A 51,211-nucleotide genomic window follows, 5' to 3' on the forward strand; every position below is an offset into this window, starting at 1 on the left:
CGCCTGGCCTGGTGGTGGGCACGCTGGGCCTGGTGGGCAGATGAGCACAACACCACGAAGTCGTCGCAGTAGCGGACAAGCTCGCCGACGCCGTGCTCGGCCCAGGCCCGGTCGAAGTGGAGCAGGAAGATGTTGGCCAACAACGGGGAGATGACCCCGCCCTGGGGTGTGCCGGAGACCGTCTCGACACGCACCCCCTCGACCAGCACCCCTGCGGTCAACCACTGCCGGATCAACTTGAGCACCCGACGATCCGAAACACGCTGCTCGACCATCGCCATGAGGCGGCCATGGTCGATGCTGCCGAAGAAGTCCCGGATGTCGGCCTCGAAGACAAACTGCTGCCCTCGGGGGAACGCCATCCGGATCGCTTCCATCGCATCGGTCGCTGACCGACGAGGCCGGAACCCGTAACTACAGTCCAAGAAATCGGCCTCGAAGATCGGTTCGAGGACCAACTTGGTGGCCTGCTGGACCACCCGGTCCCGCACGGTCGGGATACCCAACGGCCGCTTGCGGCCGTCCGGTTTGGGGATCTCCACCCGACGCACCGGCGCCGGGCGGTAGCTGCCTGCACGGAGGTCCACGGATAGCTCGTCCAGCATCCGCTCGACGCCGTAGTCCTCCACCGCCGCCAGCGTCACTCTGTCAACGCCAGCAGCGCCACGATTAGCTCGGACCCGTTCCCACGCCGCCCACAGGACGTCACTCCTGTAGATGCGGTCATACAGGGCATGGAAACGCCGTCCCGAAGACTGCTTGGCCGCAGCCCATAGCCGGTTCTGAAGTTGTCGCACTTTCACAGGAACCTGACGGCCCCCGGGGTAGATGGACCGGGCGGTCCCGGTCATGCCCTCACGCTTACCTTCATCCCCGACCCCACCGAAGTCGGGGCCCTTCCCTCCCACGGCGTTGCTCACCGTGATCTGCGGTACTACGACCCCGTCGGACTCCCGCTGCCCTCCGCTCGATTTCACCATTGGCTTATACGACCGGTCTTTGCTGACAAGGCTGGACAGACGGGTCTCTCCTGTTCCGAACGAAACCCTGCGTACGTGCCGCTCCCCGTACCCCGGAGGAACCCGACAGCGGACGGTCTGGAACACCAATACCGCCGGGCATGGCCTTCACCGTGAAATGAGCGGCTCGGCTCCCCCATTGTGATTCTGACGAGGCTGCAGGACTCGCACCTGATGGCACTACGGCCCGCACGCTTGCTCCCTCCAAAGAGGCTCTCGACGCCCCGCTCAGCCCGCCACCTCTCGGCAACGAACCGGGGCCTGCTACCCGGCGCTCCGGTACCTACCGGGACGGGACTTCCACCCGCTAGTCCAGTCCAACTTTCAGGACGCAACATGCAACGACGGTAGCGCCGGGCACCGACAGGTCAGGCGGCGACGGTGGCGGTACCGCCTGCCGCCGGCTCCAGCGCCTGCGCGACGATCTCGGCAACGTCGGTCATCGGCCGCACCTCGAGCGCTTCCAGCACCTCGGCCGAGACGTCGTCCAGGTCGGGCTCGTTGCGCTGCGGGATGAAAACCGTTGACAGACCGGCACGTTGCGCGGCCAGCAGCTTCTGCTTGACCCCGCCGATGGGCAGCACCCGGCCGTTCAGCGTCACCTCGCCCGTCATGCCGACATCGGAGCGGACCTGACGTCCGGTGGCCATCGAGACCAGGGCGGTCACCATGGTGACACCCGCGGACGGACCGTCCTTGGGCACCGCGCCCGCCGGCACGTGCACGTGGATCTTGCGGTCCAGCGTCGCCAGGTCGACACCGAGCTGCTCGGCGTGCGACCGCACGTACGACAGTGCGATCTGCGCGGACTCCTTCATCACGTCGCCGAGTTGGCCGGTGAGCTGCAGACTCGTCTCGCCGTCGTTGGACCCGGCTTCGATGTAGAGCACATCGCCGCCGAGGCCGGTGACCGCCAGGCCGGTGGCCACGCCGGGCACCGCCGTGCGCTCGGCCGATTCCGGGGTGAACCGCGGACGACCAAGGTACTCAACGAGATCGGGCTCGTCGATGGTCAGGACGGTGTCGTCCTCCGCGAGCTTGGTGGTCACCTTCCGCAGCGCCTTGGCGAGCAGCCGCTCGAACTGCCGAACGCCCGGCTCGCGGGTGTAGTCGGCGGCGATCTTGCGCAACGCCGCCTCGGTGACCGTGACCTCCTCGGCCGTCAACGCCGCCCGCTCCCGCTGCCGAGGCAGCAGGAAGTCGCGAGCGATGGCGACCTTGTCGTCTTCGGTGTAGCCGTCGATCTGGACCAGCTCCATGCGGTCCAGCAGCGCCGACGGGATGTTCTCGATGACGTTGGCGGTGGCCAGGACCACCACATCGGAGAGGTCCAGATCCAGATCGAGGTAGTGGTCGCGGAACGTGTGGTTCTGCGCCGGATCGAGGACTTCGAGTAGCGCGGCGCTCGGGTCGCCTCGGTAGTCGGAGCCGACCTTGTCGATCTCGTCCAGCAGCACGACGGGGTTCATCGAGCCGGCCTCGCCGATGGCGCGCACGATCCGGCCTGGTAGCGCACCGACATAGGTGCGCCGGTGACCGCGGATCTCGGCCTCGTCGCGCACACCGCCGAGGGCGACGCGAACGAACTTGCGGCCCAGCGCCCGTGCCACGCTCTCGCCCAGCGAGGTTTTGCCGACGCCGGGCGGACCGGCCAGCACCATCACGGCACCCGAACCGCGGCCGCCGACGACCTGCAGCCCGCGCTGAGCGCGGCGCGCCCGCACCGCCAGGTACTCCACGATGCGGTCCTTGACGTCTTCCAGCCCGTGGTGGTCGGCGTCGAGGATCTCCCGCGCGACCTTAAGGTCGGTGGAGTCCTCCGTGGTGACGTTCCACGGCAGGTCGAGGACGGTGTCCAGCCAGGTGCGGATCCACCCGCCTTCGGGGCTCTGCTCGCTGGAACGTTCCAGCTTGCCAACCTCGCGCAGCGCGGCCTCCCGCACCTTCTCGGGTAGGTCAGCGGCCTCGATGCGGGCGCGATAGTCGTCGGACCCATCCGGCTCGCCCTCGCCGAGTTCCTTGCGGATCGCGGCCAGCTGCTGGCGCAGCAGGAACTCCTTCTGCGTCTTCTCCATGCCGTCGCGGACGTCCTCGGCGATCTTGTCGTTGACCTCAACGTCGGCGAGGTGGTCGCCGGTCCAGTCGATCAGCGCGCGCAGCCGCTCGGCGACGTCCGGTGTCTCCAGCAGCTGCCGCTTCTGCAGGTCGGTCAGATACGAGGCGTACCCGGCCGTGTCGGCCAGTTGCGACGGGTCGGTCAGCTTGTTGACGAAGTCGATGATCTGCCAGGCTTCCCGCCGCTGCAGCATGGCCAGCAGCAGCTTCTTGTACTCGGCGGCCAGCGCCTTCGTGTCCTCGTCGGCTTCCGTGTCAGCGACCTCGGTCACTTCGACCCACAGTGCCGCACCGGGGCCGGCGGTGCCGGAACCGATATGGGCCCGCCGGTCACCGCGGACGACGGCAGCCGCACCGCCGCCGGGAATGCGTCCGACCTGCACGATCGACGCCAGCACGCCGTAGGTGGGGTAGCGGTCGTCCAGCCGCGGGGCGATCAGCAACTCGCCGTTTTCGCTGGCCTGCGCGGCGTCCACGGCAGTGCGGGCGGCATCGTCGAGCTCGATCGGGACCACCATTCCCGGCAGCACGATCGGCTCGCTGACGAACACCACCGGCACTGATTTGGCCTCAGCCATCGGAATCCTCCAAAGTTCAGTCAGCTGGACTCAACCCTGCGGTGGAGGGATTTGTTCCCGCAGAAAGCAGTGAGCCTGCCGCCGGGTGGCGACAGGCCCACTGAAGGGAGGTGCTGTTACGCGCCGGTGGGGGACGCGCCCAGCACCCGTTGCAGGTCGGGCTTCATCTGCTCCAGCTGCTGACCCCAATAGCCCCAGCTGTGCGTCCCGTTCGGCGGGAAGTTGAACACCCCGTTGGCGCCGCCCGCCGCGACGTAGTTGTCCCGGAAGGTGACGTTGGTCCGCAACGTGAACCCTTCAAGGAACTGCGCCGCCATCAAATTGCCGCCCTGGGTCCCACCGTCGAGATCCGACGGCGTGCCGGTGCCGCAGTAGATCCAGATCCGGGTGTTGTTGGCGACCAGCTGTCCCATATTGACCATCGGGTCGTTGCGCCGCCAGGCCGGATCACTCGACGGGCCCCACATGCTTTCCGCGTTGTATCCACCGGAATCGTTCATCGACAGACCGATCAGCATCGGCCACCAACCCTCGGACGGATTCAAGAAGCCCGACAGCGATGCCGCGTAGATGAACTTCTGCGGGTGGTAGATCGAGTAGGTCAGCGCGGTGCTGCCGGACATCGAGACGCCGACCACCGCGTTGCCGTTCTGCGACACCCCCTTGTTGGCCTCCAACCACGCGGGAAGCTCTTGGGTCAGGAACGTTTCCCACTTGTACGTGTAGTCCTGACCATTGCCCCGAGACGGCTGATACCAGTCGGTGTAGAAGCTGGACATGCCACCGACCGGCATGACGACCGAGAGCCCGGAGCCGTAGTACCACTCGAACGCCGGGGTGTCGATGTCCCAGCCGTTGTAATCGTCCTGCGCCCGCAGACCGTCGAGCAGATAGACCGCGTGCGGCCCGCCACCCTGGAACTGGATGCGGATATTGCGATTCATCGCCTGGGAGAACACATCCAGATACTCGACCGGAAGGCCCGGCCGGGAAAACGCGCCCGCGGTCGCCGAACCACCTGCGAAGCCGATCAGCCCGGGCAGTGTTGCCGCTGCAACAGCACCCACCACCAGCCGGCGCAACCACGTACCTCGAATCTTTCTGACGAACTTCATAACGGCAACCAACCCACCTTTCTTTACATGCCACAAGCAATCGCCGTTGCTTTCGCGTGCGTAGTGAAACACGCGCAACATGCGTCACACGCGTACCAACACCGGGTTGCGATGTCGCGGTTGCCTAACGATTGCGACTCGGCGCGGACTCGGCGCTAGCCGCCTGGGGTGTGACCTGTGCGAACACACGTGGCGTTGCGGCGCTAACGTCGACACCATGACGTGGCGGATCAGCTGGCGGTCTCGACTGTGGCGCGCGATGGTGACCACAACAGCGGTGTGCATGCTCGCCGCCGGCTGCGGCGACGGAGGCACCGACGTCGACCTGGCCAAGCTCAATGTGGGCACCTACTCGACGACGGCACGCACGATCGAGAACCAGCCTTCACTGCCGGAAGGCACTGTGCTGGAGGGAATCCGGATGGCGCAGGCGGTCGCCGACACCTCGCAGTTCGATTCCCCGATGATCTACCTGTGGCAGGCCGATCCCATCCCCGAGACGGCCAGCCTGCTGCCCGTGATGGGGGAGGCCGGAAAACGCGTGCTCGACCAACACGGCTGGGTCGCGGGTAATCGCGCCAGTTACGCGGACACCCCTCGACTGGACGACGGCTCGGCGCCGCCGTCCTATGTCGGGTTGTCGATCATGCTGCTGCGCTTCCCGGACGACAAGGCAGCCCGCGACGCGGCCTCGGCCCTTGAGGTGGCCAACTGGAACGACTTCGCCAAGACCGTCGCGGTGCCGCTGCCCAAGCATCCCGAGGTCAACGCGCGGTTCACGCCCGGCACCGGCGCGCTCTTGGTCGACACTCCGATCGGGCCATTTGTCCTGCGGTTGATGTTCGAAGCTCCGCCGGACGGCATCGAAAAGCGCGTGGGCGACCTGGACCCGGTGCTGGACGCCGAACAGGCCCTGCTGCGGGACTTCAAGCCCACGCCGGTGGCGGACATCCCTGCGCTGCCGCGTGATCCCGACGGGCTGCTTGCCCGCATGGTCACCACCGATCCCGACCGGCAGACGCCCCCGTCGCCGGCGTTCGCCGTCTACGGCCCCGTCGGCGCCCTGCGGGATCAACTGCCGGCGATCCGCAAGGACAAGCTCTACCAGAAATGGGGCGTGGATCGGCTGGCCGTTTCCGGCGACCAGCACCTGTACCGGTTGCGCGATCATCAGGCCGCCCTTGACATGTCGGCCGAGTTCATTGCCGAAAACTCCGGCCGCGAACACGAGATCGACGCCGATTCGAGCGTGCCCAACGAGCGCTGCTTCCAGCTAGACAACCCGCCCCCGATTGTGCCGGGGTTCGCCTGCCGGCTCGCCTTCGACAACTTCTACACCGTGGTCCGTGCCAACACCGCATCGAGTGTCAAGGAGAAGACGGCCGCCCAATACGCGCTGCTGGCAACCCGCTGAGCGGTGCTACCCCGCGTCCCGGGACAGCCGGAAGAGCTGGGTCACATGCCGTGGCGAGAGCTCCTCTAGACAGGTCACGCCGAGCAGCCGCATGGTTCGGCTGACCTGCCCGGACAGTATCTCGATCGCGCGGTCGACGCCGGCCTCGCCGCCGGCCATCAGGCCGTATAGGTAGGCCCGCCCGATCAGTGTGAAGCGCGCGCCGAGGGCCACGGCCGCCACGATGTCGGCGCCGGACGTGATGCCGGTGTCCAGCCAAATCTCGGTGTGCCCGCCGAGTTCACCCGCGACCCTGGGCAGCAGATGGAACGGGACGGGCGCGCGGTCCAGCTGGCGGCCGCCGTGGTTGGACAACAAGATGCCGTCGGCGCCGATGTCCACCACCGACTTGGCGTCTTCCAACGTCTGGATTCCCTTGACCACCAACTTGTTCGGCCATTGCGATTTGATCCAGGCCAAGTCTTCGAACGTCACCGTCGGGTCGAACATGGTGTCCAGGTATTCGGCCACCGTGCCGGGCCAGCGGTCCAGGGACGCGAATGACAGCGGCTCGGTGGTCAGCAGGTCGAACCACCACCGAGGATGACGCACCGCGTCCAGCACCGTGCGCAACGTGAGCGCCGGCGGTATGGACATGCCGTTGCGGGTGTCGCGCAGCCGCGCGCCCGCGACCGGAACATCAACGGTGACCACCAAGGTGTCGAACTCGGCTGCGGCGGCACGTTCAACCAGTGCCATCGACCTGTCCCGGTCCTTCCACATGTACAGCTGAAACCAGTTGCGTCCATGAGGGTTTGCCGCCTTGACGTCCTCGATGGAGGTGGTTCCCAGCGTGGACAACGTGAAGGGGATACCCGCCCTGGCGGCGGCGTGTGCGCCGGCGATCTCACCCTCGGTGTGCATCAGCCTGGTGAACCCGGTCGGTGCGATCCCGAATGGCAGTACTACCCGGCCGCCGAGCACGTCAGCGCCGGTATCAATTTCGGCGACATTGCGCAGGATGGTCGGGTGAAACTCGATGTCGCAGAAGGCTTGCCGCGCCCGAGCCAGTGACAACTCCTCCTCCGCCGCGCCGTCGGCGTAATCGAATGCCGCCTTTGGGGTGCGCCGCTTGGCGATTCTGCGCAGATCGTCGATGGTCAGCGCCGCCGCCAGCCGTCGTTGGGTGTGGTTCAGCCCGGGCTTCTTGAAGCGGATCAGTTCCGCGAGCTCGCGAGGTCTCGGCATTCGGCGCTTCATGGCACCGGCATTATTAGTCGCGGGCCGCGGCCAGCGTCCGCAGGACATATGCTCGCCGCTCGTCGATGGCCCGGCGACAAAGGCGGCATGGGCATCCTTTCGCGAGTAATCCGCTGCCCGGCGAAGACTAACTGGTGAAACCTAGAACATCACCACAGTGAGGAAATCGCGACATGGCGGTGCCCGACGATCCGTATGACCTGCAGCGGTTTGTGGACGCGCAAGACCGTGTCTACGACACCGTCATCGACGAGCTGCGCGACGGTCGAAAAAGAAGCCATTGGATCTGGTTCGTGTTCCCGCAAATGCGGGGTTTGGGCAGCAGCCCGACCGCGGCGAGATTCGGCATCTCATCCACCGATGAAGCGCGTGCATACCTGGCGCACCCGTTGCTTGGGCCCCGCTTACGGGAGTGCGCCCGGTTGGTGTCGCAGATCGAGGGCCGTTCGATCGAAGAGATCGTCGGTTGGCCCGACTACGTCAAGGTGCGGTCGTCGATGACGCTGTTCGCGCGGTCGACCGATGACAATGGTGATTTCCTCGCAGTCCTGGAGAAGTTCTACGGCGGCGAGCAGGATCCCGCAACGCTGGCGCGGCTGTCCTGATTCATCGGGCCGGTGCGACAATCAGCCACCCGTGCGGCTCGATTTCGGTGTGAGCAACCACCTGTTGTGGCGGCGCGCCGGATCCCGCGACGATCTGCCCTTCGCCAAGTCCGAATTCGCTCAGCGACAACGTCATTGGGGCGACGTCGATGTTGAGGGCCACCAGCAGCGTATCCGAGTCGCAGCGTGTCTGGTAAACGTACTGGGAGTTCGTCAGCCGCAAGGTGGAGGTTCTCGCGGCGTGCAGCCACGGATGCCGTCGGCGCAGCCCGATCAGATACTGGTGCAACCGGAACATGTCGTGGCCGTGTTCGTCGACTCCCATCAGAGGAGAGGTGAATTCCGGCCGCACGGCGTGGTCGCCGCCGACTCGCTCCTCTTTGACGCCGCGATACGCTGACTCGTCACCGGCGTACACGCTGGGAGTGCCGCCGACGGTCAGCAGGATGACCAGCGCATGCTCGAGGTGACGGGTGTTCTCCAGCCGACTGGCGATGCGGGTGACGTCGTGGTTGCCGATGAAGGTCATCGGGATGAAGGCGTCGAGGAAGTCGTTGTGACGCGCCAGCGCCCAGTCCAACTCGTGAAAGTTGTCGTCGTTCAGACTGCTCCAGATCGCCTTCCACAGCTCGTACTGGGTGACCGAGTCAAAGCCGGCCTGGTGGACACGCGCCGAATAGTCGCCGTGCAGCACCTCGCCGACGAACCACGCGTCACCGAATTTCTGCCGGACCTGGGGCAGGACCCGCGCCCAGAACCCGTTGGGGATGGCGTAGGCGGCATCGAGGCGCCATCCGTCGGCCCCGCGCCCCAGCCAATGCTTCATCACGTCGGCGGTGTAGGCGACGACGTCCGGGTTGTCGTGGTTGAGCGCGATCAGCTCGCCGTGTCCTTCGAACGTGTCGAAGTGGTCGCCGCGGCGGCGGAACCAGGCGCTGTCGTGGCCGGTGACGGCGTCACGGTAGCGGGGGAAGTCGGTGCCGACATGGTTGAAGACACCGTCGAGCAGGACACGCAGTCCGCGCCGATGCGCCTCGTCGACGAGGCGGTCGAAGTCTTTGTCGTCACCCAGCCGCGGGTCGATGCGATAGTGGTCGGTGGTGTCGTAGCCGTGCGTGCGGGAGTCGAATATCGGCCCGAGTGCGATACCGGACGCGCCGAGTTCGACGGCGTGGTCGAGCCATTCGACGATCCGGCGCAGCCGGTGCTCGTCGGCGGTCGGTGGCGGGTCGGAGGGAAACGCGCCGACGAAGCCGAGCGGGTAGACCTGCCACCAGATCGCGTGCTCGATCCACGCCGGTTCCGTCACGGCCGGTACTTCGCCCCGTAGAGCGACTTGACGGCGTCGGCAAGAGTGGCGGCCGGTCCGTCGACGACGGCCCCGGGCGCGATGGCGAGTTCGGCGCAGCGGCCGAGCCGTTCGAGGTCTTCGTCGCTGATGGCCACAGGCCGGAGTTTACGCAGAGCGATGGAAAGGCCCTCAGCTATCGAACCGGCAGGCGCAGGACGCGCGTATCGCCACGTCGGCGCGCGACGCGGCCAGCGCGAGTTGTTGACCGATGATCCCCGCCTCGGCGGTGCGGCCCAGCCGCTGCAGGCATTCGTGATAGCCGTGCAGGCTCCACACGTTGGCCGGGTGCTGACAGGGCCGGCTCAGCGTGGGATCCAGGCCGAGGTCGGCGGCGTAAACCTCGGCGGCGTCCTCGATCCGGCCCTGTTCCAGGAGCAGCGCGCCGTAGGCGTGCCGAGTCGGCTGCATCCAGCCCCACGGTTCGTCGTACGGCAGGGCGTCGTCGAGTTCGATTGCGCGCCGCAGGTGCGCGAACGCTTCGTCGAATTGGCCGTCACGGTAGGCGATTTCGCCGTCGAGCATCCCAGCGGCGACGGCCAGAATGTCATGGACGGTGTTGTTGAACAGGTATCGGGTGTCTGGGATGCGCTCATACGCGGCGGCGAAGGCTTCCCGCTCGGCGCGCGCCTGTGGCAGTTGTCCCTTGGATGCGTGCGCGACGCCGCGGCCGTAGTGAATGGTTGCGGTGGTGGAGCAGTACAGCTCGGTGTCATCGGGCAGCGGCACGGCGATCAGGTCGTCCCACCGGCCGAAGCGCACCAGCACGTGGGTTCGCAGCGGCACAAACGCTTCCAGCCAGTCGGCCATCGGCGGGGATTCGATGGCCAGCAATTCCGGAGTGAGCTGGGACGCCAGTTCGTCGGCCGCCTCCAATGCGACCTGAAGCTTGCCCTCGAACATCGCGGAGTAGACGACGAAGTGCAGGTTGTGCGCGCGGTAGAGGGAGTAGAAGTTCAGCGGCCCCTCCCGCTCGACAAATAGGCGATCTGCTTGCACCGCAGTCAGATTCGACACCACCGAGTTTCGGTAGTCGCCGCACAGCACATCGATGTGGCTTGGCATGTGCTGGAGGTGGCCGGCGTCGGGCACCAGGCCGCGCAGCAGGTCGGCGGCGGGCAGTGCGTCCTGCGGGGTGGCCGACATCTCCATGGTGTGCAGGTACAGATGCAAGACCCCGGGATGTTCGCGGCCGGCCGGCGTGGCCAGCGCGTCGTCGAGTATCCGCTTGGCCTGCACGACTCGTGAACCCGGCGCCGGTTCTCCGGTGCGGGTGTCCCATAACGCCCAGGCGGTCACGTTCACCAGCGCGTCTGCGGCCAGCGCCTGTACGTCGACGTCGTCGGGATATACCTCGGCCAGGGCCGCCATCGCGTCGGCGTATCCGGAGTGGCCGGCATGCAGCGCGTCGGCGTCGTTCGGGTCGTCGGTGGGGAAGCGGGCCTGCAACGCCTCGATCAATCCGCGCTCGGTTGCCGACGCTCGGCCGTTACCGGCAAGGCCGAGTTCCATCCGGGCGCGGGCCAGCGAGGCGGCCACGTCGACCGGGTCGAACGCCTCCCATGCCTTGTTGTAGTTGGGGCCGATGGCGTAGGCGATGCCCCAGCGGGCGATGGCCAGATCCGGGTCCAGGTCCAGGGCGCGCTCGAAGCACCGGATCGCCTCGTCGTGGTTGAACGCGTACGCCCACACCAATCCGCGGTCGAACCAGATTTCCGCTTGCGGCGACGGCGTTTCGATCGGCCGATGGTAGGAGCCCAGGTCGTAATACGGCTCGGTCTCGCCCAGCGGGATGGCTGAAACCGTCATGACTCGCACGATAATTCAGCAGCGCGGGCCGCGGCGGGCGATGGCCAGATCTACAGGGTGTGCAGCACCGCCGTCGCAGCGGCCAGCCCGACGCCGATCACCGCGGGCGCGATGTCGACGGCGCGATCGGAGGCGCGCAAGTGGAAGGCGACGGCCCCGATGGAGAGCAGGGTGAGGCCGATCGCCGCGGCGATTCCGATCGGCGACCAGAGCAGCCCGATCAGCACGCCGGCGACACCGGCGAGTTCCAGCACCCCGATCAGCCGCCACTGGATCGGCGACACCCCGAGATGATCCCGGATCGCCAGCGACTTCGAGACGCCGAGCAGTTTGATGCTGGCGGAGAACGCGAACAGCGCCGCGAGTAGCAGCGTCACGATTACGGTGGCGGTGTCTATCACCATCGCAGCGTACGACCCGCAACTCGACAGCAGAGTAGAAACATGTTCTAGTTCAGCTGTGCTGGAGTTCACCCACATCGGGGATGTCACCTCGGCGGAGGTCGCACGGATGCGCGCCGTCTATCAGCCGCTGGCCGAGTCGGTCCGCGAACTGGTCGACGCGACGATCCGCACTGAAGTCGACGCCGAGGCGGTGGCCGCGGTCAAGGCCGAGATCGATGCGGCGACCGCGCGGCTGCGGGCAGAGCAGATCGATGGCGCATTCGGTATTCGCTACACCACCGGCGGGCACCGGATGGCGTGGGGAAATCCCGTCATCGGGATCCGCAATCCGATTGCGCCGCCACTGGTGATCGAGCGCGACGCGTCAGGGGCGGCGTTCACCGATTTCCATCTGGGGGCGGCCTATGAAGGCCCGCCCGGCCACGTGCACGGGGGAGTCGCGGCGCTGGTGCTCGATCACGTGCTCGGCGAGGCGGCGGCCAACGTGGCGGAGCCGCGTTTCACCGGCACCATCACGTTGCGCTACCTGCGCACCACCCGGCTGGGCCGGTTACACGCGGAGGCCAGAATCGACCGGACCGAGGGCGTGAAGACCTATGTCGTCGGCCACCTCGCCGACGAGGAGGGCGTGACGGTCGAAGCCGAGGGCGTATTCATCCAGCCCCGGTTCTTGCGCGGCGAGTAGCGCTTCGCGCTTCAGGAGGCCGCGACGTCGCGGTCATCGAGGGCGATGCCCGACAGGCTGCGGGTGATCGCGCCGACCTCCGCGACGAGGACGCGTGCCGCGCCGTCATCGGATTCGATATGCACCGCCCGCAGCCGCTGATTGGCGGCGGCCAACTGCGTGGTGTCGATGCTCCAGGGTTTGGCGGGACTGGGCCGATCGCCGCGCAGGGCCTCGACATACTCGTCGACGGCCAGCACGAAGTCGCGCCCTCGCGCCGTTGACGGATGTGTCGGCAGGCTGGCCTCCAGCGCGGTGCACGAGCTGGTGACGCTGTTCAGCGCCGCGCGATAGGACCGCAGCCACCGCCGCAGTTCCCGCGACTCCACTCGGGTGGCCCCGGTGGCGGCTTCGAACGCCGAACGTGCCCGAAACGCTCGCTGCCACGCCGCCGCCAGCGCATCGGCGGGGTGGTCCAGGTCGTGCACGAACGCCTTGATCACCGTTGCGGCATAGTCGATTTCCGTCTTCAGCAGCTCGCCGGCACGCTGGCGCAGCCGCACCATGGCGTCGTCGGGCAACACCACATGAGCCAGCACCGCGAGCACGCCACCGATCAGCGTCGCCAACAGCGTGTCGCCGATCGAAGTCGCGACATCGGAGACGTCGAGAAGAAACACGATGGTCGTCGCGAGTGCGGCGCTCACCGCGATGTATCCGAACCCCGACACCGCGTAGGTGACCCCGAGAAACACCGCCGCCAGGATCGCGGCGGCCAAACCGGTTGGCTGCCACAGCGGTGTCACGGACGACGCGACCAGCACTCCGGCGGCGATGCCACCCACCCGACCGGCACACCGAGTGTAGGTGTGGGCGGTTTCGGGCCGCATGACCAACAACACCGTCAGCGGGATCCAATAACCCTGCGCCACATCGGCGAAGCGAGCGATGGCGACACCCGCCGCCGCAGCGCCGGCAAGCCGGACAGCGTGACGCAATATCGGCGATGTCCATTTCAGCTGCGCGTAGACGACGTCTGCTGCGGCTCTCAGCGCGCCGGACCAGCCGGTGACGCCGCGTTGTCCGAACCGAAGTTCGTCGGCCTGACGAAGCTGTCGCGAAAGATGCTGTGCAACAGTAGCTTCCGGGCCGCTCACCGCGGCGACGGCTATGTCAACCCGCTGCAATGCACTGTCTGCATCCCGCCGCATGCTGCGGCTGGAGGCGGCGATCGCCGCGAGCACTTCGGCGGCAGCGGTAAAAACCCCAGGGAAGGCGTCCTGCCCTTTCGCCTTGTCGCGTAGCGCCGTCAACGTTGCCGCGATCTGTTCGGGCAGGCCGTACCAGTCCCGGTATGCGTGCGGCTGAACGGCGTTGCTGGTGAACGCTTCCCGCAGCTCCATCAGCTGCACGGTGTCCACACGCGCATCCGGGTCGGCGGCCAGGCTTCGGGCGTCGGCGCTCAGCGAACGGTATGCCCGGGCCAGAGCCTCTCGCCGGACCCGCCAGCTTGCTGGAGGCCATACCGCGATCAGCGCCGCCTGCGTCAGACCGGCGGCCACGGCGAAGACGGCGGATACCGCGGCCGCCGCGGCCGACTGCGGGGGTTGCGTGACCAGCAGCGCACCCGCCGCCGCGGCGATGAGTCCGGCGTGTGCGCTTATCGCCCACTGCAGTCCGGCAAAGAAACACCACACCGCCACCACACCCACGAACACCGCGCTGGGGCCGGCGGTGAGTCCGCCGAGCAGTACGACGGCACCCGCCTGCGCGGAGACCGTGACGACGAGCGGTATCCGCCCAAGGGGGCTGTCCTGCAGCGCAGTCACCCCGGCGATCGCGGCTGTAGCAGCCGCGGAGGTCCCCGCCCCCGCGGGGCCCCAGTACAGGGCGATCGCGGCCACGATCAGGATGCCAAGCAGGCTGCGCGCGGCCGCACCGGCGTCCGGCATGGCCTGCCGCAGGGCACCGCTGATTTGGCTGCCCTTGATCACCCACCCATTCTGACCCGAGAACGGCGTTAAGCCCGGTTGAACCGCTCCCGTACGGCGTCCATTCTGGCCTGCAATTCCTCCGGGGTGAACGCGCCGCGATCCATCAGCTCGTGCGCGGTCACCACGACCGACCGGGCGCGTACCGGAAAGTCGTGATAGGTGGTCTCACCCAGAGCGTCTTCGGCATGGCGGCGCTCCAGGTTGTCCAACGATCCCCGCCAGGACAGGCATTCACATGTCGCCTGCATCGCGGACTCCCACGGGTCGGGCTTGCGCTCCAATTCGGGCAGCGACTTCTCGCGCTGAGCGTCCAGGCCAAGCGTGTCGAGCAGGACTTCGTATGGTGGGCCGCTCACACGCTTGCCTTGGCCGCCGACGGTGGACCAGAGGCGGTCCAATCGGCTTGCGGCAGCGCGACGCCGATCATGGTGTCGCGGGTGATAATCGCGGCAAGCTGCTCCTCGGTCCATCCTTCGGTGCCCTCGGGACGCATGGGCATGACCATGAACCGCGACTTCTGGTTCGAGTCGTGCACCCGCACCTCGACGTCGGGGCCGAAATGCAAACCGAACTCGGCCAGCACTTCCCGCGGCCAGCGCACCAGGCGCCGGCGGTAGTTCGGGGTGCGGTACCAGTCGGGTGACATGCCGAGCACCGGTCGCGGATAGCAGGAGCACAGCGTGCACACGATGACGTTGTGCACCTCGGGGGTGTTCTCCAACACGTAGAAGTAGGTGTAGTCGCTCGGTGTTCCGACGCCGGTCGGGTCGAGCCAGTCGATACCCACCTGCTTGCAGGCCTCGGTGCCGTCTGCCAGCAGCCGCGCCTTGAAGTCGGCGTCGGCCCAGGCCTTGGCGACCAACTTCGAGCCTCCGCTCGGGCCGAGCGACTCCGCCCATTCGGAGAACCGCCGGTGGTCTTCCTCCGAGAACAGCCCCTTCTCGATGGCCAGTTCGCGGACCGCCTTCTCCAGGATCTCGAATTCGCTGACCTGGTCGGATGACTGGATCGGGTCGTGCGCGCCGTGATCGTGGTCGTGGGTCACTTCTTCTCCTCGTTGGCCGGTTCCAGCCAGTGCTCGGACACCTCGGTTTCCAGCGTGTCGACGTCGAACCCGGTGTAGTTGGTCCACAAATCCTTCTGCAGGAATCGGACGACGTAGAAGGGTTCGTTGCGGCCGCCCCGTTCGGCATCGTCGCGCCCCCAGGCCTCGTCTTCCGGAATCACCCATTCCGGCCGGAACTCGACGACGGTTCCGGTCTTGCCGCGGGTAAAGGCCTGGGTGCGAGTGTGAAACAGGGTGGTGCCATCGCGCACCGTGACGCGATCCCCGACGGCGTACTTGTACTTGGTCATGACTTCTTCCCCGATCGCGCGCGCACCTCGTCGATCTTTGCGGTCAATTCGTCGGGCGTGATCAGCCCCTTGTTGATCAGCACCTTGGCCGCGACGGTCGCCCAGCGTGCGTAGTAGGGCAGACCGAAATACAGCGTGGCGCCCAGATCGTTCTCGGCGCGCCTGCGCTCCTCGGAGTTCCACGCCCCGCGCCACCCCAGACATTCGCAGGTGACGTAGGTGTTCATCTCCCACTCCTCTTCCACCTTCTCCTTGAAGGGGAGGGGCAGATCGATCTGACCGCCCACGTCGTGCAGCACGTGACGAAGCGCCGCGTAGAGCTCGTTGGAAATCTCGTACGGGGAGTCCAGCGGCTCGCGGAATACCGGTGCAACGTCGGCGACTCGCCCCGATAGTTCGTCGAAACTGCGTGGTGGGGACATCGATACCTCCAAATACCGTGTATCAGCGTGTCTTCGGCGGTAATTCGAACTTATCGGAAGTCATGGCGGTAGCGGGGGAAGAAGGGCGAATAATTGTGTCGGCTAAATTAGCCGCGTGGAAAAAGTCGTCCTCACGCTCCGGGGAGCCGAGCCGGATGACGCGTGGTGCACCAGATTGCGGGCCCAGGTCGCCGCGGATCTGCTCGACATCGGCCTGCCGGGCCTGGCGATCAATGTGCGCGACGGCGAGGTGCGCGATTCGCTGATGACGTTGACGACGCTGGATCCGCCCGTTATCGCCGTCGTCAGCATGTGGGCCCAGCAGTCCTACGGCGACCAGGTGCGCGCCGCGACGGCGGTGCTGGAAAAGGAGTGCGACGAGGTTGCAGCATACCTGGTCACCGAATCCGTCCCGCTGCCACCGCCCGACACCGTGCCCGGTCAGCGCACCGTCGGCCTGGCCAACGTCGCGCTGCTTCGCCGCCCGGACGACCTCGACGAGGCGACCTGGCGGGCCCGCTGGCACATCGACCACACGGCGGTGGCCATCGAAACCCAGGCGACATTCGGATACACGCAGAACGCGGTGGTGCGGGCGTTGACGCCGGGTGCGCCGGCCATCGCCGCGATCGTCGAGGAGCTGTTTCCGATCGAGGCGATATCCGATCTGCATGCCTTTTTCGGTACCGCCGACGACGACGATCTACGCGACAGGATGGAGCGGATGGTGGCCAGCACCGCCGCATTCGGGGCCAACCAGAACATCGATACGGTGCCCACCAGTCGCTATGTCTTCAGAACTCCGTTCAACTCCAACAGAAGGTCGTCCGATGACCACACTTGACGAGGCCGTCGCACTGGCGCGGGCCGACAACGGCTTGACCGTGGTGTCCACCCTGCGGGCCGCCAACACCATCCAGGCTTCCCTGGTGAACGCGGGGGTCCTTCCACATCCGCAGACCGGGCGGCCCGTCCTGGCGTTCGTCACCTACGGCAAGGTCAAACTCGCGAACCTGCGGGCCCGTCCCCAGCTCGCCGCGACCTTCCGCGATGGTTGGCAATGGGCGACCGTGGAGGGTAACGCCGAACTCGCAGGCCCGGACGATCCGCAGCCGTGGCTGAAGGACGCCGACCAGTTGCGTCTGCTGCTGCGAGATGTGTTCACCGCTGCCGGGGGCACGCACGACGACTGGGACGAATACGACCGGGTGATGGCCGAACAGCGTCGCACCCTGGTGTTCGTCGAGCCCACCCGGGTGTACAGCAACGGTTGACGTCAACGCCCATGCGCAGCGACTAATTGGCCAGCGCTGCCGCCAAAGCCTGAGTGTCGGGCAGGATGCGCTCTTCGGCGAGTTTGCCCCAGACGACGCGTTGGAACGCCGTCCCGCGATAAACCACCTGCCCATCTTGTGTCGCGACGTAGCGGGTGGCCAGGCGGGTCGACCACGGGCCGCCCTCGACGATTAGGTCCTCGACCTCGAAGCGCAGTCGCGGGAAGCGGCGGAACAGCTCGCGCAGCCACGCCCGCAGCTTGTCTGCGCCGTGAAGATCCGCCGCCAGCGGGTGGTCGCCGAGGAAGACGAAGTGCACGTCGTCGGCGAGCGGGAGCTCGTCGATGCGCTGATCGGACAGCCGTTCCCACAGGCCGGGCGCCTGTTTGCGAACAAGCCAGCCGTAGATCACCTGAATGACGGTAACTCACGTTGCGTACGCTGCTGACGTGACACTGCAGATCAGCGACGAGAACCGGGTGCGCACCCTCACCCTGGACCGGCCCGAGGTTCTCAACGCCTTCGACGAAGCGCTCTACCAGGCGACGGCGGTAGCGATTCGCGAAGCGGCCGAGGATCCGGAAGTAGCGGTCGTGCTGTTGACCGGCAACGGCCGGGCGTTCAGCGCCGGCAACGACCTCAACGAGATGCAGACGCGGATCACCGATCCGGAATTGAACAACAAGGGCAGCCACTTCACCGCGATGATCGATGCGCTGACCGAGTTCCCGAAGCCACTGATCTGTGCGGTCAACGGACTCGGAGTCGGCATCGGCACCACCATTCTCGGCTATGCGGACCTGGTGTTCATGTCGTCGACGGCGCGGCTGAAGTGCCCGTTCACCAGCCTGGGCGTCGCGCCAGAGGCGGCGTCGTCGTATCTACTGCCGCAGTTGGTCGGCCGGCAGAACGCCGCGTGGCTGCTGATGTCCTCGGAGTGGGTCAGCGCCGAGGAGGCGCTGCGGATGGGACTGGTGTGGAGGGTCTGCGAGCCCGCTGATCTGCTGCCCGAAGCCCGTCGGCACGCCGAAATCCTTGCCTCGCGGCCGATCCCGAGCCTGATGGCGGTGAAGCGGACCATCGCCGAGCCCGCCCGCCCGGGGATCGAGGCAGCGACCGAACGGGAGAATGCCCATTTCGCCGAGTTGATGGGCGCGGCCGCCAACGCCGACGCGCTCGCGGCGTTCGCCGACAAACGCGGGACGGCTACCTCGTAGCGACGACCCGAACCACCGCATCGGTGATCCGGGCACAGAACTCGTCGGCGCCGTCGTCGGAGTGGGTGAGGGCGCGCAGAAATGTGGCGCCGCGGATCAGGTCGAACACCGCGCCGGCGTCGCAGTTCTCGGCGGCCTGTCCGGTTGCCACGGCCCGCCGCACCATTTCCTCGATGGCCGCGCGCACCGGAATCTCACCGCGGGTGAGCAGCCGGTTGTAGTCATCGGGATTGCGACTGTAGGCCGACATCAACCCCGGCACGGCCGCGCGCGCCGCCGGCTCCATCGCCACATCGAGAAACAGCCGCACCCAGGTGCCCAGATCGGCTCGCAGGTCACCCGTAGGCCGGGGCAGATCGAAGGTGTCCAGGTGCAGCACGGCCTCTTCGATCAGCTCGTGCTTGCTGGGCCATCTGCGGTAAATGGCGGGAATGCTCACGCCGGCCCGATGCGCGATGGCCGCGAGAGTGGTGTCCTCGTAACCGAATTCGACGAGCACCTCGCGCGCCGCGGTCCGGACCGCGTCGTCGATGCCGGGATCACGAGGACGGCCCGCCGACTTGACGGCGGCACCGCTGGTCGTCGGCATGACCGGTCACTCCAATCGGTCTCCATTGGCTATTGATTACGTTATAGCACGTAACGTAATGTACCCCCATGCTGACCGCTCACGACGAGTTGATGTGCCACCAACTGCCCACCACGTTCGATCACGTCGACCAGTCGGATCTGCGCTGGACCGAACGCGTGGTGCTCTACGGGTTCGACCGCGAACGGCTGACCAGCGTGATGACTGGCATGGCGCGCTACCCCAACCGAAACGTCATCGACGCCTACGCAATGGCCACCGTCGACGGGCAGGCGCACGTGGTGCGGACCTCGCGGGAGATCTCTGCGGCCGCCGACGGCATTGCGTCGTGGCAGATCGGCAATTACACCTACGAGATCACCGAGCCGCTGCGCGGGGTGCGGGCGACGCTCGAGGCCGGCGATGGGCAAGGGCTGAGCATGGAGGTGGACTTCACCGGAACCTTCCCGTGTTACGAGCAGGCACCCGCCTTCTTCCGCGACCGCGGCCGCGTCGACGAGGATGCCCGCCGGTTCTATCAGAACGGCCAGGCCTCGGGCTCGATCACGATCGGCGACAACACGATCGCGATCACCCCGGAGAACTGGTACTTCGCCCGTGACCACTCGTGGGGCGTGCGCCGCGGCGGCGGGGGAGGCAACCTGCCCGAGGGTGCGATTCTGCAGCCACACAGCATCCCCGAGGGCGTGCTCTACTTCATGGGCATCTTCGAATTCGACGACCGCCTGGTGCATTTCGCGCAACGCGAGGACGCCGACGGCAGGGTCTGGCACTACGAAGGCGAACTGCTCTACCCCTCTTCGACAGGCAAGCCCAGCCAGGCCATCACCGCGGTCGAGCACGATTTCCGGTTCCGTGACGACCTTCGGGTAATCAGTGGGGGTGAAGTCGTCGTGCATGCCGCCGACGGCACCGCTGACACCATCTCGATCACGCCCGCCACCAACTTCTGGCCCGGCTTCGCCGGCTACGACGAATACCGCGGCTACGCCTCGGGACATTGGCGCGGTCCGAGCTTCGCCGACAGCTTCGTCGTCGACACCACCGACCCGTCCGAGATCGCGAAGGTCAGCATGCTCAGTGAGACGTTCTGCCGTGTCCGCAAGGGTGATTCGGTCGGCCATGGCCTCGTCGAGATGGTGTTCATGGGTAAGAACGATCGCTACGGCTACGCCGGGTACTGACCGTGGGGGCACCGCAGGCCCCGGCCCGGCCCACGGCCGACGAGATCGCGGCGTTGCTGGAACCGATCGCCCGGGAGCGCGTTCCCGGCGCGGCCACCGCTCGCATCGTCAATTGGCGCGGCGCCGAGCGCGGCTTCTCCACCGAGACATTCCTGTTCGAGCTGGAAACAGACGACGCCGATGGCGTGCCAACAACGCTGAAGCGGTTGGTTTTTCGCCGGCCACCGGCGGTCAGCCTCTTTCCGGACTACGACTTGGCACGCCAGGTGTTGGTGATGAAGCGGTTGCGGGACACCGCGATCACCGTTCCGACGGTGTGCTGGCTGGACCGCAGCGATGCCGCACTCGCCACGCCATATTTCGTAATGGAACAGCTGCCGACGGTGGGCAGTCCCGGCGACGTGCCGTCGTATCACTCTGAGGGGCTGTACTTCGACGCCTCACCGGAGCAGCGGGCCACCATGTGGTGGGGCTGCGTGCAGGCCATCGCCGACGTGCACACGCTGGACTGGCGCGCGCTGAAGCTGGACAAACTGCTGATGCCGGATCGGGGCGCTCACCCGCTCGAGCAGGTCGTCGACTATTACAGCGACATGTTGCAGTGGGCCTCGTCGGGTCGGCCGCGCGCCGAGCTGTCGGCGGCCGCGGAATGGTTGCGGGACAACATCTACCAGCCCGAGCACCTCGCGCTCTGTTGGGGCGACAGCAGGCTCTCCAATATCCTCTACGGCCCGCAGTTCGAGGTCTCCGCGGTGCTGGACTGGGAGATCGCCTACGTCGGCGACCACGAGGCCGATCTGGCCTGGCTGCTCTTCACCGATTGGGCCATGTCGGAATACCAGGGCGTGCCGCGGCTGGACGGAACTCCCGGACGCGACGAAACCGTCGAGCGATACCAGCGGCTGACCGGGCTGCCGGTGCGCAATCTTCGCTACAACGAAATCCTCGCGGCGCTCGCGCTGGCCTGCCCGGTGTCGCGGCTGGAATCCAAGTTTCGCGACGATGGGATGCTCACCGACGACTTGGACCTGGTCGGCTTCTGCGTCGAACGGATAAAGCAGCTGCTCGACTAGCTGCCGGTGCGCGTCGGGCTGCCGTTGACTTGATTCGCGGCGATGATGGCCCGCACGGTGCGCCGGCACCGTCCACATTCCGAGCCCGCGCCGCACGCGGCGGCCACTTCCTTCGACGTCGAAGCACCGTTGGCGACGGCCTCGTTGACCACGTGGCTGGTGACTCCGATGCACAGGCAGACAAACATCAGCGGCCCATCAGCTCTCGTCGACGCTCATGAGATGGGCGAACTTGCCGACGAACTGCGTGGGATAGGCACCCAACCCAACCTTCGACATCCACTCCGCTGCGGCGTCGGGGTGATCAATCCATTGCCGGGCGTTGATCTCGTTGTCGATCTCCTGCAGGATCAGCACTTCTCGACCGTCATCGAGGGCCTGATAGACCCAGATCTTGCGGACCCCTCCGCGCTTGAAGCGATCTAGCCCGTCATGCACCTTGGCCATCAGGGCCGGCACATCGTCGACCGAGGACATGACGCCCACCACGATCCGGCCAACGTGCTCTTCCGGCGACGGTCCGTACAGGTCTATTTTCTCCACCACTTCGCCACCGAAAATGGGCGGAATGTCGTCCGCGCCGGATATGTCGAACCATTCGAAAATTGCGGGCGAGCGCAAAACATCGCGAATTGACCGCGCGTGCCGAATACCGATTGTCACCAATACTCGCCGGGGCTCCCAGATCGAGGTGTACAGCACGACGTGATGCGCGCCGATGGAGGACAAATTGTCGCGATGCTTCTTGACCCAATGCCACATTCGGTCGATATCGTCGACGCGAAAATCGCAGGCGAGAATGAGTGAGTGCAAATCATACTCACTCATCGTCTTCCGCCTGTCAGGTGCTGTCGCCGACATGTTAGTGCAGTCTAACCTTACTAAGGACAGGCAGTCCAGCGTGCACCGACCCATCACGGTCACCCGAGCCGAAGATCGTTGGAAGCACGCGTGAAACACGCCGCGGACACACCGGAAGCCGTCGCCCGAGCGGGTTCCCTGCACTAGATTGGATTGAGACCAGGCAGTGCGACACGTGACCGGCCCACAAGTTGCTTAGGAGCGACCATGCAAGGCGATCCCGACGTTTTGAAATTGCTCAATGAGCAGCTGACGAGCGAACTCACGGCCATCAATCAGTATTTCCTGCACGCCAAGATGCAGGAGAACTGGGGATTCACCGAATTGGCCGCCCATACCCGCGCCGAATCATTCGATGAAATGAAGCATGCCGAGGAGATCACCGACCGCATACTGCTGCTCGACGGCCTGCCGAATTATCAGCGGTTGTTCTCCTTGCGGGTGGGCCAGACCTTACGGGAACAATTCGAAGCCGACCTCGCGATCGAGTACGAAGTGATGGCCAGGTTGAAGCCGGGCATCGTCATGTGCCGCGAAAAAGAAGACTCGACGACGGCGAACCTCTTCGAGAAGATCATCGCCGACGAGGAGACGCACGTCGACTACCTCGAGACCCAGCTCGAGCTGATGGACAAGCTCGGCGAGGAGCTCTACTCCGCACAGTGCGTATCGAGGCCGCCGCAGTAGGCCGATACACCGATTAACCAGCGCTTTCAGCTGCGTTTCTAGAACGTGTTTCACTTTTCTCAGTCCCGGCGTACGATTCCGGCATGAGCCGAATCGGACCTTTCGCTGACGACGACGCCGCTGCCTGGGTGATGAGGTCACCTGACATCGGAGCTGGCATGGTCGGTTTCACGCGCGCGGTCTACGACAAGAACCGACTGCCGATGCGGGTCCGCGAGTTGGCCCGGATGATCATCGCGCTCAACAACGAATGCGTGGTATGCCAGAACACCCGCGACTCGGAGGGCATCGCGGCGGGCGTCGACGAGCAGCTCTACGACCACGCCGCCGAATGGCGGACGTGGCCGGGGTACAGCGCGCAGGAGCGTATCGCCGCCGAGTTCGCGGAACGCTTCGCCGGCGACCACACCGGCCTGCGGGACGACGAGGACTTCTGGGCGCGCTGCAGTGAACAGTTCGACGACGAACTGTTGACGGACCTGGCGCTGTCGTGCGCGATGTGGTTGGGCATGGGCCGGATGCTGCGCACGCTCGACATCGGCCAAAGCTGCAAGATCACCCTGTAATTCATTCGACGTCAGCGCAGAATGGCTGCTGTGACATCGCGGGCAGCCAAACCCCTCGCCGCAGCGGCCATCGCCCAGCTCGAATCCGACGGGGTCGCCACGCTGATCGGCACGGTGGTCAACCCGGCCGGAATCACCCACGCCAAGACCGTTCCGCTGCGGCGCATGGGCACGTTCGCCGATCCCGGATTGGGGGCCAGCCCGGTTTGGCACGTCTTCGCCATCGACCAGACCGGGATCGTGTTCGGCGACGCCACGGGTGTGGTGGGAGACCAGCGCATCCGCATCGACCTGGGCGCATTGCGCATCCTCGGTGACGGATTGGCGTGGGCGCCAGGCGCTTTCTTCAATCAGGACGGCACACCGGACCCGTACTGCAGCCGCGGGGCACTGGACCGGATCGAGAACAGGCTCGCCGAAGCGGGAATCGACGCCCTGGTGGGCCACGAGCTGGAGTTCGTGCTCGTCGGGGCCGACGGCAGCCGCCTGCCCGGCACCATGTGGGCGCAGTACGGACTGGCCGGGGTGCTGGAATTCGAAGGGTTCGTGCGAGACGTCACCGACAGCGCAACCAATTCGGGTGTGTCCATCGAGCAGTTTCATCCCGAGTACGGCATCAACCAGTTCGAAATATCACTGGCCCCACAGTCTCCGATCGCCGCGGCGGATCAACTTCTGTTGATGAGGATCATCATCGGCAGGGTCTCCCGGCAGTACGGCCTGCGGGTCAGCCTCTCCCCGGTACCCTTCGCCGGCAGTGTGGGGTCCGGTGCACACCAACATTTTTCGCTACAGAAGGGCGATGCGCCGCTGTTCTCCGACGGCACCGGCGTACGGGGGATGACGGCGGAGGGCGAGTCGGCAATCGCCGGGCTGCTCGCCGGGCTGCCCGACGCGGAGGGCGTGCTGTGCGGCTCCGTGCTGTCCGGGCTGCGGATGCAGCCGGGGCACTGGTCGGGCGCCTATGTCTGCTGGGGCACCGAAAACCGTGAGGCCGCATTACGATTCCTGATCGGCGGCAGCAGCAATCCGCTCGGCGCAAACGTCGAGGTGAAGGTCGTCGATCCATCCGCAAACCCGTACTTCGCCACCGCCGTGATCCTTGGGCTCGCCCTCGACGGCATCGAGCGCAAGCTGCCGCTGTCCCCGGAGACCACCGTCGACCCATCCACGCTCACCGACCGCCAGCGCGCCGATGCCGGTACCGCGTTGTTGCCGACGAGTCAGGCCGAGGCGCTCGATGCCCTGGACAAATCCGCACCGATACGAGGCATTCTCGGCGATCCGGCCGTCGATGCGCTGCTGGCGGTGCGCCGCTACGAGCAGGAGAACTTCGGTGACCTCGGCGAGGACGAGCTCGCCGAGAAGTTCCGCATGGCGTGGAGCGTATGACTTCGAGCGGCCTGGCCCAGCACATCGACACTGTGCCGTTGATCGACCACCACGTACACGGCTGCTGGCTGGACTCCGGTGACCGGACACGATTTGAGAACGGCCTGAACGAGGCCAACACCGAGCCGCTGGCCGATTTCGACTCGGCGTTCGACACCCAGCTCGGTTTCGCAGTGCGCGCGCACTGCGCACCGGTACTCGGTCTGCCCAGCCACGTCGACGCGCAGACGTACTGGGATCGGCGCAGCCAGTTCGACGAGCCGGAGTTGGCCCGGCTGTTCCTGCCGGCCGCGGGTGTGACCGACTGGCTGGTAGACACCGGATTCGGCAGCGGGATAGCCGATCTCACCGACATGGCGGAGGTTTCCGGCGGTCACACCCACGAGATCGTCCGTCTGGAGGCGGTGGCCGAGCAGGCGGCCCAGGTGCCAGCCGATTACGCCACGGCGTTCGAGGAGATCCTGGCCGAGCGGGCAGCGACCGCGGTGGGCACCAAGTCGATCCTGGCCTACCGCGGCGGATTCAGGGGCGACCTGTCCGAACCGCGGCCCGCCGAGGTGGCCGAGGCGGCCGCGCGCTGGCGCGACGAGGGCGGGCGTCGGCTGACCGACCGGGTGCTGCTGCGCTTCGGTCTCCACCAGGCATTGCGGCTGGGCAAGCCGCTGCAGTTCCATGTCGGCTTCGGCGATCGGGACGCCGACCTGCACACCACAAATCCGTTGTACCTGTTGGACTTCCTGCGCTCATCCGGCGATACGCCGATCATGCTGCTGCATTGCTACCCGTACGAGCGGGAGGCGGGCTATTTGGCCCAGGCGTTCAACAACGTCTACCTCGACGGCGGCTTGGCCATCAACTACCTCGGCGCAGGTTCGCGAGCGTTCATCGGTCGGCTCCTCGAGATGGCGCCGTTCCGCAAGATCCTGTACTCGTCGGACGGCTTCGGCCCCGCCGAGCTGCACTACCTCGGAGCCCGGTTGTGGCGCAGCGGGATTCGCCACACATTGCAACGGTTCGTCGACGCCGGCGAATGGGACGAGGCGGACGCCATCCGGGTGGTCGACCTGATCGCCCGAGAAAACGCGCAGCGGGTCTACGGGCTCGGCTGACTACCGCACGCCCCGGATCAATTGCCCCGGTCTGGCGCCGGTGTCGACCCCGTGGCGCCGGGTCACTGCTCCGCTGACCACGGTTGCGTCGTAGCCCTTCGCGCCCTGGATCAGCCGGCGCCCGCCGGCAGGCAAGTCGTACACCATCTTCGGCAAGTCGAGGGTGAGGGCATCCACGTTGATGACATTGAGGTCGGCCTTCTTGCCTACCTCGATGAGCCCACGATCGGACAGCCCGAAAAGCGTTGCGGTGTCCAGGGTCTGCTTGCGCACCACGTACTCCAGTGCGAGCCTCGGCCCACGATGGCGGTCGCGGGCCCAGTGGGTCAGCAGGAATGTCGGGTAGGAGGCATCGCAGATCAGCCCGCAGTGGGCACCACCGTCGGACAGCCCCGAAACGGCGGCGGGATGCGTCAGCATGTCGTAAATGGCGTCGTGGTTACCGGCGGCGTAGTTGTAGAACGGCAGCATCAACAGCGCCGAGGCGTCCGACTCGAGCATCAGGTCGTACATGGTGGCCAGCGGGTCCTCGCCGCGGCGCTCGGCGATGGCAGCGACGGTCCGCTCCGTCGTCGGTTCGTAGTCGGGCGGGTCGCCGATGGCGTAGATGCGGTCGGCGCTGTGCTGGATAAGGGCAAACATGCCGTCGAACAACGGAAGAGGCTGCGGCGGAAGGTCATTCTCGGCAAGGATCGCCGCCCGCACCGCCGGTTCGGCCAGCCGCTGCGCCAACTCCTCGCGGTTCAGTTCCTCCTTGAGCTTGCGGAAGGTGGGTCGGTGAGTGAATGCGTGGTAGCCGGGGAAGCCGAACAACATCCCGAACGGTCGGGCCGCGATCTGCGCGTAGACCTCGATCCCGTTCTCGAGGGCCTTGCCGGCACGATCCAGCAGTTCGCGCCACAGCTCGGGAGCCCCCGGCGTCTGGATCATGGCGAACGACACGGGCCGTTCGATCTCGGCCGCCAGCTTCGTCATCCAGTCGAGTTCCCTAATCGAGGCCTCCGCGGGACTCTCGCCGGCCACGCCCTGCGGAGCCACCTCGAAGACCCCACGGCCACCGGCGGCCATAGCCCGCCCCAGGCCGAATAGCTCCTGTTCTGCTGCGTACGTGCCGGGTACCGGCTCGCCGTCGACGGCACGGTGCCCCTCGGTGCGTGACGTGGAGAAGCCGAGCGCCCCCGCCTCGATGGCCTCCTGGACGATTCGGCCCATCGTCGCAATATCGTCTTCGGTGGCTTCTTCGTTGCGGGCGCCGCGGTCGCCCATCGCGTAGCCACGCACCGCGCCGTGCGCGATCTGGGTGCCGAAATCGACAGCGAGCGGACGTTTCTCGATCGCGTCGAGGTACTCGGGGAAGCTCTCCCACTGCCAGGTGATCCCCTCGGCCAGCGCCGTCCCCGGGATGTCTTCCACACCCTCCATCAGTTCGATGAGCCACTGCTCACGACCGGGAGTGACCGGCGCGAATCCCACTCCGCAGTTCCCGCCGACCACCGTGGTGACGCCGTGCAGGCTCGACGGCTCCAGCAGCGGGTCCCAGCTGACCTGCCCGTCGTAGTGGGTGTGGATGTCGACGAACCCGGGTGCCACTATCCGACCGGTGGCGTCGAGGGTCTCTGCGGCTGGGTTCTCTGGACCCTCCAGTCCTGCGTCGTCGCCGATCCGCTTGCGTACTTCGACTATCTGACCGTCCTTGACGCCGATATCGGCGCGGAATCGGTCGGCTCCCGTCCCGTCGACCACGGTCCCGCCGGTGATTTTCAGGTCGTACATCGGGCCTCCTCAGACCAGGCCGGTGGCGTCGAACACCCACGACATGTCGGCGTTGGCGAAGTCATCCATCCAGGACGGTGGGGCATGGTTGGCCAGCGCACCCATGTCCCAGTAGTCCTTCCATAGGGTGATCTTCCCGTTCAGCACGCGGTGCACAGTGACGAACGGCAGGACCGCGGATTCCCCTGTGGGCCAATGCCATTCTTCATGGTGCTCGTACATGACATCGGTCCCGTTGTCGATTATCAGCCCGGTGAAGTTCTGGTAGGAGGCCAACGGCTCGAGGCCGATTTTGAGCCGCTTGACGATGTCTTCGGGACCTCGGGCCGCTGCGGTAGGCCCGACCGGCATGTCGAGGTAGATGCAGTCATCCGACAGGAACGTCTTCACCGAGTCCCAGTCGCGGGCCGACAGCGCCTTCCACATACCGAGCACGGTCTCCTCAACAGACGTCACTCAGCCATAGAACAGCGCGCAAGGTGAGGGTGTCAACGAAATCAGTGAACAGATTTCAGAATTTGTCTACAGCGCGGGATGTGGCGCCGTGACCTAGCTTTACGCCGAGGCCCAGCCATCGGGCCGGCGGCCGTCGACATCGGTGAAGCCGTACTCGCGCGCAAGCTCCGCGGAGGTGACCGAACGCTGGTTCCAGCGTTCCCGGGCTGGGTCGGCGGCTATCGCCGCGACGGCCCTGCCGACGTATCGCGGTGTCTCCGACTCGGCGAATCCCGGGGGAGCGGTGGGACCCCCATCGCCGCGGTCCGGCTCGAGTGCCGTTCGCCAATTGGCTTCGTCGACGCCGTAGTTGTCGAGCATCATCTCGGATCGCAGCCACCCGGGTGACACGGCGACCGCGGTGGCGCCGAACCGTTCGAGTTCGTGACCGTGCGCGAAGGCAAGCCGGTTCACCGCGGTCTTGGCGAGGTCATAGAACACCGACAGCCGGAAGTGCTGATCGTTGTAGCGCCGGGTTCCGTCGGTGACTTCGACGAGCAGACCGCCGGGCCGTTCGATGAGCAGCGGGTGCAGGCAATGCGACGTGATCAAGTGCGTGTCGACGCCCAGCCGGAGGATGCGCAGCCCGTCGTCGAGATCGTGCTCCCAGATCGGCCGGTTCCATGTCGGCGGCGGTCCCGTGAGGAGTTCGGCACCCCAGATGTTGTTGACCAGGATGTCGATGGCGCCGTGGTCGCCGCGGATGAGGTGCGCCAGCGCGCGCACCTGCCCGGGGTCCAGGTGATCGACCTGGTGCGCGATACCCTCACCGCCCAGTTCGTCCACCAGCGCGGCGGTCTCCTCGATGGTTTCCGGCCGGTCGTAGTCGGACCGTTCATTGCCCGACATGGAGCTGCGGCCCGTGCAGACAACCGTTGCACCCGCCTCGCCAAGCGCCGCCGCGATGCCCCGGCCGGCGCCGCGCGTCGCGCCGGCCACCACCGCCACCCGGCCCCGCAGGGCCTCACCGTCCGGCGTCCACTCCACGGCCTGAGTATTGCGCGTCTGGACAAACCATCTACCCGACTTTGGCTTGCAAGCGCATACTCGCTCGCGTGACACCGCTACAGCGCTACATCGCCGAAGAAATCGCCACCGACCACGTCGACGGTCTGCTGTCCAGACGCGAAGCGCTGCGACGGCTCGCGCTGATCGGCGTGGGTGCCGCGGCCGGCAGCGCGCTCATCGCCGCCTGTGGTGAAAACAAGCCGGCCACGGACGCTCCGGTCACAGCGACCGGCCCGGCCACCGCGAGCGCGCCGCCGCCGGGCTCCGAAAGGGCCCTGCCGACCACACCGGTCACCTGGGCGGGCCCCCGAGGCGAGCTGCAAGGCGCGTGGGCCGAAGCGACCGGCCCGCGCGGTGGCGTGCTGGTCATCCACGAGAACAAAGGCCTCAACGACCACACCCGATCGGTTGCCGGCCGCTTCGCCGGTATCGGCTACTCGGCAATCGCCATCGATATGCTCTCCGCGCAAGGCGGCACGGCGACATTCGCCGATCCGGCGGAGGCGACCGCGGCACTGAGCAAGATTGCGCCCGAGGAATCGCTGGCCAACCTGAAGTCCGGCGTCGGAGAGCTGCAGCGCCGCGTGCCGGACAAGAAGATTGCCGCCGTGGGTTTCTGCATGGGCGGAGGACTGGTGTGGCGGATGCTGGGCGCCGGTGCATCCGAACTCGCTGCCGCCGTTCCGTTCTACGGACCGGCCCCCGACAACCCGGACTTCTCGGGCTCCAAGAACGTAGCGGTGCTCGGCATCTACGCGGCCCGCGACGATCGGGTCAACAAGACAGAGCCGGCCGCCAGGGCCGCGCTCGAGCGAGCGGGACTGGTGCACGAGCTGGTGACCGAACCGGATGCGGAACATGCCTTCTTCAACGACACCGGCCCGCGCTACAACCCGACGGCCGCCGCCGACGCCTGGCGCCGCGTGCAGGACTGGTTCAGCCGATACGTCGTCTAGCTCAGTGGCGATGGTCTAGGTCGCCGAATTCGACTCGGGCGAACCGCTACGGGTCGATAATCGTGTCGTATAGGCGGGAACTGTTAGGGGGCACGATGAAGAAGATGTGTATGTTCTGGGCGGCCATGGGTCTCGTCGCGGCGATCGTCGCCGCGTGTGGAGATTCGACCAGCACGGACGAAGCTGCGACCACCGAAACCACCGCCACAACCACGACCGCGGCCACCGGCCCACCGGCGGCGCCGGAACCCACCGCACCGGCAGCGGCCGGCGCAACGATCACCATCGAGAATATGGCGTTCGGGGAGCCTCTCACGGTCGCCCCTGGGGCGGAGATCACCGTCGCCAACAACGATTCGGCCGAGCATTCCGTCACCTCGCAAACCGCGGGTGCATTTGACCTACACGTCGACGGCCAGCAGAAGGCCACACTCATCGCGCCGACCCAGCCCGGCGAGTATCCGTTCTACTGCGTGTATCACCCGAACATGAAGGGCACGCTGATCGTCAGGTAGCGGCCTCGTCGGCGTTTAGAAGCCGGCGCGCGGGCATCCGCGGGCGTGGCCGATCAGTCTGCCGAATGTCACAGCAGAGGTGATCACCCGACCGGAAACCGTAATAGTGCGCCGACACCTTCGGTTGGTGTGACCCTGTCTTCGGCCGGTACCAGCTTTGCCCCGATGGATACGGCCACCATCGGAAGCGCTTCATCCGCCCGCAGCACCTGGGTCGGCGGTTCGCCGAGCTGGGAGAGCACGTCGGCGTTCGGGGAGACGGTGGCCAACTCGTCACCGGCGACCACCGTCACATCGCCCATGTCCCCGATGATCAACGTGTCGACCGCAGCGGCCCGAAGAGCCGCGGTCACGCCCGCCAGACCCTCGGTAGCCAGACCCGACCCTCGCCCCAGTTCCGCTTGAAATCGTTCCGCCGCATCGTCGATCACGTTGCGTCGCCGAAGCTGAAACTCCGTTGAGATCGCTTCGCGCAGTGCATCATCGTCGATGCTCGTCCGGGCTCCCACTCCCAGTTCTACGGCCCGGTCCGCCACCCGCTCCGGCACGCTATCTATGAAGTCATTGCGCGACTGAACTTCACCGACCACGAAGACCACTTCCGGACCGGAGTCGTCCACCAGCGCGGTGACGCGATCGGCCACCGCCTGCACATTCTTGCGTCGGGCTTCCTCGGTCCTCGGCTGCGGGTCGCCGAAGCCGGGTGTTTCGGCTCGGTGGGCTTTGTGCACCGGATATCCGCCGCCATCCACGGTTTCCTTCCGCATCCGGCCGTAGTGGTGCAGCGCGAGGTCCCCACCGGTGTGGTCCACCGCCACCACCAGGTAGGCGGGGTCCTCGAGGCCGTGCTCGACCACCGGAACGATGTAGGGCAGGTTCGAAACACGAACAACGGGGGCGGGCGTGGGACCGATCAGGTGTTCGTTGAGCATCACTCCGTCCGGGCCGGCCACGACGGCACGGCCACTCTTTCCGACAGCTGGATCGGATCGGCGGATCGCCGCCTCAAGCCGGTCGGTGATGGCCGGGTCGGCCCCTTGTTCCTCGAGTTGAGTACGCAAGTGACGCCATTTGATGTCCAGCTGGGCGGCCGCGTCCGCGGTGTCATGCGAGTCGTCGAAGTAGACGGAACCGTACGGCCCACGCGACGCCAACAGTGGTCGAAAGCGATCGGATTGCATGGTTCTCCCGGCTGCTCGAATGCGGTCTCCCTATGGGGTGCCCGCAAACGCGTACCGGAAACCCGCTTAGCGGGGTGTCCAGGCGACCGGGAGCCGCTTGATGCCGTGGATGAACGGCGACAACAACCGCGCCGGTTCCTCGGTCGCCTCGATGTCGGGGATCTGGCGGTGCAGCTCTTCGAACGCCACGGTGATCTCGCGACGGGCCAGGTTGGCGCCAAGACAGAAATGCGCACCCCCGCCGCCGAAACCGACGTGCGGATTCGGTGTGCGGGCGACGTCGAACGTCCACGGATCGGGGAACTTCGCCTCGTCGCGGTTTGCCGAGACGTACCACAGTGTGGCCTTGTCGCCGGCGGCCAGCTTCGTTCCGGAGAGCTCGAAGTCTTGGGTCAGCGTGCGCCTCATGTAGATCACCGGCGAGGCCCACCGCACGATCTCTTCTACCGCAGTCGGGGCCAAGCCGTCGTAGTCAGCCCACCACTTGGCGCGCTCGTCGGGGTATCGGGTGAGCGCGAGCACGCCGTGGCTGATCGCGTTGCGGGTGGTCTCGTTCCCGGCCACCACCAACAGGATGAAGAACGACGCGATATCGGCAGACGTCAGCCGTTCGCCGTCGACTTCGGCCTCAACCAGGGCCGTGGTCAGGTCGTCGGCCGGGTTGACCCGACGGTCCTCGGCCAGGGCGGTCGCGTAGCCGCCGATTTCCATCGCGACCTTCACGAACTCCTCGTAGTCGTCTCCGATGTCGGGGTCGCCGAAGCCGAGGATCACGTTGGTCCAGTGGAAAATGCGCTGATGGTCCTCCTCCGGGATGCCCATCATGTCGCAGATCACCTGCAGCGGCAGCAGTCCGGCCAGCTCGTTGACCACTTCACCCTCGCCGTCCGGGTGCGCGGCGATCATCGCCTCGATGCTGCGGCGGGCGCGGTCGCGGACCGACGCTTCGGTACGGGCCACCACCCTTGGGGTGAAAGCTCTGCTGACGATGTTGCGCAGCCGAAGGTGTCGCGGATCGTCCATCACGATCATCGAGCCGAAATACTCGGACAGATCCGGGTTCGAGTCGCTGATCACGATGCTGGGGCTCGAACTGAATATGTGCGGATGGCGGCTCGCGAACCAGAGGTCGTCGTGCCTGGTCAGCGCCCAATGACCAACGGGATCTTCGACTGCGGGCGAGTCCAATGGCGGGTGAAACGAGATCGGCGCCTCACGGCGGAGGGTCGCGAACGCCGCGTCGCGGAACTCGTCGTCGAGGCTCCAGAACTTCCAGGAGCCGAGGTCGACATCGGCCAGCGGCATATCCGGCGGAGCAGCTCCATTGACCCGAGTTGCAATACCCACGTGAACCTTCCCCCTCATCGTCGAAGGAGTGACATGAGTCAGCCTATCCCGCCCGGGCAGCGCGCCGAGCCATGGCCGTAAAAGTTTGAGTTGGCCTGCGCCGCCGCGATCCGCCATGATAGCAACTCAGTGGTGCGTAACCCACATGCAGGACAACCCTTTACGACGTCGGAGGAGGAGATCGCCGAGGGCCGTACTCGACGTCAGCATTCCGACGCTGATGTTGTCGATGGTGCACATGTCCGGGGATCCCGAGCTGATCCGCGGCAGCCTGCGGCCGGCCGGTTTGTTCCTCAACGAGGTGCAGGGCTACATGTCCGAGGAGGACAAGGCCGCTGTCCGCAAATTCGCTTTGGACGTCATCACCGACTACCGCGACCGCGGGTGCCCGGAACCCAAGCCACTGCATCATTTCGTGCAGCAGGTCGGCGCCGATCGGGTCCCCGATTCCCCCGACGGCTGAAGCCGCCGGTCCCCTCGGGGCACACTGGTGGACAAATACGACGTCGGCCCCCATGTCCGGTGGGAAACCGAGGTCACCAAGGCGGTGTGGAACGACGAGAGCGCAACTTGGACGGTTACGGCGCGAGACCGAAACGGTGCGACGACAACGTTGTCGGCGCGCGCGAGGTGGCCGACGATTGGCACGCGCGCAGCCAGGCCGAAATACGCACGCTGGTGTGGTCACAGCCATCGATCAAGCACTCGTTCTACAAGAACGCGCACGGCGAGGTGCACATCCTCAGCCGTTGCCGTTGAGTGTGTTTGAGTGACACGCTCGCGCGGCGTCCCCGTGCGGGGTTTGGGTTCTGGCTTCACCGCCCACGGCCGCCGCTTGCGCGGGTCGGTCCTACACGGGCTCGCCAGGCCAGAATTACCGGCTGGTCTGGCCCGCCGTCTCCAGCGCTACCGCTGGAACTGCTGACGAACGGCGCCGTGGCCCCGACTGGACCACAACTGGCATATCCCGGCCAGTCACGGGGATCAAGTTATGCCGCCAACCTATCTTCGACGTACGACAAGCTCTGCTAGAACACACCAAAGCACACTCGAATACACCCCAGCGGCAACAGCTCCTCACCCCCGTTGGATTGGGCCGAGCACTACGGTGGGTATAGGGCGCGACGAGGCTCTTGACGATTGAAGGAGTGGGTACGTGGCCGGTCGTATCGAGATCGATGACGTCGCGCCCGTGGTGTCGGGCGGACGTTTTCCGGCCAAGGCCGTCGTCGGGGAGGTGGTCCCGGTGCGGGCCACCGTGTGGCGGGACGGCCACGACGCCGTGTCGGCCACCCTGGTGGTGCGCTACCACGGCCAGTCATATCCGCAGCTGGTCGAGGGCCCAGACCGCGAGACGGCCGTCCAACCGGTCCCGATCGAGGCCGTCGTCAATCCGGTGCCCAGGGTCAAGCCGCAGCTGATCGGAATGTCGACCGGCCGAACACCCGACGTGTTCCACAGCCAGTTCACCCCCGACAGTGTCGGGCTGTGGACATTCCGGGTGGACGGCTGGGGCGACCCGATCGCCACCTGGCGGCGTGCCGTCGTCGCCAAGCTGGACGCCGGGCAGAGCGAAGCCGAGCTGTCCAACGACCTGATCCTCGGCGCGCGGCTGCTGGAGCGGGCCACTACCGGCCTGCCGCGCAAGTTGCGCGATCCGCTGCTCGAAGCCGCGACGGCGCTACGCAAGCCCGGCGACCCGTTCACCCGCGCGGGCGCGGCGCTGTCGGACGAGGTGACCGAGCTGCTGGAACGCTATCCGCTGCGCGACCTGATCACCCGCGGCGCGCAACACGGCGTATGGGTGGACCGGCCGCAGGCGCGGTTCAGCGCGTGGTACGAGATGTTTCCGCGCTCCACCGGCGGACGGGACAAGAAGGGCAGAGCGGTGCCCGGCACGTTCGCCACGGCGGCCAAGGCGCTGCCGCGCATCGCCAAGATGGGGTTCGACGTGGTGTACCTGGCACCCATCCACCCGATCGGCAAGGTGCATCGCAAGGGCCGAAACAACACGGTAACCGCGGCGCCCAAGGACGTCGGCTCGCCATGGGCGATCGGCAGCGACGAGGGCGGCCACGACGCCGTGCACCCCACGCTGGGCACCATCGAGGACTTCGAGGACTTCGTCACGGCGGCGCGCGATCAGGGCATGGAGGTGGCGCTGGACCTGGCGCTGCAGACCGCGCCCGACCATCCCTGGGCCAAGGAGCACCCGGAATGGTTCACCGTGCTGCCCGATGGGACCATTGCCTACGCCGAGAACCCGCCGAAGAAGTACCAGGACATCTACCCGGTCAACTTCGACAATGATCCCGCCGGTCTGTATGCCGAAGTGCTGCGGGTGGTGCGATTCTGGATCAGCCACGGCGTCAAGGTCTTTCGGGTAGACAACCCGCATACCAAACCGCCGAACTTCTGGGCATGGCTGATCGGGCAGGTGAAGGCCACCGATCCGGACGTGCTGTTCCTGTCCGAGGCTTTCACCCGACCGGCCCGGCTGTATGGCCTGGCCAAGCTGGGCTTCACCCAGTCCTACACCTACTTCACCTGGCGCACCGCCAAGTGGGAACTCACCGAGTTCGGCGAGCAGATCGTCGAGCACGCCGATTACGCTCGCCCAAACCTGTTCGTCAATACGCCCGACATCTTGCACGAAAGCCTGCAGCGCGGCGGTCCGGGCATGTTCGCCATCCGAGCGGTGCTGGCGTCGACGCTCAGTCCGGCCTGGGGCGTCTATTCCGGCTATGAACTGTTCGAGCACCGGCCGGTCCGGGAGGGCAGTGAGGAGTACCTCGACTCGGAGAAGTACGAGTTGCGACCCCGTGACTTCGAGGCGGCAATCGCCAAGGGCGAATCGCTGGAGCCGTTCTTGGCCCGGCTCAACGAGATTCGCCGGTTGCACCCCGCGCTCCGCGAGCTGCGCACGTTGAAGTTCCACCACGCCGACAACGACGCGCTGTTGTCGTATAGCAAGTTCGACCCGGTCACCGGCGACGTGGTGCTCGTCGTGGTCACGCTCAACCCGTTCGGCTCCGAGGAGGCGACACTGTGGCTGGACATGGAAGCACTGGGCATGGAACCGTACGACCGGTTCTGGGTGCGCGATGAGATCACCGGTGAGGAATACCAATGGGGACAGTCGAATTACGTCCGCATTGATCCTGTCAAAGCGGTAGCACACCTGCTGAACATGCCGCGAATCCCACCCGAACAACGACTGAACCTGCTGCGCAGGGAATGAGGGAGCGGTGACTTCGAAGATGACACGAACCAATCAACTCACCAGCCCACACTTGCGGCCGGATCCCACCGATCTGAAACGGCTGCTGACCGGTGTACACCACAATCCGCATTCGGTCCTCGGTGCCCATGAGTACGCCGACCATACGGTGATCCGGGCATATCGGCCACACGCTGTCGAGGTCGCCGCGGTGGTCGGCGACGAGCGATATGTGTTTAGCCACATCGACTCCGGGCTGTTCGCCGTGGCGCTGCCGTTCACCGACCTCATCGACTACCGGCTGCAGGTGAGCTATCAGGGCGCGGAGGACTCGCCGGATGTACACACCGTCGCCGACGCCTACCGCTTCCTGCCCACACTGGGCGAGTTGGACCTGCACCTGTTCTCCGAGGGCCGCCACGAACGGCTCTGGGAGATCCTCGGCGCGCATCCGCGGAGGTTCACCACTCCTGACGGCGTGGTGAACGGCGTGTCATTCGCGGTGTGGGCGCCCAACGCCAAAGGGGTAAGCCTGATCGGCGAATTCAACCACTGGGACGGCAACGAAGCGCCGCTGCGCGTGCTCGGGTCCTCCGGCGTCTGGGAGCTGTTCTGGCCCGACTTCCCCGTTGGCGGTCACTACAAGTTCCGCGTGCACGGCGCCGACGGGTCGGTTACCGACCGCGCCGACCCGATGGCCTTCGCCGCCGAAAGGCCACCGCAGACGGCGTCGCGGGTGACGCATAGCGATTACACGTGGAACGATGCCGACTGGATGACGCATCGGGCGCAGCAGAACCCGGTGTTCGAGCCGATGAGCACCTACGAGGTGCACCTGATGTCGTGGCGGCCGGGGCTCAGTTATCGGCAGCTCGCGGCGGAGCTCACCGAATACGTTGTGACGCAAGGCTTCACTCATATCGAGCTGATGCCCGTTGCCGAGCACCCGTTCGGCGGATCATGGGGATACCAGGTCACGTCCTATTACGCGCCAACGTCGCGACTGGGCAGCCCGGACGACTTCCGGTTCCTGGTGGACTCGCTGCACCGCGCCGGCATCGGCGTGATCATGGACTGGGTGCCCGCCCACTTCCCCAAGGACTCCTGGGCATTGGGCCGCTTCGACGGCACGCCGCTCTACGAGCACTCCGACCCGCACCGGGGCGAGCAGCTGGACTGGGGCACTTATATTTTCGACTTCGGCAGGCCCGAGGTGCGCAACTTCCTGGTGGCCAACGCGCTGTACTGGCTGCAGGAATTCCACATCGACGGGCTGCGGGTCGACGCGGTCGCATCCATGCTCTACCTGGACTACTCACGACCGGTGGGCGGCTGGACGCCGAACGTCCAGGGTGGTCGGGAGAACCTCGAGGCGGTGCAGTTCCTCCAGGAGATGAACGCCACCGTGCACAAGGTGGCACCCGGCATCGTCACGATCGCCGAAGAGTCGACGTCGTGGCCGGGGGTATCCCGCCCGACAAACCTTGGCGGGCTCGGCTTCTCGATGAAGTGGAACATGGGCTGGATGAACGACACGCTGGACTACATCAGCCATGACCCGGTGCATCGCAGTTATCACCACCACGAGATGACGTTTTCGATGCTGTACGCATTCAGCGAGAACTACGTGTTGCCGATCAGCCACGACGAGGTCGTGCACGGCAAGGGCACGCTGTGGACCCGGATGCCCGGCAACGACCACGTCAAGGCCGCGGGACTGCGCAGCCTGCTGGCCTACCAGTGGGCGCATCCGGGCAAGCAGCTGCTGTTCATGGGTCAGGAGTTCGGCCAGCGCGCCGAATGGTCCGAGGAACGCGGCGTCGACTGGCACCAGCTGGGCGAGAACGCCTTTTCCAACGGGATCCAGCGGCTGGTGCAGGACATCAACGGCATCTACCGCAGTCGTCGGGCGCTGTGGACTCGCGACAGCACCCCCGAGGGCTACTCCTGGATCGACGCCAACGACTCGGCCAACAACGTGTTGAGCTTCCTGCGGTTCGGCAGCGACGGCTCGATCTTGGCCTGCGTGTTCAACTTCTCGGGCTCCGAGCACACCCATTACCAGCTCGGCCTGCCGCACGCCGGAGCCTGGCGCGAGGTGCTGAACACCGATGCGACAATCTATAACGGCACCGGCGTCGGCAACTACGGCGCGGTGGAGGCGACCGACGAGCCGTGGCACGGACGGCCCGCATCGGCGGTGATGGTGTTGCCGCCGCTTGCGGCGCTGTGGTTCGAGCCGGCCTAGTACAGGGCGTTGGCGAGCTTGCGCCGACCGGCGATGACCTCGGGGTCGGCCGGGTCGAAGAGGTCGAACAGCTCGACCAAACGGGTGCGGACCGATTCCCGCTCGTCACCCGCGGTGCGCCGCAGCAGGCCAATCAACCGGTCGAAGGCCCCCGCGACGTTCTGCTGCAACATCTCGACATCGGCCGCGGCGAACGCGGCCTCGATGTCGTCGGGTGCGGCGTCGGCCACCGCGACCGCGTCCGGCCGCTGTGCGGAAGCCCGGCTCAGGAAGGAGATCTGGCGCACCGCGCCCGTGGCCTCGGCGTGATTGGGGTTCGCATCGAGGATCGCCTGGTATGCGGTTTGCGCTGCGTCGAATTCACCGGCGTCCAGATGAGCCCGCGCCTGGGCCAACTCGGGATCGACCTGCTCGGGCTCATCGGCAGCGGCATCGCCGGCGAGCTTTCCGGCGGTTGCGTTCAGCACCGAGTCAACCCAGCCGCGCAACTGCTCGGGCGGTTGCATGCCCTGGAAGCTCGACAATGGTTGGCCACCCGCCAACGCAACGACGGTCGGAACGGCTTGTACACCGAAGATCTGCGCGACCCTGGGTACCGCGTCGGCGTTCACGGTGGCCAGCGACCACTTTCCGGCGTCGCCCGCGGCCAAGCTCGCGAGCGCGTTTCCCAGCTGAACGCTCGCGTCGCTGCGCGGTGACCACAACAGAACGACCACCGGAACCTGGTTGGACCGAACCAACACCTCGGCTTCGAAGTTGGCCTCGGTGACTTCCACGCCGTCGGGCGTGCCGGATACCTGGTCTTGCGCGGCGCCTTCGCCAGCCGCGGTTGCGCGCTGCTTGAGGGCGGAGAGGTCAACCGCGCCGGCTATGGCGGGCGCGGCCGGAGGACGGGGACGAGTCACGCCCCAAGTCTGTCACGCCGTTTCGGGAACCGATCGGTCGCCTGAGGCGCGGAGGCGGCCCGTCCGGTCGGCCCATATGAGGAAGATCACACTGCACAGCGGCACGATGCTCGCCAGCAACGCCAGCAACCACGTGCCGGCGGACCACTTCCCCGCGATTCCGACGAGCAGGGCGATGAGCACGAAGGCGATGAAGATCAGCCCGTGGGCCATGCCGAAGACCTGCACGCCGACCTCGGTGCGCGGACTGCCCAGGTACTTGAAATACATCCCGGTCAGCAGACCGACCCAGCTGACCGCCTCCAACAGGGCGATGAGGCGGAACCACCCCGCGACGGTCCGGAGATCAAAGGCGCTTGTCATGAGCGCCATTGTGCCGGAAAAATCCGTGAATTACTACAATGCGTCGTAGACGCTTACCCCGCGCGCAGGATCAGCGCGTCACCCTGTCCGCCTGCCCCGCACAGCGCCGCGACGCCGCAGCCGGACCCTCGTCGTGCCAGCTCAAGGGCGGCATGCAGCGCGATGCGTGCCCCCGACATGCCGATCGGATGCCCGACCGCGATCGCGCCGCCGTTGACGTTGACGATGTCGGGATTGACGCCGAGTTCCTTCATCGAGGCCAGCGCGACCGCGGAGAACGCCTCGTTGATCTCGATGACGTCGAGTTGGTCGACCGATATGCCTTCGCGGGCAATGGCTTTCTTGATGGCGTTCGCCGGCTGCGACTGCAGCGTGGAGTCCGGGCCGGCAACCACGCCGTGCGCGCCGATCTCGACCAGCCACTTCAGCCCCAGTTCCTGGGCCTTGGCCTTGTTCATCACCACCACCGCGGCCGCCCCGTCGGAGATCTGCGACGCGGACCCCGCGGTGATGGTGCCGTCCTTGCGGAACGCAGGTTTCAGGCCGGCCAACGACTCCGCGGTGGTGTTGGCGCGGATGCCCTCGTCCTCGGTGAACTCCAACGGGTCGCCCTTGCGCTGCGGAATCTTCACCGGCACCACTTCGTCGGCGAAAATCCCGTCTTTCCATGCGGCGGCGGCCTTTTGGTGGGAGCGGGCGGCGAATTCATCCTGCTCGGCCCGGGTGAACTGGTCGGTCTCGTTGCGCTGCTCGGTGAGGGCGCCCATTGGCTGATCGGTGAACACGTCGTGCAGGCCGTCGTAGGCCATGTGGTCGAGCACCGTGACATCGCCGTACTTGTAGCCCGACCGGCTATCCATCAGCAGGTGCGGCGCCTGCGTCATCGACTCCTGGCCACCGGCGACGACCACGTCGAATTCACCGGCGCGGATCAGCTGATCGGCGAGCGCGATCGCGTCGATCCCGGACAGACACATCTTGTTGATCGTCAGTGCGGGTACGTCCCAGCCAATGCCGGCGGCCACCGCGGCCTGGCGCGCAGGCATCTGTCCGGCACCCGCCGTCAGCACCTGGCCCATGATCACGTACTCGACGGCCGACGCCTCAACTCCGGCCTTCTCCAGCGCACCGGAAATGGCGATCCCGCCGAGATCGCTGCCCGAGAAGTCCTTCAGCGAACCCATGAGTTTGCCGACCGGCGTGCGGGCTCCAGCAACGATCACCGACGTCGTCATTCCTACCTCCATAAACGATCCAGAACGGCCCATCCGGCCGATCGGAGAGGCGCAATCTTTCCCGTCAGGTTACCGTTACGTTATGTCCGCCGAGCAAGTCGATGCCCGCCCGTTGCTTGCCACCGCCCTGGTGACAGCAATCGACCACGTCGGTATCGCAGTCGCCGATCTGGACGCCACCATCAAGTGGTACCACGACCACCTCGGCATGATTGTGCTGCACGAAGAGGTGAACGAGGACCAGGGCGTCCGGGAAGCGATGCTCTCGGTGCGCGGCGCACCGAAAGGCAGCGCGCAAATCCAACTGATGGCCCCGCTCGACGAAACCTCGACGATCGCCAAGTTCCTCGACAAGCGCGGCCCGGGCCTGCAGCAGCTGGCCTACCGGGTCAGCGACATCGACGCGCTCACCGAGCGGCTGCGCGAGCGGGGTATTCGGGTGCTCTACGACAACGCGCGGCGCGGCACCGCCGACTCCCGGATCAACTTCATCCATCCCAAGGACGCCGGCGGAGTACTGATCGAGCTGGTCGAGCCCCCTGCCGACCACTAGAGCCGTCTAAGACCACTTCCGCGTCGGGCTACGGGTCGCCCGATTCGTCCAGCACGGGGAATGCCAGTGGCGTCGGTCGTCGCCCGCGCTCTCGCCGATGTCGACTCGCCACACCACCAAATGAGCTGTGCCGGAGCGGATCTCGTGATCGCAGCCCGGGCACCGATAGGTCTTGGTAGCTCGCGACGCAGCGATCGGCCGGACTTCGTATTCGTAGCCGTCCGGTCCTGTCTCGACACGACGAGGCGCCGGCAGCGGTGTCCGCGACGGTTGCCTGCGCCCTGTGGCTCGACGCCTGGCCATGGTCACCAGTCTAGAGCTGGATGTCGCCGCCGTTGCGGCTCCGGCGGCTCAGAACAACCGGAACTCGGAACTGTCCAACCCGCGCATCTGGTCGTAGTCCAAAGTCACGCAACGGATCCCGCGATCGGTGGCCAGCGTCCGGGCCTGCGGCTTGATCTGCTGCGCGGCGAAGATTCCGCTGACGGGCGCCAGCACGCTGTCCCGGTTCAGCAGATCGAGGTAGCGGGTGAGTTGTTCGACTCCGTCGATCTCGCCGCGCCTCTTGATCTCGACCGCCACCGAGCGGCCCTCTTCGTCGCGGCACAGTAGATCCACCGGCCCGATCGCGGTCATGTACTCCCGGCGAACCAGGGTGTAACCGGCGCCGAGCAGCTCGACGTGCTCGGCCAACAGCGCCTGCAGATGTGCCTCGACGCCGTCCTTGACCAGCCCGGGGTCCACACCCAGGTCGTGGCTCGAGTCGTGCTCGATGTCCTCGACGGTGATGCGCAACTGTTCGCCGGACTTGTTTTCCACCACCCACACCGGCAACGGGCCGTCCAGCTCTTCGGACATCCAGCAGGGCGGACTCATCCAGTTCAGCGGTTTGTAGGCCCGGTCATCGGCGTGCACGCTGACCGAGCCGTCGGCCTTGATCAGCAGGAGGCGGCGTGCCGACGGGAGATGCGCGGTCAGGCGCCCGACGTAGTCGACGGTGCACTGGGCGATCACGAGGCGCACCGGACCAACCTTAGGTCCACGCCACCCGGCAAATTACGCTGACACCAGTTGACATCCTCCCCGGATTGAAGTCCGAGGATTCCGCTCCCCATCCCATCGGCTTAGGCGGCAGGAGTACGGAGTTGAGGTTCACGGTTCGCAGACCGCCCACCGGCGAGGTCTCCCCGTGCGGTCACCGCCCGTCCGGCGGCGATGTTGCGTGCAGCGTTGACGTCGGCGTTGCACCGGCCAGCAGTGCAGGCTTCGCACTCGAAGACCGCTTGGCTCTTACGGTTCCCCGAAGCGACATGCCCGCACACCGAGCATCGTTGCGACGTATACGCGGCCGGGATCTGCTCGACCCGACCGTAGGCCTTGTGCTGCAAACGCACCGCGAACAGCCCCCAACCGCTGCGGCTGATCGCCCGGTTCAGGCCCCGCTATTGAGCAACCCGCACCCCGGGCTGCTCGAGGGTTCCCCGCGCACTGCGGGTCATCGCCGGCACATCGAGTGCCTCGATCCTGATCGTGTCGAAACGGCGCGCAATGTCCGTGGTGGTCTTTTCGACCCAGTCCTTGCGCCGGTCGGCCTCACGGGCTTTCAGCTTCGCGATCGCCCGTTTCGTTCGCGCGCGCCGGTTAGAGCCACGCGTAGCCCGGGCGAACCGCTGCTGCAGCACCCTCAACCGCTTGGCCTCACCCCGGGACAGACTAGGTGCGTGCAGCAGCTCGCCGGTCGACAACGCAACCGAAACGGCAACACCACGGTCGATGCCCACCACGCTGCCATCACCCGGACCGCAGATCGCAGCCGGAATGTGGGCAAACGCCACATGCCGGCGACCGGCCCGATCACGGGTAATCCGATAGGACTTCACACCCGCTGGCACTGGCCGCGACAGCCGAAACCGCACCCAGCCCACCTTGGGCACCCACACCCGACCAATCCGCCGATTCAGCCGCTCCACGTGATGGGGTTTGACCGCGACCTGCCGAAACCCTTCATGCACATTCGCCTTGCGCCACGTCGGGCGGCGATGGGTGCCGCCGAAGAAGTTCCGCATGGCCTGCGCGAAATCCCGCAGCGCCTGCTGCTGCACCGTCTGACTCCCAGCACCAAGCCACCCGAACTCCGCCCGAGCCTCGGTCAACTGCGCAGCCTGCTCGACATACCCGGGAGCCTTACGGCCCGGCTGCCAATGCCGCTGCTGCTCCACCGCCAAATTCCACACAAACCGCGCATCCCGGCAATGCGCCAACAACGCCTCCTCCTGCCCACCCACGGGCAACAGCCGAAACCGCGACATAATCGCAAACTAACCACCACCACCGACACCCCGGACACGGCACCACAGCCACGCACCGAGTATCGGCCTCCACCCCGAACTGAAACCCGGGGTTCCCAGCCGAAGGAGATTCGATGAACGCCAAAAAGAGCGTCGCGCACCGGATGGGCCGGATCCTGGAGACGGTGACCCGGCAAAGCGGTCGGCTGCCCGATACCCCGGATTACGGGTCCTGGCTCCTGGGCAAGTCGTCCGAGAGCCAGCTGCGCCGCCGGATACGCATTCAGGTCATTCTGACGTTCTTCATTCTGTTCACGAACCTGCTGGGCATCGTCGTCGCGACGGCGTTGGTGGCGTTCGTGTTCCCGGTGCCGAGCGTCTTCACCGATGTACCCGCGTGGCTCACATTCGGCGTGGCCCCCGCCTACATGGGTCTTGCGCTCTTGCTGGGCACCTTCTGGGTCACCCGACGGATCGTGCGTTCGCTGCGGTGGGCGATAGAAGAACGCGCACCGAACAAAACCGACCACCGCAATACCTTCGTGGCGCCGTGGCGGGTGGCCAAAATGGTCCTCGTCCTGTGGGGTGTGGGGGCGGCGCTGCTGACGACCTTGTACGGACTGCAGGACACCGCCTTCATTCCACGATTCCTGTTCTCTGTTGGCTTCAGCGGGGTCGTGGTGGCCACGGCCTGCTACCTGATCACCGAATTCGCGCTGCGCCCCGTCGCCGCCCAGGCGCTGGAAGCCGGTCCCCCGCCCCGCCGGCTTACCGGGGGCATCATGGGCCGAACAATGACCGTGTGGTTGCTCGGCTCGGGCGTGCCGGTAGTCGGAATTGCGATGACAGCATTGTTTGCGCTGTCGCTGCAAAATCTGACCGAGACCCAATTCGCCTTTGCTGTACTGAGTTTAGCGGTCGTAACATTGATCTTCGGCTGGGTTCTGATGTGGTTGCTGTCGTGGCTGACGGCGACGCCGGTGCGGGTGGTGCGGACCGCACTCAAGCACGTCGAAGACGGCGATTTGGATTGCAACGTAGTGGTTTTCGACGGAACCGAGTTGGGCGAGCTGCAGCGCGGATTCAACTCGATGGTGGACGGTCTGAAGGAACGCGAACGCGTCCGCGATCTGTTCGGCCGCCATGTAGGGCGTGAGGTGGCCGCCGCGGCTGAACAGCAGCGGCCCAAGCTGGGCGGTGAAGAACGCCACGTCGCAGTGATCTTCGTCGACCTGATCGGGTCGACACAGTTGGTGTCCGGCCGGCCAGCGACCGAGGTGGTCAATCTACTGAACAGATTCTTCGCCGTGGTAGTCGAGGAGGTCGACCGTCACAACGGCTTCGTCAACAAGTTCGAGGGTGATGCCGCCCTGGCGGTGTTCGGCGCACCGAACAACCTCGACCACCCGGAGGACGAGGCGCTGGCCGCGGCACGTGCCATTAGCGAGCGGCTGCGCACAGATGTCCCCGAGTGCGAGGCGGGCATCGGCGTAGCCGCCGGTGAGGCGGTCGCCGGCAACGTGGGCGCCAGGGAGCGGTTCGAGTACACGGTGATCGGTGAACCGGTCAACGAAGCGGCCCGGCTGTGTGAGCTGGCCAAGTCGAGGCCCAGCCACCTGCTGGCGTCGTCGGATACGTTGGCCAATGCCACCGAAAAGGAAAGCGGGCATTGGTCTTTGGGCGACTCCGTCACCCTGCGCGGGCTCGATCAGCCGACGCGGTTGGCGGTGCCGGTCTGACGATGACGCCCGAGGAACTTGCCGACCGCACCCGGCGCGCGGCACAGGCCGCGGTAGACGCCGCGAATGACTTGGGCCTGCGGGTCGATCGGGCCACCGTCCTGCACGATGTGTTCTCCGTGGTCGTCCACCTCGAGCCCGAACCGGTGGTGGCGCGCATCCCGGTGGTGTTGACCGCCGGTACGGCACCCGAACAGCAGGCGGCCCGGCAACAGCGTGAACTCGACGTCGTGGCGTGGCTCGATCAGCAGGGTGTTCCGGTGGTGCCACCAAGCCCGCGCGTGCCCCGCTCTCCCGTGCGGCGGGACGGCTTCTCGATGACCTTCTGGCAGCTCGCCGACGTGGCCGACGACCACGAGCCGTACCGCGGGGTCGAAATATCCTGGAGCGCGGAGCTGCATGCGCGCCTCGCCGAATACCCGGATCCGCTGCCCTTCCTGGCCCCGTTCAACCATGGTCTGCCGGAGATGCTCGCCGTCCTCGACGGAGTCGACATCCTGCAGCCCGGGGAGATCGACCGGGCGCGGACCGAATATGCGACGCTCCGGTCCATAGTGTCCGACCGCGCGGCGTTCGAGGCTGCGTTCCCCGGTGAAGGGGTGCAGGCCATCCAGGGAGATGGGCCCTCGCACAACGTGATCCGGACCAAGAGCGGTATCCGCTTCTCCGACTTTGAAGACGTGACGTGCGGTCCCGTCGAATGGGATCTCGCGATGATGGGCCCGGAGGCCGTCGCCGAGTACAACATCGCCGCGCGTGAGCGCGGGCTACGGGTGACCGACCCGGAGGTGCAGCGGGTGATGGACTGCGCCCGGCGACTGCAGTTCGTCGGCTGCCTCACCCTGATACCGCAGCTGCCGGTGCTCGCCGACGGATTGGCGGAGACCCTCGAGGACTGGCGTGCTGCTCCGCCGCTCGCGTAGGGGCGCTCAGCCACCTTCGCCCGGGAGTCGGTGGCGGAGGGTGGCCGCTCGGAGCGTGAGGTGGTTGCGCTCGGCGAGGGTTTGCGCCTGCGATGCCGCCTCGGCGTAAAGCTCTGCCGCGGTGGCGATGTCGCCCGCCCGCTCGTGGAGGTAGGCGACCGAAGCGGTGTACCGGGGGAGCATCGGGTCGAGCTCGCCGAGCGCGGCGATCCCCGCCTGCGGTCTGTCCGCCTCACCGACCGCGACGGCGCGATTGAGCCGCACAATCGGGCTGTCGGTGAGCGCGACGAGCTCGTCGTACCACTCGACGATCTGCACCCAGTCGGTCTCATCGGCTGTCTGCGCGTCGGCATGCAGGGCGGCGATCGCGGCCTGCGCCTGGTACTCCCCGAGCCGGTCGCGGGCCAGCGCAGCCTGGAGCACGACGACACCCTCGGCGATCAGGTCGCGCCGCCATAGGCCGCGGTCCTGATCGGACAGCGGCACGAGGCTGCCGTCGGCGCGCAGCGTCAAAGCGACGGCCGACGCCGGGGTGAGGCTCGGATGCGCGCACAAGAAATAGAGCTGCAGCGTGTCATCTGTGGAGGCTGCCGGTCCGGGCGGCGGCTCGTCGGACACGCGGTTTTCGCGGTTGCGACGCGCTGTGTCGGATCGGGCGAGGTCGACGAAGCGGCGCCACGCCGTGGTGATCAACCAGCCCTTGGCATCGTCGGGGCGCTGGTTCGGCCAGGTCTCGACGGCCCGCACCAGCGCCTTTTGGACGGCGTCCTCGGCGGTCGCGAAGTCCGCCCCGCGGTGGACGAGGGCCGCCAGGACGCCGGGGATCAGCTCCCTCAGCTGGGCCTCGTCCACCGCGTCGGCGGCCATCACTCGGTAGCGCCGGGTGCAGCGCCCATGAACGGCCGCACCTCGAGCCACTCGTGGATCGGCTTGCCGCCCGCGCCGGGTGCCGCGGACAACTCGCCGGCCAGCTCGACGGCGCGCTCGTAGGAGTCGACGTCGATGATCATGAAGCCAGCGATCAGGTCCTTGGTCTCAGCGAACGGGCCGTCGGTCACCGGCGGCTTGCCCTCGCCGTCGAAGCGCACCCAGGCGCCCTCCGACGCCAGGGCCTGGCTGTCGACGAACTCGCCGCTCTCTTTCAGTCGGGCTGCGAAGTCCTCCATGTACTGCATGTGCGCCTCGATCTCGGCAGGCGTCCACTGGTCCATCGGCACGTCGTTGACGGCCGCCGGCGCGCCTCGGTAGTGCTCGAGGAACAAGTACTTGGCCATGACATTCTCCCTTCAGGGTGGCGACCCTAGTTGGTCGCTCACCCATGGGACGGAGCCGTCACGACGTTGTCGACATCCGCCGTCGAAACGTCGCAGCAGACTAGGACTCGCGGTTCCACCGCGCAACCCTCGACCGGTCGCCGAACTCCGGTACCTTTTCCCAGTTGTGTCCAGCCGCACATCGGACCGCGAGATGACCTCTTCGGGTCCGGTAACCGAGTCGTCGATTGCTTCGTGAACAACGCCATCCTGGTTATACGACAGGCTGGTGACCTTGGTGGCGGTGTCGAGGTCACGGGCGGCCTCTTCGGGGTACTCCCACAGCGTGATCTGTCTCGCTGATCACGCCCCTTGGTCGATGCTCGGGCGCTACCTATTTGGGCTCGACGATGTCGGTTTTCCGCCAGTGATGTCGGTGGGCACGTGTAATTGTTTGAGTCATGTACGAAGATTTCGACCGCTGTTATCGGGCCGTCCAGTCCAAGGACGCCCGGTTCGACGGCTGGTTCGTCACCGCCGTGCTGACCACCAAGATCTACTGCCGGCCGAGCTGTCCGGTGCGCCCGCCGTACGCCCACAACATGCGCTTTTATCCCACCGCGGCGGCCGCACAGAACGCCGGGTTCCGGGCCTGTAAACGGTGCCGGCCAGACGCGTCGCCCGGTTCGCCGGATTGGAATGTGCGCGGTGACGTGGTGGCCAGGGCGATGCGGCTGATCGCCGACGGCACCGTCGACCGCGAGGGTGTGACCGGATTGGCCGCCCGGGTCGGCTACACCACCCGCCAACTCGAAAGGCTGTTGCAGGCCGAGGTCGGCGCGAATCCGCTGGCGCTGGCTCGTGCCCAGCGGACACAGACCGCGCGCGTTCTGATCGAGACGACCGACCTGCCGTTCGGCGACGTCGCGTTCGCGGCCGGGTTTTCCTCCATCCGCCAGTTCAACGACACCATTCGGACGGTGTGCGACCTCACTCCCACCGCGCTGCGGCAGCGGGCGCGGGCCCGTTTCGGTCGTGGAGAGGCCGTCGCCGGTGCGCTGTCGCTGCGCTTGCCGGTCCGGACGCCGTTCGCCTACGAGGGTCTGTTCGGCCACCTCGCCGCGTGCGCGGTGCCGGGCGTGGAGGAGGTTCGGCAGGGCGCGTACCGGAGGACGTTGCGCCTGCCCAATGGCAGCGGAATCGTCAGTCTCACACCGCAACCCGACCACGTGCGGTGCCAACTCGTGCTGGATGACTTCCGCGATCTCGCCACCGCGATCGCCCGCTGCCGCCGACTGCTCGACCTCGACGCCGACCCGGAAGCGGTGGTTGACGCGCTAGGTGCCGATCCAGATCTGAGCGTCCTGGTCGCAAAGGCGCCGGGACAGCGCATCCCACGCACGGTCGACGAGCCCGAACTCGCGCTCCGAGTCGTGCTCGGCCAGCAGGTGTCGGTCAAGGCCGCCCGCACGCATGCCGGACGTATCGTCGGCGCCTACGGCCAGCCGGTGTCCGACATCAACGGTGGGCTGACGCACGTCTTCCCGGCGGTCGAGCACCTCGCCGAGATTGACCCAGCGCACCTGACCTTTCCGAAGTCCCGGCAGCGGTCCTTGATCGCGCTCATCGCGGCATTGGCCGATGGCGATGTGGTGCTCGACGCCGGCTGCGACTGGAACCACGCCAGACAACAGCTGCTGGCACTGCCAGGAATCGGACCGTGGACTGCCGAAGTGATCGCCATGCGCGGCCTCGGTGACCCCGACGGGTTCCCAGTCACCGACCTCGGCGTACTCCTGGCCGCCAAGCAGATCGGATTGCCTCAGGATCCTCGCGACCTGACCGAGCACAGCACCCGCTGGCGGCCGTGGCGGTCGTACGCGGCACAGCACCTGTGGACCGCGCTCGATCACGCGGTCAACGATTGGCCACCGAAGGAGACATGATGGCAGCCAAGCAATTTCGCACGATGGACAGCCCGGTCGGGATGCTGACCCTGGCCGGCCGCGGCCGGCGGCTGATGCATCTGCGAATGGTCGATCAGACATACGAGCCGAACCGCGAAGGCTGGGAGCGAGACGACACCGCCTTCCCCGACGCGGTCGAGCAGCTCGAGGCCTACTTCGCCGGCGAGTGCAGGGAGTTCGATGTCGAACTGGACCTGATCGGCACGACTTTTCAGCGCAATGTCTGGGCGGCGCTGCTGACCATTCCGTATGGCGAGACCCGATCCTACGGTGAGATCGCCGCGCAGATCGGCTCACCGGGGGCATTCCGCGCCGTCGGCCTGGCCAATGGTCACAACCCGATCGGCATCATTGTGCCCTGCCATCGGGTGATCGGCTCGAACGGCAGCCTCACCGGTTACGGCGGCGGTCTGGATCGAAAGCGGGTGCTACTCGAACTGGAGAAGAGCCGGATTTCACCGATTCCGACGTTGTTCGACTGACCCCAGGAATGCCTTTGCCCCCCAGTCGAATTGGGGGGCAAAGGCTTAATGTGTGTTCGGCAGTGTCCTACTTTTCCACCCGGGTTGGGTAGTATCATCGGCGCTGGCAGGCTTAGCTTCCGGGTTCGGGATGGGTCCGGGCGTTTCCCTGTCGCTGTGGCCGCCGTAACTCTGTTTTGTTGTTTGTGTTTGGTGGCGGGGTGTGGTGTGACGTGGTTGTGGTTGCGAGGTGTGGGTAAGTTTTCGGCCGGTTAGTGCCAGTTCCCTGAGCCCATTGCTGGGGGTGTAGGTCTGGTCTATTGATCCCGTGTTCTGCGGGGGGCCTTATCCCTCTAAAAGGGTGAGAAGCCTGGTCTTGGAGGGGGTTTCCCGCTTAGATGCTTTCAGCGGTTATCCTGTCCGAACGTGGCTATCCAGCGGTGCCCCTGGTGGGACAACTGGTGGACCAGAGGTTCGTCCGTCCCGGTCCTCTCGTACTAGGGACAGGTTTCCTCAAGCTTCTGACGCGCGCGGCGGATAGAGACCGAACTGTCTCACGACGTTCTAAACCCAGCTCGCGTGCCGCTTTAATGGGCGAACAGCCCAACCCTTGGGACCTACTCCGGCCCCAGGATGCGACGAGCCGACATCGAGGTGCCAAGCAGTGCCGTCGCTGTGGACGCTCGGGCACTATCAGCCTGTTATCCCCGGAGTACCTTTTAGCCGTTTAGCCCTGGCGCTCCCACT

General features: G+C 66.3%; 53 protein-coding genes, 2 rRNA genes and 1 pseudogene. 23 read left to right on the plus strand and 33 right to left on the minus strand.

The features are described 5' to 3' along the window. The 3 genes from ltrA to ACRDU5_RS07660 all read right to left on the minus strand — a co-directional run. Positions 1-980, minus strand: a 980-nt coding sequence (ltrA, locus tag ACRDU5_RS07650; RefSeq protein ID WP_526613881.1) for a group II intron reverse transcriptase/maturase, incomplete at its 3' end; no start/stop codon positions are given. 407 nt (positions 981-1,387) lie between these two features. Next, entirely contained in the window at positions 1,388-3,712 is a 2,325-nt protein-coding gene (lon, locus tag ACRDU5_RS07655; protein WP_526613882.1) for an endopeptidase La, read from the minus strand. A 116-nt stretch (positions 3,713-3,828) separates the two neighbouring features. After that, complete coding sequence (locus ACRDU5_RS07660) at positions 3,829-4,827, minus strand: alpha/beta hydrolase (RefSeq protein WP_526613883.1); 999 nt, start codon at positions 4,825-4,827, stop codon at positions 3,829-3,831. Between the two features lie 217 nt (positions 4,828-5,044). Between ACRDU5_RS07660 and ACRDU5_RS07665 the strand changes: the two genes are divergently transcribed. Beyond that, on the plus strand, positions 5,045-6,241 hold the full coding sequence (locus tag ACRDU5_RS07665; protein ID WP_526613884.1) for a DUF7373 family lipoprotein: 1,197 nt from the start codon (positions 5,045-5,047) through the stop codon (positions 6,239-6,241). A gap of 6 nt (positions 6,242-6,247) precedes the next feature. On the opposite strand, the gene ACRDU5_RS07670 is transcribed toward ACRDU5_RS07665, so the two are convergent. After that, positions 6,248-7,528, minus strand: a complete 1,281-nt coding sequence (locus ACRDU5_RS07670) for an alpha-hydroxy acid oxidase (protein WP_526613885.1) — start codon at positions 7,526-7,528, stop codon at positions 6,248-6,250. A gap of 125 nt (positions 7,529-7,653) precedes the next feature. On the opposite strand from ACRDU5_RS07670, the gene ACRDU5_RS07675 reads away from it, so the two are divergent. Beyond that, a complete protein-coding gene (locus ACRDU5_RS07675) occupies positions 7,654-8,085 on the plus strand; it encodes a DUF1810 domain-containing protein (protein WP_526613886.1) in 432 nt (143 codons plus the stop codon). Position 8,086: 1 nt separating this feature from the next. Here the strand turns inward: ACRDU5_RS07675 and ACRDU5_RS07680 are convergent, their stop codons facing one another. The 4 genes from ACRDU5_RS07680 to ACRDU5_RS07695 are packed head-to-tail and all read right to left on the minus strand — an operon-like array spanning position 8,087 to position 11,646. After that, positions 8,087-9,394 carry an alpha-amylase family protein gene (locus ACRDU5_RS07680; protein ID WP_526613887.1) on the minus strand — a complete coding sequence of 436 codons (1,308 nt, stop codon included), beginning with the start codon at positions 9,392-9,394 and terminating at the stop codon, positions 8,087-8,089. Continuing rightward, the gene (locus tag ACRDU5_RS07685; RefSeq protein WP_526613888.1) at positions 9,391-9,531 is read right to left on the minus strand and encodes a hypothetical protein; all 141 of its coding nucleotides are present in this window, start codon (positions 9,529-9,531) and stop codon (positions 9,391-9,393) included. Before ACRDU5_RS07685 ends, ACRDU5_RS07680 begins: the two co-directional genes overlap by 4 nt. Positions 9,532-9,565: 34 nt before the next feature. Beyond that, on the minus strand, positions 9,566-11,242 hold the full coding sequence (locus tag ACRDU5_RS07690) for a tetratricopeptide repeat protein (RefSeq protein ID WP_526613889.1): 1,677 nt from the start codon (positions 11,240-11,242) through the stop codon (positions 9,566-9,568). 50 nt (positions 11,243-11,292) lie between these two features. Next, on the minus strand, positions 11,293-11,646 hold the full coding sequence (locus tag ACRDU5_RS07695; RefSeq protein ID WP_526613890.1) for a DoxX family protein: 354 nt from the start codon (positions 11,644-11,646) through the stop codon (positions 11,293-11,295). 55 nt (positions 11,647-11,701) lie between these two features. Between ACRDU5_RS07695 and ACRDU5_RS07700 the strand changes: the two genes are divergently transcribed. Beyond that, positions 11,702-12,331, plus strand: coding sequence for a PaaI family thioesterase (locus ACRDU5_RS07700; protein WP_526613891.1), 630 nt, complete (start codon positions 11,702-11,704; stop codon positions 12,329-12,331). Between the two features lie 11 nt (positions 12,332-12,342). On the opposite strand, the gene ACRDU5_RS07705 is transcribed toward ACRDU5_RS07700, so the two are convergent. From ACRDU5_RS07705 to ACRDU5_RS07725, 5 genes are read right to left on the minus strand one after another with little or no spacing between them, the layout of a single operon-like run. Then, positions 12,343-14,304, minus strand: coding sequence for an FUSC family protein (locus tag ACRDU5_RS07705; RefSeq protein ID WP_526613892.1), 1,962 nt, complete (start codon positions 14,302-14,304; stop codon positions 12,343-12,345). Positions 14,305-14,330: 26 nt separating this feature from the next. Further along, positions 14,331-14,660, minus strand: coding sequence for a ScnB (locus tag ACRDU5_RS07710; RefSeq protein WP_526613893.1), 330 nt, complete (start codon positions 14,658-14,660; stop codon positions 14,331-14,333). Next, entirely contained in the window at positions 14,657-15,349 is a 693-nt protein-coding gene (gene scnC, locus ACRDU5_RS07715) for a thiocyanate hydrolase subunit gamma (RefSeq protein ID WP_526613894.1), read from the minus strand. Before scnC ends, ACRDU5_RS07710 begins: the two co-directional genes overlap by 4 nt. Then, the gene (locus ACRDU5_RS07720; RefSeq protein WP_526613895.1) at positions 15,346-15,660 is read right to left on the minus strand and encodes an SH3-like domain-containing protein; all 315 of its coding nucleotides are present in this window, start codon (positions 15,658-15,660) and stop codon (positions 15,346-15,348) included. Before ACRDU5_RS07720 ends, scnC begins: the two co-directional genes overlap by 4 nt. After that, positions 15,657-16,082, minus strand: a complete 426-nt coding sequence (locus ACRDU5_RS07725; RefSeq protein WP_526613896.1) for a hypothetical protein — start codon at positions 16,080-16,082, stop codon at positions 15,657-15,659. Before ACRDU5_RS07725 ends, ACRDU5_RS07720 begins: the two co-directional genes overlap by 4 nt. A gap of 115 nt (positions 16,083-16,197) precedes the next feature. Here ACRDU5_RS07725 and ACRDU5_RS07730 point away from each other — a divergent pair, with 115 nt between their 5' ends. Continuing rightward, positions 16,198-16,926 (plus strand): EthD domain-containing protein, encoded by a 729-nt coding sequence (locus ACRDU5_RS07730; protein ID WP_526613897.1) that lies wholly within the window; start codon positions 16,198-16,200, stop codon positions 16,924-16,926. After that, a complete protein-coding gene (locus tag ACRDU5_RS07735) occupies positions 16,913-17,356 on the plus strand; it encodes a TIGR03618 family F420-dependent PPOX class oxidoreductase (RefSeq protein ID WP_526613898.1) in 444 nt (147 codons plus the stop codon). Before ACRDU5_RS07730 ends, ACRDU5_RS07735 begins: the two co-directional genes overlap by 14 nt. Positions 17,357-17,378: 22 nt before the next feature. Here ACRDU5_RS07735 and ACRDU5_RS07740 read toward each other — a convergent pair whose 3' ends face one another. Beyond that, positions 17,379-17,768, minus strand: a complete 390-nt coding sequence (locus tag ACRDU5_RS07740; RefSeq protein ID WP_526613899.1) for a nuclear transport factor 2 family protein — start codon at positions 17,766-17,768, stop codon at positions 17,379-17,381. A 37-nt stretch (positions 17,769-17,805) separates the two neighbouring features. Between ACRDU5_RS07740 and ACRDU5_RS07745 the strand changes: the two genes are divergently transcribed. Next, positions 17,806-18,573 carry an enoyl-CoA hydratase/isomerase family protein gene (locus ACRDU5_RS07745; protein ID WP_526613900.1) on the plus strand — a complete coding sequence of 256 codons (768 nt, stop codon included), beginning with the start codon at positions 17,806-17,808 and terminating at the stop codon, positions 18,571-18,573. Here ACRDU5_RS07745 and ACRDU5_RS07750 read toward each other — a convergent pair. Continuing rightward, complete coding sequence (locus tag ACRDU5_RS07750; RefSeq protein ID WP_526613901.1) at positions 18,563-19,162, minus strand: TetR/AcrR family transcriptional regulator; 600 nt, start codon at positions 19,160-19,162, stop codon at positions 18,563-18,565. The genes ACRDU5_RS07745 and ACRDU5_RS07750 overlap by 11 nt on opposite strands. Before the next feature lie 68 nt (positions 19,163-19,230). On the opposite strand from ACRDU5_RS07750, the gene ACRDU5_RS07755 reads away from it, so the two are divergent. Together ACRDU5_RS07755 and ACRDU5_RS07760 are read left to right on the plus strand one after the other, a co-directional pair. Next, complete coding sequence (locus tag ACRDU5_RS07755; RefSeq protein ID WP_526613902.1) at positions 19,231-20,346, plus strand: Rv3169 family protein; 1,116 nt, start codon at positions 19,231-19,233, stop codon at positions 20,344-20,346. Between the two features lie 2 nt (positions 20,347-20,348). Next, a complete protein-coding gene (locus ACRDU5_RS07760) occupies positions 20,349-21,419 on the plus strand; it encodes a phosphotransferase family protein (protein WP_526613903.1) in 1,071 nt (356 codons plus the stop codon). Here the strand turns inward: ACRDU5_RS07760 and ACRDU5_RS07765 are convergent. Further along, complete coding sequence (locus ACRDU5_RS07765) at positions 21,416-21,607, minus strand: (2Fe-2S)-binding protein (protein WP_526613904.1); 192 nt, start codon at positions 21,605-21,607, stop codon at positions 21,416-21,418. The genes ACRDU5_RS07760 and ACRDU5_RS07765 overlap by 4 nt on opposite strands. 10 nt (positions 21,608-21,617) lie before the next feature. Then, positions 21,618-22,247, minus strand: coding sequence for a fatty-acid--CoA ligase (locus ACRDU5_RS07770; RefSeq protein WP_526613931.1), 630 nt, complete (start codon positions 22,245-22,247; stop codon positions 21,618-21,620). 240 nt (positions 22,248-22,487) lie between these two features. On the opposite strand from ACRDU5_RS07770, the gene bfr reads away from it, so the two are divergent. The 4 genes from bfr (at position 22,488) to ACRDU5_RS07790 (ending at position 26,034) form a co-directional block, all read left to right on the plus strand. Then, positions 22,488-22,967: a bacterioferritin gene (gene bfr, locus ACRDU5_RS07775; protein ID WP_526613905.1), complete on the plus strand. Its 480-nt coding sequence runs from the start codon at positions 22,488-22,490 to the stop codon at positions 22,965-22,967. An 83-nt stretch (positions 22,968-23,050) separates the two neighbouring features. Next, a complete protein-coding gene (locus tag ACRDU5_RS07780) occupies positions 23,051-23,533 on the plus strand; it encodes a carboxymuconolactone decarboxylase family protein (RefSeq protein WP_526613906.1) in 483 nt (160 codons plus the stop codon). Positions 23,534-23,554: 21 nt separating this feature from the next. After that, positions 23,555-24,925: a type I glutamate--ammonia ligase gene (locus ACRDU5_RS07785; RefSeq protein ID WP_526613907.1), complete on the plus strand. Its 1,371-nt coding sequence runs from the start codon at positions 23,555-23,557 to the stop codon at positions 24,923-24,925. Beyond that, positions 24,922-26,034 (plus strand): amidohydrolase family protein, encoded by a 1,113-nt coding sequence (locus ACRDU5_RS07790; RefSeq protein WP_526613908.1) that lies wholly within the window; start codon positions 24,922-24,924, stop codon positions 26,032-26,034. The genes ACRDU5_RS07785 and ACRDU5_RS07790 overlap by 4 nt, the downstream gene beginning before the upstream one ends. On the opposite strand, the gene ACRDU5_RS07795 is transcribed toward ACRDU5_RS07790, so the two are convergent. The 3 genes from ACRDU5_RS07795 to ACRDU5_RS07805 form a co-directional block, all read right to left on the minus strand. Continuing rightward, the gene (locus tag ACRDU5_RS07795) at positions 26,035-27,807 is read right to left on the minus strand and encodes an N-acyl-D-amino-acid deacylase family protein (protein ID WP_526613909.1); all 1,773 of its coding nucleotides are present in this window, start codon (positions 27,805-27,807) and stop codon (positions 26,035-26,037) included. It lies immediately after the preceding gene. Between the two features lie 9 nt (positions 27,808-27,816). Further along, a complete protein-coding gene (locus ACRDU5_RS07800) occupies positions 27,817-28,263 on the minus strand; it encodes a nuclear transport factor 2 family protein (RefSeq protein WP_526613910.1) in 447 nt (148 codons plus the stop codon). 99 nt (positions 28,264-28,362) lie between these two features. After that, positions 28,363-29,289 (minus strand): SDR family oxidoreductase, encoded by a 927-nt coding sequence (locus ACRDU5_RS07805; RefSeq protein ID WP_526613911.1) that lies wholly within the window; start codon positions 29,287-29,289, stop codon positions 28,363-28,365. Between the two features lie 68 nt (positions 29,290-29,357). Here ACRDU5_RS07805 and ACRDU5_RS07810 point away from each other — a divergent pair, with 68 nt between their 5' ends. Together ACRDU5_RS07810 and ACRDU5_RS07815 are read left to right on the plus strand one after the other, a co-directional pair. Beyond that, entirely contained in the window at positions 29,358-30,266 is a 909-nt protein-coding gene (locus ACRDU5_RS07810; RefSeq protein WP_526613912.1) for a dienelactone hydrolase family protein, read from the plus strand. A gap of 95 nt (positions 30,267-30,361) precedes the next feature. Beyond that, positions 30,362-30,781 carry a cupredoxin domain-containing protein gene (locus ACRDU5_RS07815; RefSeq protein WP_526613913.1) on the plus strand — a complete coding sequence of 140 codons (420 nt, stop codon included), beginning with the start codon at positions 30,362-30,364 and terminating at the stop codon, positions 30,779-30,781. Between the two features lie 83 nt (positions 30,782-30,864). Here the strand turns inward: ACRDU5_RS07815 and ACRDU5_RS07820 are convergent, their stop codons facing one another. Both ACRDU5_RS07820 and ACRDU5_RS07825 read right to left on the minus strand, forming a co-directional pair. Next, on the minus strand, positions 30,865-31,962 hold the full coding sequence (locus ACRDU5_RS07820) for an Rv2629 family ribosome hibernation factor (protein WP_526613914.1): 1,098 nt from the start codon (positions 31,960-31,962) through the stop codon (positions 30,865-30,867). Between the two features lie 66 nt (positions 31,963-32,028). Continuing rightward, the gene (locus tag ACRDU5_RS07825; protein WP_526613915.1) at positions 32,029-33,327 is read right to left on the minus strand and encodes a cytochrome P450; all 1,299 of its coding nucleotides are present in this window, start codon (positions 33,325-33,327) and stop codon (positions 32,029-32,031) included. A gap of 114 nt (positions 33,328-33,441) precedes the next feature. Between ACRDU5_RS07825 and ACRDU5_RS07830 the strand changes: the two are divergent. The 4 genes and pseudogenes from ACRDU5_RS07830 to glgB form a co-directional block, all read left to right on the plus strand. Further along, positions 33,442-33,757: pseudogene (locus tag ACRDU5_RS07830) on the plus strand (4-hydroxyacetophenone monooxygenase); the annotation flags it as partial. 101 nt (positions 33,758-33,858) lie between these two features. Continuing rightward, on the plus strand, positions 33,859-34,068 hold the full coding sequence (locus ACRDU5_RS07835; protein ID WP_526613916.1) for a hypothetical protein: 210 nt from the start codon (positions 33,859-33,861) through the stop codon (positions 34,066-34,068). Positions 34,069-34,465: 397 nt separating this feature from the next. Continuing rightward, positions 34,466-36,550, plus strand: coding sequence for a maltotransferase domain-containing protein (locus ACRDU5_RS07840; RefSeq protein WP_526613917.1), 2,085 nt, complete (start codon positions 34,466-34,468; stop codon positions 36,548-36,550). Between the two features lie 19 nt (positions 36,551-36,569). Beyond that, entirely contained in the window at positions 36,570-38,777 is a 2,208-nt protein-coding gene (glgB, locus tag ACRDU5_RS07845) for a 1,4-alpha-glucan branching protein GlgB (RefSeq protein ID WP_526613932.1), read from the plus strand. On the opposite strand, the gene ACRDU5_RS07850 is transcribed toward glgB, so the two are convergent. The 3 genes from ACRDU5_RS07850 to ACRDU5_RS07860 are packed head-to-tail and all read right to left on the minus strand — an operon-like array spanning position 38,774 to position 41,280. Then, complete coding sequence (locus tag ACRDU5_RS07850) at positions 38,774-39,682, minus strand: tetratricopeptide repeat protein (RefSeq protein WP_526613918.1); 909 nt, start codon at positions 39,680-39,682, stop codon at positions 38,774-38,776. The two genes, glgB and ACRDU5_RS07850, sit on opposite strands and share 4 nt — an antisense overlap. 12 nt (positions 39,683-39,694) lie before the next feature. Then, positions 39,695-40,054, minus strand: a complete 360-nt coding sequence (locus tag ACRDU5_RS07855; protein WP_526613919.1) for a DUF3817 domain-containing protein — start codon at positions 40,052-40,054, stop codon at positions 39,695-39,697. Between the two features lie 44 nt (positions 40,055-40,098). Next, on the minus strand, positions 40,099-41,280 hold the full coding sequence (locus tag ACRDU5_RS07860) for a thiolase family protein (protein ID WP_526613920.1): 1,182 nt from the start codon (positions 41,278-41,280) through the stop codon (positions 40,099-40,101). Between the two features lie 82 nt (positions 41,281-41,362). On the opposite strand from ACRDU5_RS07860, the gene mce reads away from it, so the two are divergent. After that, the gene (mce, locus tag ACRDU5_RS07865; RefSeq protein WP_526613921.1) at positions 41,363-41,833 is read left to right on the plus strand and encodes a methylmalonyl-CoA epimerase; all 471 of its coding nucleotides are present in this window, start codon (positions 41,363-41,365) and stop codon (positions 41,831-41,833) included. Positions 41,834-41,839: 6 nt separating this feature from the next. Here the strand turns inward: mce and ACRDU5_RS07870 are convergent, their stop codons facing one another. The 4 genes from ACRDU5_RS07870 to ACRDU5_RS07885 all read right to left on the minus strand — a co-directional run bounded on the left by ACRDU5_RS07870 (position 41,840) and on the right by ACRDU5_RS07885 (position 44,142). Beyond that, positions 41,840-42,136: an Rv1322 family protein gene (locus ACRDU5_RS07870; protein WP_526613922.1), complete on the minus strand. Its 297-nt coding sequence runs from the start codon at positions 42,134-42,136 to the stop codon at positions 41,840-41,842. Between the two features lie 48 nt (positions 42,137-42,184). Further along, entirely contained in the window at positions 42,185-42,856 is a 672-nt protein-coding gene (gene nucS, locus ACRDU5_RS07875; RefSeq protein ID WP_526613923.1) for an endonuclease NucS, read from the minus strand. Between the two features lie 101 nt (positions 42,857-42,957). Continuing rightward, on the minus strand, positions 42,958-43,269 hold the full coding sequence (locus ACRDU5_RS07880) for a transposase (protein ID WP_526613933.1): 312 nt from the start codon (positions 43,267-43,269) through the stop codon (positions 42,958-42,960). Positions 43,270-43,275: 6 nt separating this feature from the next. Beyond that, positions 43,276-44,142, minus strand: coding sequence for a transposase (locus ACRDU5_RS07885; RefSeq protein WP_526613924.1), 867 nt, complete (start codon positions 44,140-44,142; stop codon positions 43,276-43,278). A 113-nt stretch (positions 44,143-44,255) separates the two neighbouring features. Between ACRDU5_RS07885 and ACRDU5_RS07890 the strand changes: the two genes are divergently transcribed. Together ACRDU5_RS07890 and ACRDU5_RS07895 are read left to right on the plus strand one after the other, a co-directional pair. Then, entirely contained in the window at positions 44,256-45,860 is a 1,605-nt protein-coding gene (locus tag ACRDU5_RS07890) for an adenylate/guanylate cyclase domain-containing protein (protein ID WP_526613925.1), read from the plus strand. Positions 45,861-45,862: 2 nt separating this feature from the next. Continuing rightward, the gene (locus tag ACRDU5_RS07895) at positions 45,863-46,783 is read left to right on the plus strand and encodes a phosphotransferase (protein ID WP_526613926.1); all 921 of its coding nucleotides are present in this window, start codon (positions 45,863-45,865) and stop codon (positions 46,781-46,783) included. 6 nt (positions 46,784-46,789) lie between these two features. Here the strand turns inward: ACRDU5_RS07895 and ACRDU5_RS07900 are convergent, their stop codons facing one another. Beyond that, positions 46,790-47,650: a sigma factor gene (locus ACRDU5_RS07900; RefSeq protein WP_526613927.1), complete on the minus strand. Its 861-nt coding sequence runs from the start codon at positions 47,648-47,650 to the stop codon at positions 46,790-46,792. Beyond that, complete coding sequence (locus ACRDU5_RS07905) at positions 47,650-48,057, minus strand: YciI family protein (RefSeq protein ID WP_526613928.1); 408 nt, start codon at positions 48,055-48,057, stop codon at positions 47,650-47,652. The genes ACRDU5_RS07900 and ACRDU5_RS07905 overlap by 1 nt, the downstream gene beginning before the upstream one ends. A 440-nt stretch (positions 48,058-48,497) precedes the next feature. Between ACRDU5_RS07905 and ACRDU5_RS07910 the strand changes: the two genes are divergently transcribed. Then, on the plus strand, positions 48,498-49,982 hold the full coding sequence (locus ACRDU5_RS07910; RefSeq protein WP_526613929.1) for a DNA-3-methyladenine glycosylase 2 family protein: 1,485 nt from the start codon (positions 48,498-48,500) through the stop codon (positions 49,980-49,982). After that, a complete protein-coding gene (locus tag ACRDU5_RS07915) occupies positions 49,982-50,485 on the plus strand; it encodes a methylated-DNA--[protein]-cysteine S-methyltransferase (RefSeq protein WP_526613930.1) in 504 nt (167 codons plus the stop codon). Before ACRDU5_RS07910 ends, ACRDU5_RS07915 begins: the two co-directional genes overlap by 1 nt. 54 nt (positions 50,486-50,539) lie before the next feature. Here the strand turns inward: ACRDU5_RS07915 and rrf are convergent. Further along, positions 50,540-50,653 (minus strand): 5S ribosomal RNA (gene rrf / locus ACRDU5_RS07920). A gap of 63 nt (positions 50,654-50,716) precedes the next feature. Beyond that, a 23S ribosomal RNA gene (locus tag ACRDU5_RS07925) occupies positions 50,717-51,211 on the minus strand; the annotation flags it as partial.

It is taken from the genome of Mycobacterium sp., assembly GCF_050701515.1.
Lineage (GTDB): Bacteria > Actinomycetota > Actinomycetes > Mycobacteriales > Mycobacteriaceae > Mycobacterium.

What these genes read in the sequence shown, in the direction of transcription:
- lon (WP_526613882.1), bottom strand. Translation starts at nt 3,712, where the DNA reads ATGGCTGAGGCCAAATCAGTGCCGGTGGTGTTCGTCAGCGAGCCGATC.
- ACRDU5_RS07660 (WP_526613883.1), bottom strand. Translation starts at nt 4,827, where the DNA reads ATGAAGTTCGTCAGAAAGATTCGAGGTACGTGGTTGCGCCGGCTGGTG.
- ACRDU5_RS07665 (WP_526613884.1), top strand. Translation starts at nt 5,045, where the DNA reads ATGACGTGGCGGATCAGCTGGCGGTCTCGACTGTGGCGCGCGATGGTG.
- ACRDU5_RS07670 (WP_526613885.1), bottom strand. Translation starts at nt 7,528, where the DNA reads ATGTCCTGCGGACGCTGGCCGCGGCCCGCGACTAATAATGCCGGTGCC.
- ACRDU5_RS07675 (WP_526613886.1), top strand. Translation starts at nt 7,654, where the DNA reads ATGGCGGTGCCCGACGATCCGTATGACCTGCAGCGGTTTGTGGACGCG.
- ACRDU5_RS07690 (WP_526613889.1), bottom strand. Translation starts at nt 11,242, where the DNA reads ATGACGGTTTCAGCCATCCCGCTGGGCGAGACCGAGCCGTATTACGAC.
- ACRDU5_RS07695 (WP_526613890.1), bottom strand. Translation starts at nt 11,646, where the DNA reads ATGGTGATAGACACCGCCACCGTAATCGTGACGCTGCTACTCGCGGCG.
- ACRDU5_RS07720 (WP_526613895.1), bottom strand. Translation starts at nt 15,660, where the DNA reads ATGACCAAGTACAAGTACGCCGTCGGGGATCGCGTCACGGTGCGCGAT.
- ACRDU5_RS07725 (WP_526613896.1), bottom strand. Translation starts at nt 16,082, where the DNA reads ATGTCCCCACCACGCAGTTTCGACGAACTATCGGGGCGAGTCGCCGAC.
- ACRDU5_RS07735 (WP_526613898.1), top strand. Translation starts at nt 16,913, where the DNA reads ATGACCACACTTGACGAGGCCGTCGCACTGGCGCGGGCCGACAACGGC.
- ACRDU5_RS07750 (WP_526613901.1), bottom strand. Translation starts at nt 19,162, where the DNA reads ATGCCGACGACCAGCGGTGCCGCCGTCAAGTCGGCGGGCCGTCCTCGT.
- ACRDU5_RS07755 (WP_526613902.1), top strand. Translation starts at nt 19,231, where the DNA reads ATGCTGACCGCTCACGACGAGTTGATGTGCCACCAACTGCCCACCACG.
- ACRDU5_RS07765 (WP_526613904.1), bottom strand. Translation starts at nt 21,607, where the DNA reads ATGTTTGTCTGCCTGTGCATCGGAGTCACCAGCCACGTGGTCAACGAG.
- ACRDU5_RS07770 (WP_526613931.1), bottom strand. Translation starts at nt 22,247, where the DNA reads ATGAGTGAGTATGATTTGCACTCACTCATTCTCGCCTGCGATTTTCGC.
- bfr (WP_526613905.1), top strand. Translation starts at nt 22,488, where the DNA reads ATGCAAGGCGATCCCGACGTTTTGAAATTGCTCAATGAGCAGCTGACG.
- ACRDU5_RS07780 (WP_526613906.1), top strand. Translation starts at nt 23,051, where the DNA reads ATGAGCCGAATCGGACCTTTCGCTGACGACGACGCCGCTGCCTGGGTG.
- ACRDU5_RS07785 (WP_526613907.1), top strand. Translation starts at nt 23,555, where the DNA reads ATGGCTGCTGTGACATCGCGGGCAGCCAAACCCCTCGCCGCAGCGGCC.
- ACRDU5_RS07790 (WP_526613908.1), top strand. Translation starts at nt 24,922, where the DNA reads ATGACTTCGAGCGGCCTGGCCCAGCACATCGACACTGTGCCGTTGATC.
- ACRDU5_RS07795 (WP_526613909.1), bottom strand. Translation starts at nt 27,807, where the DNA reads ATGTACGACCTGAAAATCACCGGCGGGACCGTGGTCGACGGGACGGGA.
- ACRDU5_RS07815 (WP_526613913.1), top strand. Translation starts at nt 30,362, where the DNA reads ATGAAGAAGATGTGTATGTTCTGGGCGGCCATGGGTCTCGTCGCGGCG.
- ACRDU5_RS07820 (WP_526613914.1), bottom strand. Translation starts at nt 31,962, where the DNA reads ATGCAATCCGATCGCTTTCGACCACTGTTGGCGTCGCGTGGGCCGTAC.
- ACRDU5_RS07825 (WP_526613915.1), bottom strand. Translation starts at nt 33,327, where the DNA reads ATGAGGGGGAAGGTTCACGTGGGTATTGCAACTCGGGTCAATGGAGCT.
- glgB (WP_526613932.1), top strand. Translation starts at nt 36,570, where the DNA reads ATGACACGAACCAATCAACTCACCAGCCCACACTTGCGGCCGGATCCC.
- ACRDU5_RS07855 (WP_526613919.1), bottom strand. Translation starts at nt 40,054, where the DNA reads ATGGCGCTCATGACAAGCGCCTTTGATCTCCGGACCGTCGCGGGGTGG.
- ACRDU5_RS07860 (WP_526613920.1), bottom strand. Translation starts at nt 41,280, where the DNA reads ATGACGACGTCGGTGATCGTTGCTGGAGCCCGCACGCCGGTCGGCAAA.
- mce (WP_526613921.1), top strand. Translation starts at nt 41,363, where the DNA reads ATGTCCGCCGAGCAAGTCGATGCCCGCCCGTTGCTTGCCACCGCCCTG.
- ACRDU5_RS07870 (WP_526613922.1), bottom strand. Translation starts at nt 42,136, where the DNA reads ATGGCCAGGCGTCGAGCCACAGGGCGCAGGCAACCGTCGCGGACACCG.
- ACRDU5_RS07885 (WP_526613924.1), bottom strand. Translation starts at nt 44,142, where the DNA reads ATGTCGCGGTTTCGGCTGTTGCCCGTGGGTGGGCAGGAGGAGGCGTTG.
- ACRDU5_RS07890 (WP_526613925.1), top strand. Translation starts at nt 44,256, where the DNA reads ATGAACGCCAAAAAGAGCGTCGCGCACCGGATGGGCCGGATCCTGGAG.
- ACRDU5_RS07895 (WP_526613926.1), top strand. Translation starts at nt 45,863, where the DNA reads ATGACGCCCGAGGAACTTGCCGACCGCACCCGGCGCGCGGCACAGGCC.
- ACRDU5_RS07900 (WP_526613927.1), bottom strand. Translation starts at nt 47,650, where the DNA reads ATGGCCGCCGACGCGGTGGACGAGGCCCAGCTGAGGGAGCTGATCCCC.
- ACRDU5_RS07905 (WP_526613928.1), bottom strand. Translation starts at nt 48,057, where the DNA reads ATGGCCAAGTACTTGTTCCTCGAGCACTACCGAGGCGCGCCGGCGGCC.
- ACRDU5_RS07910 (WP_526613929.1), top strand. Translation starts at nt 48,498, where the DNA reads ATGTACGAAGATTTCGACCGCTGTTATCGGGCCGTCCAGTCCAAGGAC.
- ACRDU5_RS07915 (WP_526613930.1), top strand. Translation starts at nt 49,982, where the DNA reads ATGGCAGCCAAGCAATTTCGCACGATGGACAGCCCGGTCGGGATGCTG.